Origin of the sequence: Oceanisphaera submarina, from assembly GCF_046521305.1 — a bacterium.
Lineage (GTDB): Bacteria > Pseudomonadota > Gammaproteobacteria > Enterobacterales > Aeromonadaceae > Oceanimonas > Oceanimonas submarina.
In genome coordinates, this window is the sequence record NZ_JBKGFN010000016.1 from 57672 (window position 1) to 106854 (window position 49183).

Sequence of the window (49183 nt, forward strand, 5' to 3'; positions counted from 1 at the left end):
GGCGATTCAGCACCAGCTCCATCGCCTGCACTCGCGCCTCAGTCCGGCTGTAAGGTGCCGGATCCAGGTTAACCTCAAACACCGACTCGGCAGACACGGTGGCAGAGCACAGCAGCAGCGTCGTCAGAAACAGATTTTTCAACATCAAGTTGCCACGTTTAAAAAGCAGAAGGCGCATGATAACCACAGACATCAATGCAGGCCAGACTCAATGGTGCTGCGCTCTGGGCAATACCAGGTTGAGCAGAATGCCGACGATGCCACACAGACTGATGCCCTGCAGGCTGAAGCCGCCGATACCAAAGGCCATGCCGCCGATACCAAAGATCAGGATCACCGCCACTATGCACAGGTTGCGCGCATGAGACAGGTCCACCTGATGTTTGATCAGGCTGTTCAGGCCCACTGTGGCGATAGAGCCGAACAGCAGTATCATGATGCCACCCATCACCGGCGTCGGAATACTCAGCATCAGGGCGCCGAATTTACCGACAAAAGCCAACACGATGGCAAAGCCCGCCGCCCAGGTCATGATCACCGGGTTGAAGTTCTTGGTTAGCATCACGGCACCGGTCACTTCGGAATAGGTGGTATTGGGTGGTCCGCCAAACAGCGAAGCACCGACGGTAGCCAGGCCGTCGCCCAGCAGGGTACGGTGCAGACCCGGTTTCTTGATGTAGTCCTTGCCGGTGACCGAGCTGATGGCCAATACGTCACCGATATGCTCGATGGCCGGCGCTATCGCCACCGGCAGCATGAACAGCACAGCGTGCCAGTTCCACTCGGGGGCGACAAAATGCGGCAGAGAGAACCAGGCCGCCTCGCGTACCGGGGTAAAGTCTACGACCCCGAACCACAGCGCCAGGCCGTAGCCCACGGCGATGCCGGCGGTAATGGGCACCAGACGAAATACCCCTTTCGCCACCGTGGACACCAGCAAGGTAGTGACCAGGGCCGACAACGACAGCCATAGCGCTATATTGTGCGGCATCATCTCCGCCGCACCGTCACCGGTCTTGCCGATCGCCATGTTCACCGCCATCGGTGCCAGGCCCAGGCCAATGACCATGATCACGGGCCCTACCACCACCGGCGGCAGCAGCCGGGTCAGCAACCCGGTACCGCGCCAGCGCACGAGCTGACTGAGCAACACGTACATGACCCCGGCCGCCATCAGGCCGCTCATGGCGGCGGGAATGCCCCAGGTTTGTACGCCGTACAGAATAGGCGCAATAAAGGCGAAGGAAGATGCCAGAAAAATAGGTACCTGACGCTTGGTACACAGTTGAAAAATCAGGGTGCCGAAGCCGGCCGTAAACAAGGCCACATTAGGATCCAACCCGGTGATCAGCGGCATCAGTACCAGGGCGCCAAAGGCCACAAACAACATCTGGGATCCGGCCAGAGCCTGACGCAAGGGGGTATTGGTCGCACTCTGGCTGTGGGCCAGAGCATCGGGTTGATTTGCTGAACTCATCTTTTATTTACCTTGTACGAACGGAAAAAAACCGGCTTGCGCCGGTTTTGACTTACTTGGTACCAAAAATCTTGTCGCCGGCATCACCGAGGCCGGGAATGATATAACCGTGTTCGTCGAGCCGCTCGTCGACGGAGGCACAATACAGCTCTACATCCGGATGAGCCTGTTCCAGCGCCTTGAGTCCTTCCGGCGCCGCGACCAGTACGATCACCTTGAAGTGCTGACAGCCTTTTTCTTTCAACAGATCGATAGTGGCGATCATGGAGCCACCGGTGGCCAGCATGGGATCGACAATCAGTGCCATCCGCTCGTCGATATTACTGACCAGCTTGTTGAAATAGTGCACCGGCTGCAGAGTTTCTTCGTCACGATACACCCCGACCACGCTGACCCGCGCACTCGGCATATGCTCCAGTACCCCGTCCATCATACCCAGACCGGCACGCAGAATCGGCACTACTGTGACTTTTTTGCCCTTGAGCTGATCCACCTCGGTCGGGCCGTTCCAGCCATTGATGGTGGTTTTTTCGGTTTCAAAATCGGCAGTGGCCTCATAGGTCAGCAGGCTGCCGACTTCTTTTGCCAGTTCACGAAAGCGTTTGGTACTGATGTCGGCTTCCCGCATCAGACCCAGCTTGTGTTTCACCAAAGGGTGCTTAACCTCAACGACTTTCATCAACTTACTCTCCCGACGCACTAAACTGTATGCACATGCACAAAAAAACCGCGGGACTTTAGCATAAAATAGCGCCCGACGGCAGACGTTCAGGGTAAATTTTAGCAAAGGATGCCACCTTCTTCCTGTGTAGCCTTGCTCGGGTCTCTACTGTAAAAACCGGCGCCTGTCGGCTCCGCCGTATTATCCCTGATATCAGGCAGGCCGAATCATCTGCTGGCCGCTCCGCCGCAGGTTTCAGCTTCGATTGAAAAGCATTCGCTTCAAGAACATGGCCTGACGGGCCGACGCCGGTGGCACTGCCTCGCGCATTAAATTAGAATAGCGGCCGAAACAGTGACTAACAGCCGGCAAGAGTGCCAACAGGTACTAACCCCGCTCCTAAATAAAATGACAAGGTAACCACTCGTGACGCAGAAAAAACCCCTGAGCTATAAAGATGCCGGTGTAGATATCGATGCCGGTAACGCCCTGGTTGAACGCATCAAAGGCGTCAGCCGTCGCACTCAACGCCCGGAAGTCATGGGTGGACTCGGGGGCTTCGGTGCCCTGTGCCAGCTGCCTACCGGCTACAAGGAGCCGGTACTGGTTGCCGGCACCGATGGCGTTGGCACCAAATTGCGCCTGGCCATCGATCTCAAGCGTCATCAGGGCGTGGGCATCGATCTGGTCGCCATGTGCGTGAATGATCTGATTGTTCAGGGCGCCGAGCCGCTGTTCTTCCTCGACTACTACGCCACCGGCAAGCTGGACGTAGACACCGCCGCCGATGTAGTGACCGGTATCGGCGCCGGCTGCGAGCTGAGCGGCTGTGCCCTGATTGGCGGTGAAACCGCCGAAATGCCCGGCATGTACGAAGCAGGCGACTACGACCTTGCAGGTTTTTGTGTTGGTGTAGTAGAAAAAAGCGGAATTATCGACGGCACCAAAGTCGCCGCCGGTGATGCGCTGATCGCTCTGGGCTCCAGCGGCCCCCACTCCAACGGCTACTCTCTGGTTCGCAAAATCCTGGAAGTCAGCAAGGCCGATCTGCAACAGCCACTGGGTGACGCCACCCTGGCCGATGCCCTGATGGCCCCGACCCGCATCTACGTGAAGCCGGTGCTGGAACTGATCAAGCAGTTCGACATCCATGCCCTGAGCCACATTACCGGCGGCGGCTTCTGGGAAAACATTCCCCGTGTGCTGCCTCAGGGTGCCAAGGCCGTTATCGACGGCGCCAGCTGGCAGTGGCCGCAGGTATTCAGCTGGTTGCAGCAGGCCGGTGGCGTGGAAACCTTCGAAATGTATCGCACCTTTAACTGCGGCGTCGGCATGGTCATCGCCCTGCCGACCGAGCAGGCCGAGGCGGCAGTCAAGTTCATGCAGGACGCCGGCGAGCAGGCCTGGGTTATCGGTCACATCGATAACGCCGCCGACGGCGAAGAGCAGGTCGAAATAAAATGACCCGTATCGTCGTCCTGATCTCCGGCAATGGCAGTAACCTGCAGGCGCTGCTGGATCAGGCCGCCGCCGGCCAGCTCGGCGGCGACGTGGTCGCGGTCGTCAGCAACAAGGCAGAGGCCTATGGGCTGGAGCGTGCCCGCATGGCGGGCGTCGCTACCGCTGTGCTGTCCAACAAAGACTACGCCGACCGGGACAGCTTCGATACGGCGCTGATGCAACTTATCGACGGCTATCAACCCCATCTGGTGGTGCTGGCTGGCTTTATGCGCATCCTCACCCCCGGCTTTGTGCGTCACTACGCAGGTCGCATGCTCAACATACACCCGTCACTGCTGCCCCGCTACCAGGGGTTGCATACGCACCAAAGAGCCATGGAGGCCGGTGATTCGGAGCATGGCTGCAGCGTGCACTTCGTCACCGAAGAGCTGGACGGCGGCCCCCTGGTGCTGCAGGCAAGAGTACCCATCTTTGCCGGTGACGACGAAGCCACCGTTGCCGAGCGGGTGCAGGTGCAGGAGCACGCGATTTATCCGCTGGTGGTACGCTGGTTCTGCGAAGGCCGCCTGATCATGCAGCAAGATAACGCCTTTCTGGACGGCGCCCTGCTGCCGGCTCAGGGACACGCCGGAGACTGATACTCTTCAGCTACTGAAAAAGCGCGCTTGTGGTGACACAAGCGCGCTTTTTGTTGTGTGAATACGACGGAGTGTTCGGTTCGGACAAAGAGCCTGCTCCACCGACACGCCATGAGCCCATCCGTGGGGGCTCTCTGTTTCATCCCTGAAACAGAAGATCGGTGAAGTAGATCCCTTTGTCCTCCTTGATGCTCCGGCGTCGCCTGTTGGCGCAATCTGCAGAGAACTCGGTGTTCCAGAAGAGGCAACAGGGATTACCTCAGCCGACCGTCACATGACAGGGATGTCATGTGCCGAGCGTTACATGGACGTACTTGATGCGTGTCGGGGGAGGTAGCCCTGTAGCCTCTTTGACTCGCACATGCTCACAGCTCGGTAGCCGCGATCCGTTCGCCCAGCAGGAAGAGGTTGAATTCACCCGGTTGCATCTTGTGCCACTGCTCGTTGTTGGTCAGCGGCTGAGTGGCAATCACGGTCACGATGTCGTTGGGAGTGGTTTCCTTCTGAAAATCGATTTCCACTTCTTCGTCGATCAATCGGGCCGGGCCGAAGGGCGCACGGCGGGTGATCCAGTGCAGATTGTTGCTGCAATAGGTCATCAGATACTCGCCGTCGGTGAGCAGCATGTTGAACACTCCCAGAGCGCGCAGCTGATCGCACAAGCCGGCCACATAACGGAACATGGCGGCCATGTCATCCGGCCCGGTCGGGTAGCTCCGCTCCATGGCATCCAGGATCCAGCAGAACGCCAGCTCGCTGTCGGTTTCACCCACCGGATTATGCCGCCCGGTTTTCAGGTGATTGTAGCCACTCAGCTGACCGTTGTGGGCAAAGGTCCAGTAACGGCCCCACAGCTCCCGGGTAAAGGGATGGGTATTTTCCAGCGCGATACCGCCCCGGTTAGCCTGCCGGATATGACTGACCACAGAGCAGCTCTTGATCGGATATTCCTGCACCAGCTTGGCGATGCGAGACTGGCTGGACGGCTGCGGATCCTTGAAGGTACGCAGCCCCTTGCCCTCGTAAAACACTATGCCCCAGCCATCCTTGTGGGGGCCGGTGCGGCCACCTCGTTGCATCAGGCCGGTAAAGCTAAAGCAGATATCGGTGGGTACGTTGGCACTCATCCCTAGCAATTCACACATATCGCTTACTCGTGCTCCATTTCTTTTTCGACCAGCTGGATCAGGATATGAATGATCTTGATATGCACTTCCTGAATCCTGTCCGCATAGCCGAAGTGAGGCACTCGGATTTCCACGTCCGCCAGCCCGGCCATCTTGCCGCCGTCCTTGCCGGTCAGGGCTATCACCTTGATGCCTTTGGCCTTGGCCGCTTCGATGGCCCTGAGAATATTGCCGGAATTACCGCTGGTTGAAAGACCGAACAGCACATCACCTTCCCGCCCTACCGCTTCCAGGTAGCGGGAGAACACGTATTCGAAGCCGAAGTCGTTGGCCACACAGGACAGATGGCTGGGATCGGAAATGGCGATAGCCGGGTAGCCGGGGCGATTTTCCCGATAGCGGCCGGTCAGCTCTTCGGCAAAGTGCATGGCATCGCAGTGAGAGCCGCCGTTACCGCAGGACAACACCTTGCCACCGGCCTTGAAACGGTCGGCCAGCAATTTCGCAGCGCTTTCGATGGCCTGAATGTTGGCATCATCGGCCAGGAAACGATGCAGCACCTCGGCGGCGTCGGTCAGTTCGCTACGGATCAAATCCTGATACATGAAATTGCCTCTCACTCACGGTAAAAGGGCATTTTGGCACAAGTCACCAGCGGCGGGAAGCCAGGCGCCGTCCGTCAGCGCCTGTCGGCCCTGCATGGTTGACGGGACCGGGCCGAATACTACTGTTTTTTAACCTCGGCGCAGCTTGATTTAAACATTTGTATGAATTACAACTAGGAGCACCCAAGAGGTCAGACCTCACTACATACACCCATGCCGGCAAAGGAGTTGTTCATGATTACCCTACTGCTACTGCTGATTTCCTGGGCCAGTCTGGCTTACCACCGCTCCCGCCTGCTCACGACGACGCTGGTCACCGTCCTGGTACTGGCGGTGGGATCCCTGCTGGGCGAAGTGAGCCCTGCCTGCTGGCTGGTGTTTGCCGTGCTGGCAACACTGCTGAATTTCCCCTCCTTGCGCGCCGGTTTGCTCAGTCGCCCCTTGTTCGGGCTGTACCGAGGGCTGATGCCGGAGATGTCATCCACCGAGCGCGAAGCCATCGAAGCCGGCACCACCTGGTGGGAAGCCGAGCTGTTTCGTGGCAAACCGGACTGGCACACCCTGCACAAATACCCCAAACCACAACTCAGCGAGGCAGAACAGACTTTCATGGACGGTCCGGTAGAAGAAGTATGCCGCATGACCAACGACTGGGAGGTGACCCACGAGCGCGCCGATCTGTCGCCCGAGGTATGGGATTACCTCAAAAAGCACGGCTTCTTCGCCATGATCATCGAGGAACAGTATGGCGGCCTGGCGTTTTCCGCCTATGCCCAGTCCCGGATACTGCAAAAGCTGTGTAGCACCAGTGCCGTGCTGGCCTCAACCGTCGGCGTTCCCAACTCCCTCGGCCCGGGTGAGCTGCTGCAGGAATACGGCACCCGAGAGCAAAAGGATCACTACCTGCCCCGTCTGGCCCGCGGCGAAGAAATTCCCTGTTTTGCCCTGACCGGCCCGGAGGCAGGCTCGGACGCCGGAGCCATTCCCGATGTGGGTGTGGTCTGCATGGGCGGCTGGCAGGGCGAGCAGGTGCTGGGCATGCGCCTGACCTGGAACAAGCGCTATATCACCCTGGCCCCCGTCGCTACCGTACTCGGCCTGGCGTTCAAGTTAAAAGATCCGGAAGGCTGGTTGGGCGACGAGGCGGATCTCGGCATCACCTGCGCCCTGATCCCCACCTCCACACCCGGAGTAAAGATAGGTCGCCGTCACTTTCCGCTTAACGTGCCCTTCCAGAACGGTCCTACTCAGGGCAAGGATGTGTTCGTCCCCATCGATTTCATCATAGGCGGACAGGAAATGGCCGGCCAGGGCTGGCGCATGCTGGTGGAATGCCTGTCGGTAGGCCGCGGTATCACGCTGCCCTCCACCGGCACCGCCGGCAGCCGCGTCTCTGCGCTCGCTTCCGGCGCCTACAGCCGCATCCGTCGTCAGTTCCGGCTGCCGATCGGCAAGATGGAAGGTATCGAAGAGCCGCTGGCCCGTCTGGGCGGCAACGCCTATCTGTCCGATGCTGCCAGTATGCTGACCGTGACCGGTATCGATCTGGGCGAGAAGCCCTCTGTGGTGTCGGCCATCGTCAAATACCACCTCACCGACCGCAGCCAGCGCAGCCTTATCGACGCCATGGACATCCACGGTGGTAAGGGCATCTGCATGGGCCCCAACAACTACCTGGCCCGCGGCTATCAGGGAGCACCCATCGCCATCACGGTCGAGGGCGCCAATATCCTGACCCGCAGCATGATTATCTATGGTCAGGGGGCCATTCGCTGCCATCCGTACGTACTGGCGGAGATGCTGTCGGTGCAGGAGCAGGATGCCCGCAAGGCTCTGGAGCAGTTTGATCAGGCGGTATTCGGCCATATCGGCTTCGCCATCAGCAACCTGGTGCGCAGCCTCTGGTTCGGCCTTACCGGTGCCCGCTTCAGCCAGACACCGGTCGGCGACAGCACAGCACCTTATTACCGCCAGATGAACCGGCTGAGTGCCAACCTGAGCCTGTTATCGGATATCGCCATGGCCACCCTGGGCGGAGAGCTCAAGCGCAAGGAGCGACTATCGGCCCGCCTCGGCGACGTACTGAGCCAACTGTACCTGGTATCCGCCACCCTCAAGCGATTCAACGACGAGGGCCGCCCGGCCGAGGTATTGCCGCTGGTGCACTGGGCCTGCCAGGATGGCTTGTACCGGGCGCAGGTGGCACTGGTGGAACTGCTCGACAACTTTCCGGCTCCCCCCCTTGGCGCCATGCTCAAGTTTATGTTGCTGCCTTATGGTGCGCCGTTCAAGCGACCGTCGGACAAACTCGATCATCAGGTGGCCCGCGCCCTGCAAACCCCGGGCCCGGTCCGGGACGGCATCGGCCACGGGCTTTATCTGACCGCCGAAGCCGGCAACCCGCTCGGCATGCTGGAGCAGGCCTTCACCGACATCATCGCCGCCGAACCGGTGTTCGACAAAGTCACGCAGACCCTGGGCCGTCGCTCCTTCACCAATCTGGATCGGCTGGCAACAGAGGCGTTGACCACCGGCATTATCGATCCAAAAGAAGCCGCCCTGCTGACGCAGGCAGAAGCCAGCCGGTTGCGCACCATCAACGTGGACGACTTCGATCCGCAAGAGCTGGTGGCCAATAAGACGCTGTTCAACGAGGCCATGCTGAACAAGAACACCTGATTGCCGCTGGTCACTCGGGACTTTTTGAGTACAATATTAAAATACTTTTAATACAATTAACTCACAGGTCTGGCACATGGTCGTAAAATCCCGTATCGCAGTATTAATCAACCATTTGCAGCAAGGGCTGCTGGAGCGGGACACCCCAGCCAGGCTGGCATTGCTGGCGGCCTTGTCCGGTGAACACCTGCTGTTGCTGGGCCCGCCCGGTACCGCCAAGAGTGAACTGGCCCGCCGGCTGCACACCCTGGTGGACGACGGTCGTTACTTCGAACGGTTGTTGACCCGCTTTTCGGTGCCGGAAGAGCTGTTCGGCCCCCTTTCCATCAAGGCGCTGGAGCAGGATCGCTACCAGCGTCAGACCAGAGGCTACCTGCCGGAAGCCGCCATCGCCTTTATCGACGAAATCTTCAAGGCCAACAGCGCCATCCTCAACAGCCTGCTGACCCTGCTCAACGAACGTCAGTTCGACAATGGCAGCGAACGGCTCGGGGTACCGCTGATTTCGGTGATTGCTGCCAGCAACGAGCTGCCCGAGGGGGCCGAACTGAACGCCCTCTACGATCGCTTTCTGTTGCGTTTTCAGGTGGCGCCGGTGCAGGACGACAGCTTTACCGCCCTGCTGACCCTGAACCATGGCTATCAGGCGCCCGCGCCCGAGCTGCGCCTGAGTAACGACGATCTGACCGCCATTCGTGACGGCGCCGAGCAACTGCCGCTGACCGATGCGCTGATCAGGCTGCTGCACAGCCTGCGCGCCTTTCTGGCCGAACAGGATATCTCGGTGTCGGACCGACGCTGGCGCAAGGTGGTCAAGCTGCTCAAGGTCTCCGCCTTCTGTAACCATGAGGCCGAAGCCGGCCTGTTCGATACCTGGCTGCTGCCCCATTGCCTGTGGCAGCAACCGGAACAGTTCGAGCGGCTGAACGACTGGCTGTACCGGCATATTGCCGCCGATCCGGGCTTCAGCCCGGAATTGATCACCGAGCTGGTCGACAGCTGGCAGCAACGTCTGGAGCAGGATGCGGATCCGGTATTACCGGCGCTGAACGAGCAGGGCTATCAGTTGTATCTGGACGAACAGGGCCAGCCGGTGACCGAGGCCAGAGGCCGGCGGCCACGCCGCAATGCCAATGGAGATCTGCTCTATCGCCAGCCCCGGCTGCCGGACGCCAGTTTTACCGCCGATGAAATTCGCAACCTGGGCGGTAACCTGGATCAATACGAACCCCTGCTGGAAAGCTATCAACGCCCCACCGCCCTGCAACCCAAGGCCTGGCCGGCGGCGCACATCGCCTCCCGCCTGCGCCAGCTCGAGGAACGTATCGAGGAGCTGACCCATTACCTGGCCTGGCTCGGCCAGCAGTTGAACGGGCTGAACGAGCGACTGCGCCAACACCTGTGGCTGGAGCAGGATCTCGCCACTCAGGCCCAACGACAACTGGAACGCCAGCAGCAGCAACTGAGCCAGCAACGGGAGCGATTGCAACAACTGCACCGTGACTTTGCCGCCCTGCCGGTCGAGGGCTAACGCATGCCTGCCTCTCTGCCGCCCGGGCTAAGCCCGCTGGCATTGATTCCGGAAAACCTGTTTCCACTGGTGGTCACTCATCCGCTGGGCAGCCTCTTGCCCAGGGCAACTCAGGTACTGCACATGCTGGAACGGCTAGACAAGGGCAAGCCGCCCATGCCGGGTACCTGGCTGAACAGCAGCACAGAACGCCGTATACGCCAGTTATTGATACGCTCCGGTGCCCTCGAATACTGTACACAAACGCCGGAAGTGGCCCAGGCGGTGGTGCAGGATATCCTGCTGGCATTGGAACAGGTCGAACTGAGCTGGCCCGCGACCGCCGGAGGGCTGTCGCTGCACGGCACGCCGGCCGAACATGCCGAGTCCCGGGCCCGGTCACGCCACACCCGGGCCGAGCTGAACAAGCTGGCCGAGCAGTGGCAGCACAGGGTCAGCCTGTGGCAATCGCTGGATCAGATGGCGGAAGAGCTGGGCATAGCCCCGGCCATAGGAACCGATCAGAACAGCGGCCAGCTGCGGGATAGGGCCTGGTTTGATCTGTTACGACTCAGCCAGTGGGTGGCGCAAATACAACCGTTGCAACGCCTGCTGCAACTGCTGGGCCAGCAAAGGCCCAACCCGGAGCAAAGCGCCAGCCTAAGTCAGCTGAAACAACAGATGAGCCCGAAGGAGCAAGGCCCACAAGAGCGAAAAATCCCCGGCATTCCGATGGAAACCCAGGGTATTACCCGCTCCGACAACCTGGCCCGCATGCTGCCGCTGGAAGCAGCCTTCATGGGCCACGAGGTGCTGCACATGCTGTGGCATGCCCGTCGGGCCGAACAAGGGTTGCTCAGCTATGCGGTAGCCGGTGTCATGCCCATCGACGCCGGCAACGACTGGTCTTCTCCCCGCTCCGGCAAGGGCGAAGGGGCCGGTCAAGGCCTGCAGCAGGGGCCCATCATCCTGTGCCTGGATACTTCGGCCTCCATGCATGGCATGGCGGAGCAGGTGTCCAAGGCGTTGGTGCTCGAAGCCCTGCGTCTGGCCAGAAAACAGAATCGAGGTTGTCTTGTCTACCTGTTTGGCGGCGCCGATGAACTGCTGACCCTGGATAATCAGATACTGACCCTGCCCGAGTTGCTGGACATGCTGCGCGGCTCCTTCAGTGGCGGCACCGACGTCACTACTCCGCTGTTGGCCGCCTTGCAACGCCTGCAGATGCAGGACTGGCAGCAGGCGGATATTCTGCTGGTCAGCGATGGCGAGTTTCAGGTCGACGCCGCCCTGCACCAACAGGTAGAGCAGGCCAAGGAGCAGCAGGGCGTTCGTCTGTTCGGGTTACAGCTCGGTTACGCCACCGCGCTGCATGCCATGAGCCAACTGTGCGATCCTGTACATCTGTTCAGCGACTGGAAAAGCCTGGAGCAGGCCGCACGGCTGCAATAACGGCCCAATTACCCCCGGCGCAACAATACCTGCCGGGGTTCGCCGAAACCAAAATAATCCGGCTCCGATGTCTCGGTCTCGAAGCCCAGCGCCCGATAAAGCCCGGCGGCGCCGTTGTCCGGATGCACCGTCAGCCTCAGCTCGGTGCAGCCCGAATCCGCCAGATCACGACACAGCCGCTGCAATAGCACCTTGCCGATGCCCTGCCCACGCAGCTGTTCATCCACCGCCAGCGACAGAATCCAGCCATGCTCTTTCGCCTCGCCCATGCCGCCCAGGGCGTACCCCACAAGCTTCCCTTCGCTTTCCGCCACCAGCAGAAAATTCGGCCACAACTCCAGCAACTGACGAAACAGAAAATCCGGATAGCCATGACTGCCAAATCCGGCCTGCTCCAGCCGAAAAACCTCTCCCAAATCGGCCTTGGTCGCCGCCCTTGTCTTCATCTTCACTCCCGGGCCGGTATTCCGGCCAATATTCGTTGCGTGGTGACAAATGGTAAAACAAAGTCCGCTGTCGGTATAATATGAATAAACCTCAAGACTACTAACTACCAATCCCAGTGATTATCTGGTCATACCAGAGGCAACACAGAGCTGCCCGCAGACGGCGCCTACAGGCAACGCCGTATTTCAAGGGGGACTAAGGGAGGGTCCACGTCGAGCCTCCATGGGGTGAGTTTGCTCACCATGACGAGCCGTTTCAGCCTGACCGAATATCCAGTGAATACTCGCAGCAGATTGGAACGGTGAGTGTCCATCATGCGAGGTGTCGGAGGAACGGGCCCTTTATCCGGGATCAAGCCCCTTAGCCGGTCAAATAACAACCAAAACTATGTCATGCACTAAGCTCTAATGAGGATGGCGTTGGAGCAGATCAGATGAACTGGCGTGGGCTGTTATTGTTGTTACTGATGCTGGGATTACCGGCGCTGGCGCAAGAGCGCTTCTGGCAGCTTGAAGTCAAGGGCGGCATCGGCCCCGGCACCTCGGACTTCATCGTCACCGAACTGAATCAGGCCCAGACAGAGAAGCCCGCCTTCGTGCTGCTGACCATGGATACCCCCGGCGGCCTCTACAGCGCCACCCGCGACATCATCACCGCCATGCTCGAATCCCGCATCCCCGTGGTCGTCTATGTGTCGCCCGGTGGCGCCCGTGCAGCCTCGGCCGGCACCTATATTCTCTATGCCAGCCATGTGGCCGCCATGGCGCCCGGCACCCACCTGGGTGCAGCCACGCCGGTGCAGATAGGCGGCCCCTCTCTGCCTGGTACTCCGACCGAAAAAGACAAGGGCGAAGACGAGGGCAAGCAAGACACAGCTCCCGAAGGCACGGCCATGGAACGCAAAACTCTGAACGATGCCATCGCCTACATCCGCTCCCTGGCCCAGCTGAGGGGGCGCAATGCCGACTGGGCCGAGCTGGCGGTACGCGAGGCCGCCACCCTCACCGCCACCGAAGCGCTGGAGCAAAACGTCATCGAGCTGATAGCCGACGATATTCCGGCATTGTTGCAGTCCCTTGATGGCCGTGAACTGCTGGTGCATGGCAGCCCCTATACCTTCGCCAGCACCGGGATGCAGGGCGAACTGCGTGAGCCCGACTGGCGTCAGCGTTTCATCATCATCATCAGCAACCCCAATATCGCCTATCTGCTGATGCTGGTAGGTATGTACGGCCTCTTGCTCGAATTTTACAGTCCCGGCTTCGGGGTAGCCGGGGTTACCGGCGCCATCTGCCTGATGCTGGCCCTGCTGGCGCTGCAGATGCTGCCGTTCAGCACCGCCGGTCTGGCGCTACTGGGGCTGGGCCTGGCGTTAATGGTGGCCGAAGGGCTCTCTCCCAGTTTCGGCATTCTCGGTGGTGGTGGCCTGGTGGCCTTCGTCATCGGATCTGTGCTGCTGTTCGATACCCCGGATCAGGCGTTTCGGGTGGCCTGGCCTTTTATCGCCGCCTTCACCGTCTTTTCACTGGCCTTGATCCTGGTGGTGGTCCGGATGCTGGTCAAACAGCGCCACGCCGTTCCCGTTTCCGGGGCCATTGCCATGATAGGTGAGCAAGGCATTGCCCTGACCGCCATCGCCCCCACCGGCACCGTCATGGTTCAGGGAGAGCGATGGCAGGCCCACAGTGAAGACCCCATCGCCGCCAATCAACCCGTCGTGATACTGGCAGTGGAAGATCTTACCCTCAACGTCGCTCCGGCGAAGGAGACTCCGTCATGATAATCGATTTTCTCTACTTCCAACTGCTGATAGTGGTGCTGGTGATCATGCTGATCGCCAGCATGTTCCGGATATTGCGGGAATACGAACGGGGGGTAATCTTTCTGTTGGGGCGTTTTCACAAGATAAAGGGGCCGGGCTTCATTATCCTGATCCCCTTCGTACAGCAGATGGTGCGGGTCGATCTGCGTATCATCACCATGGACGTACCGTCACAGGATCTGATCTCGAAAGACAACGTCACGGTGCGGGTGAATGCGGTGCTCTACTTCCGGGTGCTGGATCCGCAGAAGGCCATCATCAATATCGAAAATTATCTGGAAGCCACCAGTCAGCTGGCTCAGACCACCATGAGATCCGTACTGGGTCAGCACGAGCTGGACGAGATCCTCTCGGCTCGGGACACACTGAATGCAGATTTGCAGCGTATTCTGGATCAAAGCACCGATAACTGGGGCATCAAGGTCACGGCGGTGGAGATCAAGCACGTAGATCTGGATGAATCCATGATCCGCGCCATCGCCCGTCAGGCCGAGGCCGAACGGTCTCGTCGGGCCAAGGTGATCCACGCCACCGGTGAGCTCGAAGCCTCCAAACAACTGCTGGAAGCCGCCCGTATGCTGGGCCAGCAACCGGAGGCGATACAATTGCGTTATCTGCAGACCCTGACCGAAATTACCAGCGACAACAGCAAGATCATCGTGTTTCCGCTACCGATGGAGCTGGGCAAGATACTGCAGCACATCACAGAGCCCACCGGCTCGCCGAAGGATCCCCAGTCACCTGGCGAGATAACCTGATCGGGAAATAGGCAGGCCTCTATCCGGGGCTTGCAGATGAACTGCCGCTGAATCCAGAACACCGGGCCTTCAGGCCTGGATCACCTTGCTGTAAACTCACCCGTATGTCGAATATGGAATCAGGAGTCGCTGATGCAAACCCCCGCAGCTTATGGTCAGGGTAATGTTTCATTCAACGCCGCCGGAGGCGAGTCGGGTATACGTCAACTGACGGAAGATTTTTATCGGGCCATGGATACACGTCCGGATGCCGCCTGCATCCGCGCCATGCACCCTCAGGATCTCACCGAAAGCAAGGACAAGCTCGCCCGCTTTCTGTGTGGCTGGCTGGGCGGCCCCTCCCGGTATAAGGAAAAATTCGGCCCCATCAGCATACCCCGGGCGCATGCCCTGCTGGCAATAGGCCCCGCCGAGCGGGATGCCTGGCTGGCCTGCATGGCCGAGGCCCTGAGCCAGCAGAATTATGACCCCGAATTCAAGGAGTACCTGCTACGCGCCCTGAGCGTTCCCGCCGAACGCTGTCGCACCCGAAACTGAACCCCCATAAAAAACGGACGACCCAATGGCCGCCCGTTTCTATCGACACGCTGACGGCGGATGTTATTAGCGTCCGGTATCCAGTGGTTCGAAATTTTTCACCAGCTCGTCCAGGGCCTTGAGCTGGGCCAGGAAGGGTTCGAGCTTGGCCAGCGGCAGGGCGCTGGGGCCGTCGCATTTGGCATTGGCCGGATCGGGATGCGCTTCCAGGAAGAGTCCGGCCAGGCCCGTCGCCAGACCTGCGCGTGCCAGATCCACTATCTGCTCCCGGCGACCGCCCGAGGCTGCGCCCAGCGGATCTCGGCACTGCAGTGCATGGGTCACGTCGAAGATAATGGGGGCACCACCGGTGGCCTGCTTCATCACCCCGAAGCCCAGCATGTCGACGACCAGGTTGTCGTAACCGAAGTTGGCGCCCCGTTCGCACAGCATCAGTTGATCGTTGCCGCACTCGATAAACTTGTCGACTATGTTCTTCATCTGCCCCGGGCTCAGGAACTGGGGCTTCTTGATGTTGATCACCCGGCCGGTTCTGGCCATGGCTTCCACCAGATCGGTCTGTCGTGCCAGAAAGGCCGGCAACTGAATCACGTCCGCCACCTCGGCCACCGGTGCCGCCTGACAGGGCTCGTGCAAGTCGGTGATCACCGGCACCTTGAAGGTATCCTTCACTTCCTGCAGCAATTTCATGCCCTCCTCCAGACCGGGGCCACGAAAGGAATGAATGGAGGAGCGGTTGGCCTTGTCCCAGCTGGCCTTGAACACATAGGGAATGCCGAGCTTGTCGGTCACCTTGACGTAGTGTTCACAAGCTCGCATGGCCAGATCGCGCGACTCCAATACGTTGATGCCGCCGAACAACACGAAGGGCTGGTCGTTGGCAACCGGGATATGATTGATATGAACGGTTTTCATCGCTACTCCTAGTGGAGGGTTTTGGGGCCCAGATCCAGGGCCACTATCTGGGCTTTAAGCACGTCGGCCACCGGATCTTCGGGACAGTGCTCAATGAAGAATTCAAAGTCGTCGGCGGCGAGCCGGTCGCAGTCGAGCTGCTCAAACAGAAAACCCCGATCCCGCCGCTCAAAGGGGCAGTCGGGCTTGAGCCTGAGCAACAACTGGCTACAGGCCAGGGCCTGAGAAAATTTCTTGTGATGAATAAACGACGCCTTGGTCACGTTCAGCAGTCGGATAAGAATGTCGAGCCTGTCGGCCGCCTTGAGATGATTAGGCTTCAACCGGGCCAGATTTCCCCGAGCCCCCCGCAGCAGCTGCTCTATTTCATTGCGAGACAGGGGCCGACCGGTAAAGGGATCGATAATCACATCTCCCGCCGGGGCTTTAACCCGCAACAGAAAGTGGCCGGGAAAACAAATGCCTTCGGCTCGCATACCGAAGCGTTCGCACAGGTGCAGTACCAGAATACCCAGGGTGACCGGAATGCCCCGGCGACGGCTCAGCACCCGGTTCATCAGGCAATTATCGGTGGAAAAAAAACGCTCCCAGTCCCCCATCACGCCCAGAGGGCCGTAGAGTACCGACAGCAGTTGCTGCGCCGTCGGTGGTTCTTTCTGCAGCTCTTTTTGCTGCTCTTGCTGTTGACCCGGCAAGTGTTCGGCCAGCTCTCGCTCCAGGGCAAAGAGGCTGACTTGTGCCTGATCCCGTGCCTTGAGCCCATAGAGGCTTTCCACCACGTCCAGCGCCAGCAGCATCAGACTGCGAGGCTCGTCGCTTGACCAGCCATCACTGATGTTCGTTTTCAGCATTCAGCCTCCCGGGCCACTGTGCCAGTGTTATCCGTTCCTGACCGCCATAGTCGTGCAGGGTTTCTACCGCCTGATAGCCCAGAGCCGTAAAGTCGTTGCGCACCAGGGCGCCCTGCTGCCAGCCATGCTCCAGCAGCAACCAGCCACCCGGCTCAAGATAGTCGCGAGACTGGCAAATTAAATAATGTAAGTCCGCCATGCCCTGGTGCTCCGCCACCAGCGCCGAGGCCGGCTCGAAGCGAACATCCCCCGATTGTAAATGAGGATCGGCGGCGTCGATATAGGGCGGGTTGGACAGGATCATGTCAAAACGGTGCCCGGCCAGCGGTTCGAACCAGTTGCCCAGACGCACCTCGATGGCAAGCTCCAGCCGGACGGCATTACGCCGGGCCAGCGCCACCGCCTCGGGGTTATATTCCACCGCCAGCACCGAATCGGCGGGTCGTTCGCTTTTCAGCGCCAGGGCGATGGCGCCGGTGCCAGTACCCAGATCCACCAGGGTGGCCGGCCGCACGGGTAAACGGGCCAGCGCCGCCTCTATGATGATTTCGGTATCGGGTCTGGGGATCAGGGTGGCGGAAGACACTTCCAGCGCCAGCGACCAGAATTCACGTTCGCCGGTGAGATAGGCCACCGGCTCACCGGCCTGCCGCCGGACCAGCAACGCGTGCAGCCGTTCACTCTCGGCCGCCGTCGGCTCGTATTCCGGCCAGGCCAGCAGAAAGCTGCGCGATCTGGCCAGCACATGACACAGCAGTACGTCCGCATCCAGCGCCGGAGACTCTCCCCCCGCCAGTTGCTCTCGCAGCCATTGCCGCCATTGCGCCAGAGTCATCAATGCTCCGCCAGGGAAGCCAGCAGGTCGGCCTGGTGTTCCTGCAATATAGGCTGAGTCAGCATATCGAGCTGACCTTCCAGCACTTCGTTCAGCCGATACAGGGTCAGGTTGATGCGATGATCCGACACCCGCCCCTGGGGATAGTTGTAGGTACGAATACGATCCGAACGATCACCGCTGCCCAGCAGGTTGCGGCGGGTGTTCTGCTCTTCGGCATGGCGCTTGTCCTGCTCCATCTGCGCCAGCCGCGAGTTCAGTACCGCCATCGCCTTGGCCCGGTTTTTGTGTTGCGAGCGCTCGTCCTGGCACTCCACCACCATGCCGGACGGCAGGTGGGTAATACGAATGGCCGAGTCGGTCTTGTTGACGTGCTGACCACCGGCGCCGGACGCCCGAAAGGTATCGACCTTGAGATCGGCAGGATTGATCTCGATCGCTTCGGCTTCCGGCACCTCGGGCATCACCGCCACGGTACAGGCAGAAGTATGAATGCGCCCCTGAGACTCGGTCTCGGGCACCCGTTGCACCCGGTGTCCGCCCGACTCGAACTTGAGCTGGCCGTAGACACCGGTGCCTTCAATGCGGGCAATCAGCTCCTTGAAACCGCCGTGCTCGCCCTCGTTGGCGCTGACGATCTCTACCCGCCAGCGTTGTTGCTCGGCATAACGGCTGTACATGCGAAACAGATCACCGGCGAAGATGGCGGCTTCGTCTCCGCCGGCGCCGGCACGGATTTCCAGAAAACAGTTGTTGTCGTCGTTGGGGTCCTTCGGCAGCAGCAGTATCTGCAGCTCAACACTCAGGGCCTCGATGGTATCTTTGGCGGCGTCGATTTCTTCCTGCGCCATCAGCTTCATCTCGGCGTCGTCTTCCGCCAGCATCTCCTTGGCCGAGCCCAGATCGGCCTCGGCCTGACGATAACGGCGAAAACAGCCGACCACATCTTCGAGTTGGGAATATTCACGGGTCAGGGCCCGGTATCGGTCCTGATCATTGATGACAGAGGCTTCGCCCAGCAGCGCCTGCACTTCTTCGTAACGCTCCTGCAGGCCTTCCAGTTTCTTCAGTATGGATATGTTCATGATGTCTCGCCGCTGTGGCTCAATCAGCGCTGGCCAAGCCCCAAGCTCTGGGCCAGAACGGCCAGGATTTCCTGATCGCCGTCTTTGCCCGCCTGGTTCAGCGCCTGAGTAGGAGTATGGATCAATTTGTTGGTAAGCCGGCGAGCCAGCCGCTGCATGGTTTGAGTCGCATCTTCACCCTGAGCCAGCGCCCGCAAGGCATGGGCCAGTTCCTGCCGTTGCATTTGCTCGGCCTGGCTGCGGTAATCGCGGATCAGGTTCACCGACTCCAGCGAGCGGAACCAGGCCATGAATTGATCCCGCTCATCCAGAATAATGAGTTCGGCCTGGCCGGCGGCCCGTTTGCGGCTCTCCAGATTCTGCTCGATGATGCCCTGTAAATCGTCCACCGTATACAGATAGGCGTCGTTGAGTTCATCTACCTCGGGCTCGATATCCCGCGGCACGGCAATGTCCACCAGCAGAATGGGCTGCTGGCGGCGCGCCTTGAGTGCCCGCTCCACCATGCCCTTGCCGATGATGGGCAGGGGGCTGGCGGTAGAACTTATCACTATGTCGGCCTTGGGCAGATAGTCGGGGATCTGCTCCAGGGTCATCACCTCGGCGCCGAATTCCTGCGCCAGGTTCTGGGCTCGCTCCAGGGTACGGTTGGCCACCATCATCCTGGTGACCGATTGTTCCTTGAGGTGACGCGCCACCAGCTCGACGGTTTCGCCGGCACCGACCAGCAATACCCGGGTACGGCCGAGATCCGAGAAAATGCGTTTGGCCAGGCTGACGGCAGCGAAGGCCACCGACACCGCACTGGCACCGATCTCGGTTTCGGTGCGCACCCGTTTGGCCACGGAAAACGATTTCTGAAACAGCCGTTCGAGCACGCCCTTGAGGGTGCCGACCTGATGCGACTGGCCATAGGCCTGCTTGATCTGGCCCAGGATCTGCGGCTCGCCCAGTACCAGAGAGTCCAGACCACAAGAGACCCGCATCAGATGACGCACCGCCTCTTCGCCGCTGTGCTGATACAGACAGGCGGTCAGCTCGTCTTCATCCAGTCGATGAAAGTGCTGCAGCCAGTGTCGCACCCATTCGCCGTCGCCATCCGGTTCCAGGCAGCAGTAAAGCTCGGTGCGGTTACAAGTAGACAGGATCACCGCCTCTGCAACGCCTTGGGTGTGCATCAGTTCCTGAAGTGCCCTTGGGGCAAGATCAGGTCCGAATGCCACCCGTTCGCGCAGGGCGACGGAAGCTGTCTTGTGATTAATTCCCAGTACCAACAGGTTCATGAGGGTTTTGCGCGGCTCACAGCATCTTTCGAATAGCCGGCTATTGTACGAGAAAGGCCAGGGCTTTAAAAGGCGCTGACCTTGGCCTTATACTGACGCCAAATTTCATTCCGGGATTATCCGTGCGTATTTTACTGTTCACCTTTGCTCTGTTGTGGCTGTCGGGCTGTGCCTACCAGGCTCAGGAAGCCCCCGCCGGGTCCTGGCAGGCCCAGAAAACCACCCTCACTCAATTGCAGCAATGGCAGCTGTCGGCCCGGCTCGGCATTATCACCGCCGAGGAAAGGGGCAGCCTCAGCCTGTTCTGGCGCCAGAACGGTGACGACTACCGGATGAACCTGACCAACGTGGTCGGAAAACGCGTGTTCGATCTGACTCGTCGCCAGGGGCTGGTCGTGCTTACCGACAGCGAGGGCCGGCCGCATCAGGCCAGTAATGCCCGGGAGCTGGTGTTTCGACTGACCGGGTGGGATCTGCCGGTAGAACAGCTTTCTTACTGGATAAAAGGCCTGCCGGGTGAGGCGGACCAGGTAGAATATGACACCGACGGTCGCCCCCGGACCATTGTTGCCCATGGCTGGCGGCTGCGTTATCTCGGCTATACCCGGATTGACGGACTCTGGCTACCCAGCCGCCTCGACCTGACCCACGACGACACCACACTTCGTCTGGCCATCAACCAATGGGAGCTGAAGTGATGATGGTGTTGCCGGCTCCGGCCAAGCTGAATCTTTTTCTGTATATCACCGGCCGCCGGGACGACGGTTATCATAACCTGCAGACCCTGTTTCAGTTTGTCGACCATGGTGACAGCCTGGGCTTTGCGGTGGCGCCCGATGGTGACTTGTCGCTCTCGCCCGCCCTCCCCGGCGTGTCACCGGAACAGAATCTAATAATCAAGGCCGCCCGCCTGCTGCAAACCAAGACCGGCTGTACCAGGGGGGCCCGTATCACCCTGACCAAACGCCTGCCCATGGGGGGCGGCCTGGGCGGCGGTTCCAGCGACGCCGCCACCACCCTGGTGGCCCTGAACCGGTTATGGCAACTCGGCCTGTCCACCGAACAACTGGCCCGGCTGGGGCTGACACTCGGTGCCGATGTACCTGTGTTTATCCGTGGACAGGCCGCCTTTGCCGAAGGCGTCGGCGATATTTTTACCCCCGCCACGCCTCCCGAGCCCTGGTATCTGGTGCTTCATCCCGACATCGAAGTGGCCACCGCCGCCATTTTCAACGACCCGGATCTACCCCGTAACAGCCCGGTATTAAGCCTGCAACAACGGCTGTCCTTACCCTGGGAAAACGATTGTGAAGCGCTGGTCAAAAAGCACCACCCCGAGGTTGCCAAGCTCCTTGGCTGGTTGCTAGAATACGCGCCGTCAAGAATGACGGGCACCGGGGCCTGTATTTTCGCCAGTTTTGGCAGCCGGGAGAAGGCTGAACAAACTCTGGCCAGGGCACCGGAAGGCACACACGGCTTTGTCGCAAAAGGCTGTAATATATCGCCTCTTTTCAGTGCATTACAGAAAATAGATGCCGCCAGCCCGCCATCGAACACGGCAACCTAGACAACGATTGCAGAAACCGGGGATGGGCCCTGTTTCGCTCTTGGTTTCAAGAGTCAATCGGTTGTTCAGTGTCGCCAGCAGGACGACAGAGCCCAAAGCCCACTCGCCGTCCGGGTCTTCAGGCCCGACTACCTGCCAGGCGCACTACCGACTAGAATAGAATTCTAAAACGGGCTGGATAGCGGATGTTTGTTCCGTGATAACGGGTTCACGGCCCCGTCCAGTCTCGCCACCCATGAAGCAACCCCGAGGTTTTCAACCGTGCCCGACATGAAGCTGTTTGCTGGTAATGCTACGCCGGAACTCGCCCAACGTATCGCCGACCGTCTTTTCATCAAACTGAGTGCTGCCGATGTCGGCCGTTTCAGTGATGGCGAAATCAGCGTACAAATCAACGAAAATGTACGGGGCGGAGATGTCTTCATCATCCAGTCTACCTGTGCGCCGACCAACGACAACCTGATGGAACTGATCGTGATGGTGGATGCATTGCGTCGTGCCTCCGCCGGTCGTATCACCGCGGTTATCCCCTACTTCGGCTATGCCCGTCAGGATCGTCGTGTACGCTCCTCTCGTGTGCCGATTACCGCCAAGGTAGTGGCCGACTTCCTGTCCAGCGTGGGTGTTGATCGGGTGTTGACCGTTGACCTGCATGCCGAGCAGATTCAGGGTTTCTTCGATGTACCGGTAGACAATGTCTTCGGTACCCCGGTACTGCTGGAAGACATGAAAGCCAAAAATCTGCACGATGCCGTGGTGGTTTCACCCGATATCGGTGGTGTGGTTCGCGCTCGCGCCGTGGCCAAGCTGCTGGATGAAACCGACATCGCCATCATCGACAAGCGCCGCCCACGTGCCAACGTGTCTCAGGTCATGCATCTGATCGGTGACGTTGAAGGCCGTGACTGCGTAATCGTCGACGACATGATCGACACCGGTGGCACCCTGTGCAAAGCCGCCGAAGCCCTGAAAGAGCGCGGCGCCAAACGGGTATTTGCCTATGCCACTCACGCCGTGTTCTCCGGCAATGCCGCCCAGAACATCAAGGACTCCGTCATCGATGAAGTCATCATCACCGACTCCGTGCCCCTGAGCGACGAGATGAAGGCCATCAGCAAGGTCAAGCAACTGTCTCTGTCGCCCATGCTGGCCGAAGCCATTCGTCGCATCAGCAACGAAGAATCCATCTCCGCCATGTTCGAGCAATAAGCCCGACGGCATGGAAAAAAGCCCGCTGATGCGGGCTTTTTTGTAACTGCTCTAGCTCGAGAAGAGATACCAGAGGTGACCTCCCACAACCGTGACATGCCAAGGGTGTCATGTCCGAGCCCTCAGGGATGAGTTCATGGCGTGTCGTGGGAGCCGGCTATGTTGCCTCTGGCGCTCCGCTCCAATATCTGATCAGAGACTTAATGTGATCAGTATGAGTCTACACAGCCCCCTCGCAGTCAGCCGTAAAATCGCACAAAGTAATATCCGCTGAGGCCAATGCCAAAGGCCACTATGCCCCAGGCCAGCAGCTTCGGTTTTATCCATACCAGCACTCTGGCTCCCAGCTTGCCGCCCATCAGATAGCCCAGCGCCAGCAACAAGGCTTCATGCCAGTACACCAGCCCCGACAGCGAATACACCAGTATGGTGGCGCCGCTGGCCAGCATCGACAGATACAGCTTGATGGCATGCTGCTGCAGGTTTGAGCCCAGGCGCAACTGACCGGACAGCGCCATCAGCAAAACCCCCAGGCCACCACCGAAGAAACCACCATAGAAGCTCCCCCCCAGCAACAGCGGCCATGCCCGGCGGCGCAACTGCAGCGGCCCCTCGAAACCGGAACGGCTCAACAGCTGACGTGCGTAAAGCAGGCTCACCCCCAGCAGCAGCCAGGGCACCAGATAGTTGAAATTGTCCGCATGGAACTGCACCAGCGTCAGGGCACCCAGGCCGCCGCCCAGCAGGCCTATCAGGGTCAGTGCCAGCAGAGGACCCTGACTCAGCTGGCGGCGAATGCCCCAGAAGGCGCTGACATAACCGGGCCAGGACGCCACACTGGCCGTCGCCACAGCGCCGGTACTGGGAACCCCCAGCGCCAGCAATGCCGGCAGAGTGAAAAAAAGACCGCCGCCGGCCAGGGCATTGACCACCCCGGCCAGCAGCGACCAGCCTAATAATTCGAACATGATGTTATCCCGTAGCAGAGGTGTTCTGGGTATTAAACAAACGATAATACATTCGACATTTATAAAACAATAATGATAAATATTGTAAACAATAACAATCCAACCGCCTATTATGGTGGATTGGCTCGACCGAGGTGGCCATTATTGCCGCTCTTAATTAGAATATGGCGTCATTTTAACGGCCGACTCAGCATATGCATCCTATCGAACTGATTGTCGGGCTCGCCAATCCGGGCCCCGAATACGCCCAGACCCGCCATAACGCCGGCGCCTGGTATGTGGCCGAGCTGGTCCGGCTGCACGGCGGCCAACTGAAGGAAGAAGGCAAGTTCTTCGGCTGGACCAGCCGGGTACGCATCCAGGGCAAAGATGTCCGCCTGCTGATCCCGGCCACCTTCATGAACCGCTCGGGCAAGGCGGTGGCTGCCATGGCCAACTTTTACCAGATACCGCCCGAGTCGATTCTGGTGGCCCATGACGAACTGGATCTGCCCCCGGGTACCGCCCGATTCAAGCAGGGCGGCGGCCACGGCGGTCATAATGGTCTGCGAGACACCATCAGCAGCCTGGGTAACAACAAGGATTTTTACCGGTTGCGCATCGGCATCGGTCACCCGGGCCATAAGTCCCAGGTAGCCGGATTTGTACTGACCAAGGCGCCGGCCGCCGAACACAGCCTGCTGGAAGCCGCTGTCGACGAGGCCGCTCGCTGCACCGATATTTTATTCAACGACGGCATGAACAAGGCGATGAATCGTCTGCATGCCTTTAACGCCGACTCCACCAAGTAACTTTTAGTCATCACTCTCAGGACATTCATCATGGGTTTTAAATGCGGTATCGTGGGCCTGCCCAATGTAGGCAAATCCACCCTGTTCAACGCGCTGACCAAGGCCGGCATAGAAGCCGCCAACTTTCCGTTCTGTACCATAGAGCCGAACACCGGCGTGGTGCCGGTGCCGGACAAGCGTCTGGATGCCCTGGCCGAGATTGTCAAGCCTCAGCGCATACTGGCTACCTCCATGGAATTTGTGGACATCGCCGGCCTGGTCGCCGGTGCCTCCAAGGGCGAAGGCCTGGGCAACAAGTTCCTGGCCAACATCCGTGAAACCGACGCCATCGGCCACGTGGTGCGCTGTTTCGAAGACGACAATATTGTGCATGTTGCAGGCAAAGTATCGCCCAAGGACGATATCGATGTTATCAATATCGAGCTGTCTCTGGCCGATCTGGACACCTGTGAGCGCGCCATTCACCGTAATGCCAAGAAGGCCAAAGGCGGCGACCAGGATGCCAAATTTGAAGTGGCGGTGCTGGAAAAACTGCTGCCGGCACTAGAACAGGCGAAGGTACTGCGCAGCGTCGAGCTGACCAAAGAAGAAAAAGCGGCCATCGACTACCTGAACTTCCTCACCATCAAGCCCACCATGTACATTGCCAATGTCAATGACGACGGTTTCGAGGACAACCCTTACCTGGCCCAGGTAATGGAAATTGCCGCCGCCGAAAACGCCATCGTGGTACCGGTGTGTGCCGCCATGGAATCCGAGATTGCCGAGCTGGATGCGGAAGAAGCCGCCGAGTTCATGGCCGATCTGGGTCTGGAAGAGCCGGGCCTGAACCGGGTGATCCGCGCCGGTTACGAGCTGCTCAACCTGCAGACCTACTTCACTGCCGGTGTGAAGGAAGTGCGCGCCTGGACCATCCCCGTGGGTGCCACCGCTCCCCAGGCGGCCGGTAAAATCCACACCGACTTCGAAAAAGGCTTTATCCGCGCCCAGACTATCGCCTATAACGACTTCATCGCCTACAAGGGCGAGCAGGGCGCCAAGGAAGCGGGCAAGCAGCGTGCCGAAGGCAAAGACTATATCGTTAAAGACGGCGATATCATGAACTTCCTGTTCAACGTCTAGACGCCGCCAGCACAAGAGCACGTAACTGCCTGCCCGCACACCTGTAGGCGACAGGCGAACAAAGAGGCCGGATCTCATCATCCGGCCTTTTTTGTGTAACCCCCCCCCCCCCCGCTGTTTACCCTTACACCGCTATGGCTAGTTTCTGTCCAAACGATTAGGAAGGTCATTTTTTTCGGGAGAAAACGGTTGACGCTTTCGGCCCGGGTACGCATAATGCGCCCCGTTCGGTGACGAGACGTCATCAACAAGAAAGCAATGGCTATGTAGCTCAGTTGGTTAGAGCACATCACTCATAATGATGGGGTCGCAGGTTCGAATCCCGCCATAGCCACCATTGCTGGGGTATCGCCAAGCGGTAAGGCAGCGGGTTTTGATCTCGCCATTCCCAGGTTCGAATCCTGGTACCCCAGCCATTTTAAAATGTGCTGGTATATGTTAAAAATACGGGCACATGCTGTTGGGGTATCGCCAAGCGGTAAGGCAGCGGGTTTTGATCTCGCCATTCCCAGGTTCGAATCCTGGTACCCCAGCCATTTTCAGGCTGTTTTGAATAACTTCGAATCATGCTGAATATCGGGGAAAACCCGATGCTGATGTGGCTATGTAGCTCAGTTGGTTAGAGCACATCACTCATAATGATGGGGTCGCAGGTTCGAATCCCGCCATAGCCACCACTCTTTGCGGGAGTGGCGAAATTGGTAGACGCACTAGATTTAGGTTCTAGCGCCGCAAGGTGTGCGAGTTCAAGTCTCGCCTCCCGCACCATTTAAGAAAATTGGGGTATCGCCAAGCGGTAAGGCAGCGGGTTTTGATCTCGCCATTCCCAGGTTCGAATCCTGGTACCCCAGCCATATTAAAAAACCAGCCTTATGGCTGGTTTTTTGCTTTCCGGGAATTGGGACTGGAATCTCCCTTTGAACATTGGGATTCGCTTCGCTCATCCCAACCTACCGCACTAATAAAGGCAGCACCGTGTCCGGTAGCGCCATCAGCTCGTCTTAAAGCTTACGGCTGCTTCACAGCCCCATGGCGTACTTCATCACCCGGGTTTTCAGCGGACCGCTGTGCTCGGCGGCTTTCAGCCCCAGGTTGCGCAACAGCTTGAGCGGCAACAGATCGTTGCTGAAGGTGTGATAACACAGATCCATCGCCGACTGCATCAGCAGATTGTCGGGCCGGCGCCGGCGCTGATAGCGCTGCAATCGCTCGGCGGCGGCGATGTCCAGGCCCGCCTCTACGCCCTGATGAATCAGCTCGCTCAGTGCCGCCACGTCCTTGAAGCCCAGGTTGACCCCCTGCCCCGCCAGCGGATTGATGGTATGAGCCGCATCCCCCAGCAATACCACGGTGCCTTTCACATAGTCGTTGGCATGACGTCGGCGCAGCGGGAAATGTCCCTTGCTCAGCACCTTGAAATTGCCCAGCCGGGCCGGAAAATGAGTGACAATCTGTTCAGCCAGCGATTCGTCATCCAGCGCCACCAGCTCCTTGATCCGCGCCTTTTGGTCATACCACACCAGGGATCCCTGCCGCTGCCCCAACGGCAGAAAGGCCCGCGGACCGGCGGGGAAAAACTGCTGCCAGGTGGTGTCCGGCTCCAGCCCGTCAGCGTCTATGCCGATCAGCATGCAGTGCTGGGCATAGTCCCAGGACGAAATACCGATACCGGCCAGCTGACGGGTACGAGACTCGGCGCCGTCACAGGCCAGCACCAGCCGCGCCTGCAGCCGCTGCCCGCCCTCCAGGCTCAGCTCGGCGCCGAACGCGGTTTGAGTCAGGCCTGTCAGCCCATTGGGGCAATCCAGTACCACGTTATGCCACCGGGCCAGCGCCTGCCACAGTCCTAGCTGTATGATGCGGTTTTCGATCATGTAGCCCAGGTACTCGCACTCCAGCTCCCGGGCCTCGAAATGGGTGCTGAACCCCTGCCATTCGCAGGCTTCCAGCCGCCGGTAAGGCCAGGCGCGCATGGCGACGATGGCTTCCCAGGCACCCGCCTGTTGCAGCAGGTGCACCGAGGTCGCACTGATGGCCGACACCCGTAAATCCGGCATCTGTTCGGACGCAAAGGCCGCCGGTGCTTTTGCTTCGATGACGCGAATACTCAGGCCGGTCGGGGCCAGCAGGGCCGCAGCCAGAGCCCCGACCATGCCGCCGCCGATGATGGCAATATCACAATGTTCCATATGCTAACCTCGCGATTTTTCGACTATTCTACCGTAAAAAGTGCGGTAACCCGGAGGGAATCTGCCCTCGCTGTCACCGGGTTGCGGCTGGATATTATCTGGTCACTGCCGGCAGAAAAGAGTAGAATCCCCGGTCCTGAAACATGTCCCTTGCCGTAATCCAAAGAGAGCCATGAGCAAAAAACTTCATATCAAAACCTGGGGCTGTCAGATGAATGAATACGATTCATCCAAGATGGCCGATCTGTTGGACGCCACTCACGGCTACCAGCTCACCGACGATGCCGAGCAGGCCGATGTGCTGCTGCTCAACACCTGCTCCATCCGCGAAAAAGCGCAAGAGAAGGTGTTCCATCAGCTGGGCCGCTGGCGTCCGCTGAAGGTCGCCAACCCCAAGCTGGTGATCGGTGTTGGCGGCTGCGTCGCCTCCCAGGAAGGTGATGCCATTCGCGCCCGTGCTCCCTTTGTCGATATCGTGTTCGGTCCCCAGACCCTGCACCGGCTGCCGGCGATGATCAAATCGGTGCTCGAAGGCAACGGCGCCCAGGTGGATGTGGCCTTTCCGGAAATCGAAAAATTCGACAGCCTGCCCGAACCCCGTGCAGACGGTGCCACCGCTTTCGTGTCCATCATGGAAGGCTGCTCCAAATACTGCTCTTTCTGCGTGGTGCCCTACACCCGTGGCGAAGAAGTCAGCCGGCCGATGGACGACGTGCTCTACGAAATCGCCCAGTTGGCCGATCAGGGCGTGCGCGAGGTCAACCTGTTGGGCCAGAACGTCAACGGCTATCGCGGTGAGACCCATGACGGTGAAATTTGCAGCTTTGCCGAGCTGTTGCGTCTGGTCGCCTCCATCGATGGCATCGACCGCGTGCGCTACACCACCAGCCACCCCATCGAGTTCACCGACGATATCATAGAGGTATACAAGGATACGCCCGAGCTGGTCAGCTTCCTGCATTTGCCGGTACAGAGCGGCTCGGATCGTATTCTGACCCTGATGAAGCGACCGCATACCGCACTGGAATACAAGTCCAAGATCCGCAAGCTCTGGCTGGCGCGTCCCGACATCACCATCAGCTCCGACTTCATCATCGGTTTCCCCGGCGAAGACGCCGACGACTTCGAAAAAACCATGAAGCTGATTGAAGATATCGGTTTCGACATGAGCTTCAGCTTTATCTTCAGTGCCCGCCCAGGCACGCCGGCCGCCGATCTGCCGGACGATGTGCCACTGGACGAGAAAAAGGCACGGCTCTATCGCCTGCAGACGGTAATCAACAACCAGGCCCAGTTGATCAGCCGGCAGATGCTGGGCTCGACCCAGCGCATCCTGGTGGAAGGTCCCTCCAAGCTGGATCCCATGGAGCTGCGCGGTCGTACCGAAAACAACCGCGTCGTCAACTTCACCGGTCCCCATACCCTGATCGGCGGCTTCGCCGACGTGGAGATCACCGAAGTCATGCCCCACAGCCTGCGCGGCAAGTTCCTGCATGGCGAGAATGAAATGGGTCTGCGGGTACAGGTATCGCCCAAGAGCATTCTGGCACGCCGCCCGGACGGCGTGGCCGACGAAGTCGGTGTGGCCACCTTTACCCCTTGAATCAAGCGGTAAGCCTTAAGCTATAAGCTGCAAGCCGGAAATCACGAGGAAATCATCAACAAAGGGTGCCAGCACCCAGGAGTGATGATAACGTCAACCTGGTATTTCCGGCTCATCTACATACGGAGTTATCTTGACAGCACAAGTCACCACCCTGGAACTTGAACTTCAGCCGGCCGATGGCCCGCGCCTGGCCAGCCTCTGTGGCCCCTTCGACGACAATATCAAACAGCTGGAACGCCGTCTGGGGTTGGAAATCAACTATCACAACCAACACTTCAAGCTGGTGGGTCCGGCCAGCCTGGTCAAGGTCGGTGGTGAGCTGCTCACACAACTTTATGTCGACACCCAGCCAGTGCGCGGCCAGTCGGTGCCCGATATCACCCCCGAGCAGGTACATCTGGCCATCAAGGGCAGCCGGGCGCTGGAGCAGGGCGAAGCACCCGGCGAAGGCTACCAGTACGGCAAGGAAGTAGTGATCAAGACCAAACGCGGCCTGATCAAGCCCCGCACCCCCAATCAGGCCCATTACGTGGCACATATCCTCAGCCACGACATCACCTTCGGCATAGGCCCGGCCGGTACCGGCAAGACCTATCTGGCGGTGGCGGCGGCAGTCGATGCACTGGAGCGGCAGGAAGTACGCCGCATTCTGCTGACCCGTCCGGCAGTAGAGGCTGGTGAAAAACTGGGCTTTCTGCCCGGTGATCTGAGCCAGAAGGTCGACCCCTATCTGCGCCCCCTGTACGACGCCCTGTTCGAGATGCTGGGCTTCGAGCGTGTCGAGAAGCTGATCGAACGCAACGTGATTGAAGTGGCACCGCTGGCCTATATGCGCGGCCGTACCCTGAACGATGCCTTTATCATTCTCGATGAAAGCCAGAACACCACGGTCGAGCAGATGAAGATGTTCCTGACCCGTATCGGCTTCAACTCCCGGGCGGTGATCACCGGTGACATCACCCAGATAGATCTGCCGCGCAACGCCAAGTCCGGCCTGCGCCATGCGATTGAAGTGCTGACCGGCGTCGATGGCCTTTCGTTCAACTTCTTCCGCGCCGAAGACGTGGTGCGCCATCCGGTAGTGGCGCGTATCGTGCGGGCCTATGAAGCCTTCGAGGATCAGCTCAAGCGTGAACAACACCCGGACGAGAAAGCATCATGATCCTGTATCTGGATCTGCAAACGGCCTGTCATGACGCGCCGGGACTGCCGAATGAGCAGCAACTGGAAAGCTGGCTCAAGGCCGTACTGACCGGTGAGCGCGAAGAAACCGAAATCACGGTGCGGCTGGTCGACGAAGCCGAGAGCCAGGAGCTTAACCGGGACTACAGAGGCAAGGACAAGTCCACCAATGTGCTGTCCTTTCCGTTCGAAGCCCCTCCCGGCATCGAACTCCCGCTGCTGGGCGATTTGGTGATCTGTCGCCAGGTGGTTGAGCGGGAAGCGGCCGAGCAGCACAAGCCGTTGCTGGATCATTGGGCACACATGGTGATACACGGCTGCTTGCATTTACTTGGTTTCGACCATATTAAAGATGATGAAGCCGAAATCATGGAAGCCAGAGAAATAGCCATTCTGGCAGAATTCGGTATTGCCAACCCCTATCAAGACGATGAAGGTTAAACAAGGTCAATGAGCGACGATAATTCGAACTCAGAAAACGGTTCGTCCACCAAGAAAAACTGGTTTGAGAAGCTGGGCCAGCTTTTTCAGGGCGAACCGAAGAATCGTGAAGAACTGGTTGAAGTGATCATGGAAGCGACTCAGCGCGAGCTGATCGACCAGGACACCAAGGACATGATCGAAGGGGTGCTGGAAGTCAGCGAGCTACGCGTACGGGACATCATGATCCCCCGCTCCCAGATGGTGACGGTAGAAAAGTCCCAGCCCGTTTCTTCCTTCCTGCCGATGATCATCGAGTCTACCCATTCCCGCTTTCCCGTGGTCAACGAAGACAAGGATCATATAGAGGGCATATTGCTGGCCAAGGATCTGCTGCAGTACGGCTTTACTCTCACCGACGAAGCATTCTCCATCGACAAGGTGCTGCGCCCCGCCGTGGTGGTCCCGGAAAGCAAGCGACTCGACAAGCTGCTCAAGGAATTTCGCCAACAACGCTACCACATGGCCATTGTGGTAGACGAGTTCGGCGGTGTATCCGGCCTGGTAACCATAGAGGATATTCTGGAACTGATCGTCGGCGACATCGAAGACGAATATGACGCGGAAGCCAGCGCCGAAATCCGTCAGATTACGTCGCGCGTCTATGCGGTGGCGGCACTGACCGACATCGAAGATTTCAACGAGTTCTTTCATAGCGACTTCAGCGATGAAGAAGCCGACACCGTCGGTGGTCTGGTGATGCACGCCTTCGGTCATCTCCCCGCCAAGGGCGAACAGGTCGAGCTCAACGGCTTCGTGTTCAAGGTGGCCCACGCCGACCGTCGACGTTTGCTGCAGTTACAGGTTAAGATACCGAACAATCAGGAAACCTCCACTTCGGAAGCCATATAACAGTGCGCCATTATCTGCCTGCTCTCGGGGCCCTGCTTAGCGGGGCCCTCGGCGTTTTAGCCTTCAGCCCCTTCGACTACTGGCCACTGGCGCTGGTGTCGCTGTACGGTCTTTATGCCGTTACCCAGAACCTTGGCCCCGTGACCGCCGCCAAACGCGGCTTTGTCTGGGCCATGGGACTCTATCTGCCGGGTTTGTGGTGGATCCACAACAGCATGACCATTTTCGGCGGCATTCCCCTGGTCATCGCCTTTGTGCTGGTCGCCCTGCTGGCCGCCTACCTCAGCCTCTATACCGCCGCCGCCGTCTGGCTGGCACAACGACTGGTGCCTTCACCCCGATGGCGAGCCCTGCTGGTGCTGCCGGCCCTGCTGGTGCTGGCCGACTGGCTGCGCGGCTGGGTACTGACCGGTTTTCCCTGGTTGTGGTTCGGCTACAGCCAGCTGGAAGGCCCCCTTGCCGGGTTGGCACCGGTACTGGGAGTGCAGGGCATCAGCTGGCTACTGACCTTTTCGGCGGCGGCGTTATGGCTGTTGCTGCGCCGTCAGTCCACCTGGTGGCCGGGTCTGGCGGCGCTGCTGTTATGGGGCGCCGCCTTCGGCGCCGGTTTCATACAATGGGTGACCCCCACCCAGAGCAGCCGTTTCGCCCTGGTACAAGGCAATATAGAACAATCGCTGAAATGGATTCCGGGGCAGCTGGAGCTGAGTCTGGAGCGCTATATCGGCCTGACCCTGCCCGAGCGGGATGCTGATGTGGTGATCTGGCCCGAATCGGCACTGCCGGCTTCCGAGCAACGTCTGGCCCCCTGGCTGGAGCAGGTGGATCAGCTGATGCGCGAACGCGGGCAGAGCCTGATCACCGGTACCGTGTCCCGTCCCGATACCGATGAGGTTTATAATGCCGTTATCACCCTGGGTCGCAACGCCATTCCCTACCAATCCGAACACAGTAACCGCTATTACAAGCAGCAACTGGTTCCGGTAGGCGAATTTGTGCCCTTCGGCAGCCTGCTGCGGCCACTGGCGCCCTTCTTCGACCTGCCGATGTCGTCCTTCTCGCGCGGCGAGGCCGGCCAGCCGGATCTCAACGCCGCCGGCCGTCACCTCAGTGTGGCCATCTGTTATGAAGTGGCCTTTCCCGGGCTGGTACGGAATAACATGAAGCCCGACACCGATTACCTGCTGACCCTGTCCAACGACACCTGGTTTGGTCAATCCATCGGCCCCTGGCAGCACCAGCAGATTGCCCGCATGCGCGCCCTTGAGTTGGGTAGACCGCTGATCCGCGCCACCAACAACGGCGTCACCCTGGTCACCGATGAAAAGGGCCGCATTACCGACAGCCTGCCCCAGTTCGAAGCCGACGTATTGCGTACCGAGGTCACCGGCATGACAGGGCTCACACCCTATGCCCGCTTCGGCAGCACACCGTTACTGATATGGCTGTTGATCAGTGCCGCCCTGGCGATAACACTGGGCCGACGGCAACACAGATGGCGCCAGCAGAAGCAGGCCGCAAAAGAAAACCTGAGGGCAAAAGCGAGAAGCTGAACCCCTTTCTATTAGTCACACATCCAGAGTAGAAGAACAGCTTGGTTTTGTAGCTTGATATGTTTTTCCTTCGGCCAAAGGGCCAGCTCCGCCGACGCGCCGTGGGACCGACCGCTCGCTGTTTCAACCTGCTGCGAACATGCACCGGATGTTCACAGCAGACTGAAGCGGTGAGTGCCATTTATCTGCAGCCTGTCGCAGGAGGCAGCCCTGTTGCCTCTTTTATCCCCTCCCTTCACCTCTCACCGTGTCTCAAGGCTCCAGCGGCCGGCGGATAAAAGTCTCGTGGTTGCATTCCAGACAGGTAGTCAGTACCTCTGGATGGGTTACTTCGTGGGAGTGGGCGCACAGGGTACAGTCATACAGGCCCGGACCCACCACTTCTCCGGCCCGGTATTCACCGTGATGTTCCAGCTCGCTGGACAGCTCCTGCCATTCAAGCTGGCTCTTGTCGGTGATGTCGGCCAGCCAGCCCCACACGGTTTCCTTGATCCGGCGGTAGAAGAGGCTGTCGCGAAACGCATCGCCGCTGTCTTCCATCTCGGCCAGATCCCGCTTCACGTACTGGGCAATCAGTGCCAGCTCGTCTTTGGTCAGATCGCCGGCCGCTTCCATATAGGCCTGGGTGGTTTCCACCATTTCCCTGATGCTGGTGTCTTCGGTTTGCTGCCAGCGGCGATGCAATTCTTCGACGAAGGCGTCATAGCCTTTTTTGTGTTTTTGTTCGTTATTGTCCATCTTCCCCCCTTGGATACCGAGCCCTGGCGGTGCGGCTATTGTTGCCCTCCCCCCCCTGGGGTATTCTATGGCGATTTATCGCCGTGGTTTATCACCCATTTCACAGATCCGGATGTCACTAATGCAAGAGCAATACATTCCCCAGAATATTGAGCCCGAAGTGCAACGCTTGTGGGCAGATCAGCAGACCTTCAAGGCCACCGAACAGCCGGGCAAAGACAAGTTCTACTGCCTATCCATGTTCCCCTATCCTTCGGGCCGACTGCACATGGGGCATGTACGTAACTACACCATAGGTGACGTTATCTCTCGCTACCAACGGCTGCAAGGTAAAAACGTGCTCCAGCCCATCGGCTGGGATGCTTTCGGCCTGCCCGCCGAAAACGCCGCCATCAACAACAAGACGGCACCGGCGCCCTGGACCTATGAAAACATCGATTACATGAAGAACCAGCTCAAACGACTGGGCTTCGGTTACGATTGGGATCGGGAGCTGGCCACCTGTACGCCCGAGTATTATCGCTGGGAGCAGTGGTTCTTCACCAAGCTGTATGAAAAAGGCCTGGTCTACAAGAAGACCTCCTCCGTCAACTGGTGCCCCCACGATGAAACCGTGCTCGCCAACGAACAGGTCAATGACGGCTGCTGCTGGCGGTGCGACACCCCGGTGGAGCAGAAGGAAATCCCCCAGTGGTTCATCAAGATCACCGAATATGCGGACGAGCTGCTCAAGGACATCGATAACCTGGATGAGTGGCCCGAACAGGTCAAGACCATGCAGCGCAACTGGATCGGTCGCAGCGAGGGCGTCACCCTGAGCTTTGCGGTCGCCGACCAGCAACAGTCCTTTGAAGTCTATACCACTCGCCCCGACACTCTGTTTGGCGTGACCTATGTCGGCATCGCCGCCGGTCACCCGCTGGCGACCCAGGCCGCCGAGCACAACCCGGCACTGGCCGCCTTTATCGACGAGTGCAAGCACAACAAGGTGGCAGAAGCCGAAATGGCTACCATGGAGAAAAAGGGCATGGCCACCGGTTTCTATGCGGTACACCCGCTGACCGGCAAGCAGGTGCCCATCTGGATTGCCAACTTCGTACTGATGGATTACGGCTCCGGCGCCGTGATGGCGGTCCCCGCCCACGACCAGCGCGACCATGAATTCGCCACCCAGTACGGCCTGGATATAATGCCGGTTATCCGGCCCGCCGACGGTGGCGAGCCGGACGTCAGTGAAGCCGCCTATACCGACAAAGGCGTGCTGTTCAACTCCGGCGAGTTTGACGGCCTCGACTTCGAGCAAGCCTTCAATGCCATCGCCGATGCGCTGATCGACAAGGATCTGGGCCGCCGTACCGTCAACTTCCGCCTGCGGGACTGGGGGGTGAGCCGTCAGCGTTACTGGGGCGCCCCCATCCCCATGCTCAATCTGGAAGATGGCTCCGTGGTCGGCGTACCGGAAGCTGACTTGCCCGTAGTACTGCCGGAAGACGTGGTGATGGACGGCATCCAGAGCCCGATCAAGGCCGACCCCGAGTGGGCCAGGGCCAGCTACAACGGCCAGCCGGCACGACGCGAGACCGACACCTTTGACACCTTCATGGAGTCGTCCTGGTATTACGCCCGCTACTGCAGCCCGGATAACGATCAGGGCATGCTGGACGTGGAAAAGGCCAACTACTGGCTGCCGGTGGATCAGTATATCGGCGGCATAGAGCACGCCTGCATGCACCTGTTGTACGCCCGTTTCTTCCACAAGCTGCTGCGCGACACCGGCCTGGTCGAATCCGACGAGCCGTTCAAGCGCCTGCTGTGTCAGGGCATGGTGCTGGCCGACGCCTTCTACCATACCGATGAAAAAGGCGCCCGCACCTGGGTCAGCCCGCTGGATGTCACCATGGAGCGGGACGAAAAGGGCCGGGTCAAGCGCGCCCTAGACAAGGACGGTCGCGAGCTGGTGCATACCGGCATGACCAAGATGTCCAAGTCCAAGAACAACGGCATCGACCCTCAGGTGATGGTCGACAAGTACGGCGCCGACACCGTGCGCCTGTTCATGATGTTCGCCTCACCCGCCGACATGACCCTGGAATGGTCCGACTCCGGTGTCGAAGGTGCCCTGCGCTTCCTCAAGCGCCTGTGGAAGCTGGTGTTCGAGCATCAGTCTCACGGCCCGGTCGCGGCACTGGATGTGGCCGGCTTGAGCAACGAGCAGAAAGCCCTGCGCCGTGATGTGCACAAGACCATCGCCAAAGTCAGTGACGACGTGGGTCGCCGCCAGACCTTCAACACCGCCATCGCCGCCATCATGGAGTTGATGAACAAGCTGACCAGGGTCGACATGAGTGATGAACAAAACCGCGCCCTGCTGCAGGAGGCGCTGGAAGCGGTCACCATCATGTTGCACCCCATAGTGCCGCATACCTGTTTCGAACTGTGGCAGGCCCTGGGCCAGAGCGACATCGATCATGCCCGGTGGCCACAGGCCGATGCCGATGCGCTGGTAGAAGACGAGAAGCTGGTGGTCGTGCAGGTCAACGGCAAGGTCCGCGGCAAGATCACCGTGGCCGCCGATGCCAGCCGGGAAGCGGTAGAAGCCGCGGGCCAGGCCGACGACAACGTGGCTCGTCACCTGGATGGCAAGACCATTCGCAAGGTAATCTACGTACCCGGCAAGCTGCTGAACATAGTCGCGAACTAAAGCCATGATCTTCACTCCGGCGCAGGCGAGATTCCATGAATACCCGCCTGCGCAGCCATGACGACACAGATAACGCCAGGCCCATTTATATGGGCCTTTTGGTCGAATGAACTCGACCCTACGAACAAGCTTACAGCTTCACGCTGTTTTTAAAGGAGTTTTCATGCTCACTCGAATCAAGGCAGGAGTTCTGATTCTACTGACGCTGCTGCTGGCCGGCTGCGGTTTTCAGCTCAGGGGCGGTGACAATCTTGCGCCCGAATTGCAGCGACTGGCCCTGGTCGGCGACGACAAGACCCAGTTCTATCGTCTGGTCGCAGCCCGGCTGCAACGCGCCGGAGTACAACTGGTCGAGCCCGACGCACTCACCCCTGTGCTGACCATATCGGCACTGGGCCAGGGAAACAGCGTCGCCTCGGTCAACGCCCGGGCCGATGCGCTCGAATATGCCACCCGCTTCAGCACCCGCTTTACCCTGGACATGCCCGACGAACCGCGTCAGGTGTTTAACGTTACCTTCAACCGCAGCTTCCTCGATAAATCCGAGCAGGCTCTGGCATCGGGTCGCGAACAACAGCAACTGCGCGAGCAGATGGAATTCGAGGCCGCCGCGCAAATCGTGCGCCAGCTCAATCGCCTGTCGTTCTGATGCGCCTCTACCCGGAACAGCTGCCGCAACATCTGCAGGCCGGGCTGGCCCCCTGCTATTTCATTTATGGTGACGAGCCGCTGCTGAAACAGGAAGCGCTGGACACCCTGCGCCAGGCTGCCCGTACTCAGGGCTTCGACGAGCGTCACCGCTTCGATGCCGACGAAGGCCTCGACTGGGACGACATCTTCGCGGCCAGCCAGTCCATGAGCCTGTTCAGCCAGCGGCAGATCATCGAGCTGCACCTGCCGGACAAACTCGACAAGACCGGCTCGGATCGGTTACGCGAATTACTGGGCCAGTGCCACGGCGACTTGCTGTTGCTGGTCACGGGGCCACGCCTGAACCAGCAACAACAGAAGAGTGCCTGGTTCAAGGCACTGACGGCGGCGGGGCCTCAGGTGCCGGTCGTCACCCCGGATGCCCGGCACTTTCCCCGCTGGCTGACACAACGCTTGCACCGGCATGGGCTGAGTGCCGAACCCGACGCCCTGCACTGGCTGGCCTATGCCTTCGAAGGCAACCTGCTGGCGGTAGCCGGCGAAATTGAAAAGCTGGCCCTGCAGCAGCTGCCGCAACCACTGACGCTGGCGGTACTGCAGCAACAGATGCAGCCCCACCATCAATTCAACCCCTTCCAGCTGTTCGACCCCCTGTTGCAGGGCAAGGTCAAACGGGCCTGTCGTATTCTGTTGCAACTACGCCAGGAAGGAGTGGAAGCCGGTATGTTGTGCCACCTGCTGGCCAGGGAGTTGAGCACCCTGCAACAACTGCAACAGGGGTTGCAGGGGGGGCAATCGTTTCATCAACTGGCCGGTGCCCTGCATGTCTGGTCCAGCCGCCAGCCATTGATACAGGCGGCCCTTGGCCGGTTGCCGATGCCCAAACTGCACCAGCTGCAGTCCATGCTCGCCGCCGCCGACCGGGCCGTCGCCACCTTCGATGACGACGAGGCCTGGCGCTGGCTCTACAGCCTCTGCGTCGGCTTTTTCGATGCGCAACCACTGACGATAACCCCATGAAAAAAGCCATCGGCCTGCTGGGAGGCACCTTCGATCCCATTCATGTCGGCCATTTGCGCCCGGCCATTCACATGCTGGAACGACTGGAGCTGGCCGAGGTTCGGCTGCTGCCCAATTATATTCCTCCCCACAGAGCCTCCCCCGACAGCGCGCCGGAACACCGGCTGGCCATGGTGCAGCTGGCGGCGGCACAGACCCCGGGGCTGACCGTGGACGACCGGGAACTGAGGCGCAATCGCCCCTCCTGGACCGTCGAGACGCTGATCGAACTGCGTCAGGAACACCCCAGTATCCCCCTGTGCTTTCTGATGGGCATGGACTCCCTGTGCAGCCTGGACCGTTGGCATCGCTGGCAGGAACTGCTCGAACATGCCCACCTGGTGGTCAGTCACAGACCCGGCTGGATGCCCGACTTCAACCCGGCCATCAAGGCGCTGTACCAGACCCACGGCACCCGGGACAGCGAGCAATTGCATCGCCGCCCGGCCGGCTGTATTTACCTGTTCGACAACCCGCAGCTGGATATTTCATCCACCCAAATCCGTGAATGCATCCGGGCCGGGAACAATCCTCAATATTTGTTGCCTGACCCGGTCGCGGACTATATTCGAGATAAGGGACTCTATCAGGGGCCCGTGTTATAATCCGTCGTCATTTTGAATTGAGGAGAAAGCCCCCTTGCAAGGTCAAGAACTGCATACCTTCATCGTCGACAAGCTCGACGATCTCAAAGCCCGTGATATTCAGGTTCTGGATGTCAGCGGCAAGTCCACCATCACCGACTGCATGATCATCTGCTCCGGTAATTCCAGCCGCCATGTCAACTCCATCGCCGAACACCTGGCCACCGAAGCCAAACACGCCGGCCTGCACCTGATGTGTGTAGACGGCCTGGACGCCGGCGAATGGGTACTGGTCGACCTGGGCGACGCCATAGTGCATGTAATGCAGGAAGAAACCCGCGACTTTTACCAGCTCGAAAAACTCTGGGGTGGCAATAGCGTCGGAGCCGTGGCCTGATGAAATTGCAACTGGTGGCGGTCGGTACCAAGATGCCGGCCTGGATAACCGCCGGTTTTCAGGAATATCAGCGGCGTTTTCCCCGGGATCTGCCGCTCGAGCTTATCGAGATTCCTGCCGGTAAACGCGGCAAGAATGCCGATATCGAGCGCATCCTGCACAAGGAAGGGGAACAGATGCTGGCCGCCGTTTCCAAATCGGCACGCATCGTCACCCTCGATATTCCCGGCCGTCCCTGGACCACGGAACAGGTGGCCGGCGAGCTGACCCGCTGGCAACTCGACGGCAGGGATGTCGCCATCCTGATCGGGGGTCCCGAAGGGCTGTCCCCGGCCTGCAAGGCCGCCGCCGAACAATCCTGGTCTTTATCGCCGCTGACGCTGCCTCATCCGCTGGTGCGGGTGGTGGCGGCAGAGAGCCTGTATCGTGCCTGGAGCATCAATAACAACCATCCCTATCACCGAGAGTAATAATGGCAAAAGGCCGGGTAAAGATGCGCGATCATGGCGCCGAATCATCCCTGTACTGGCGCCGGGCGGTGATTGCGTTTATGGGAATAGTGCTGCTGATGGGGGTGTTGCTTGCCAACCTTTACCGTCTGCAGATCAATGAACACCAGAGTTATCAGACCCGCTCCAACGATAACCGCATCAAGGTTGTGCCCATAGCGCCGACCCGGGGCCTGATCTTCGATCGCAACGGCGTACTGCTGGCAGAAAACCGTCCCATCTACAGCCTGGAGATCACCCCCGAACAATCCCATGACTTGGACGCCACCGTCGATGAGCTGATAGCGCTGCTCGGTCTCGATCCCGAGGTCAAAGCCCGTTTTCTGACCGAGGTGCGTCGTCAGCGCCGTTTCAATCCCGTAGTACTGGTCAATCGACTGAGTGAAGAGCAGGTCGCCCTGTTCAGCGTCAATCAGCATAAATATCCGGGCGCCACCATAGAAGCCTATCTCAAGCGCTTTTATCCCTACCGGGATACCTTCACCCATGTGATAGGCTACGTGGCCCGCATCAACGACAAAGATGTGGCGCGCCTGCGGGAAGACAACAAGCTGGCCAACTACTCCGCCACCCGGGATATCGGCAAGCTGGGCGTAGAACGTTACTACGAGGATCTGCTGCACGGTCAGGCCGGTTATCAGGAAGTCGAGGTCAACAACCGTGGTCGGGTGATCCGCACCCTCAAGTATCAGCCGCCGATACCGGGCAGCGATATCTATCTCAATGTCGATGCGAACATGCAAAAACAGGCCCAGGCCCTGATGGCGAACCGTCGGGGGGCCGCCGTCATCATGACCCCGAAAGACGGCAAGATACTGGCGCTTATCTCCAGCCCCAGCTACGACCCCAATCTGTTCGTGCACGGCATCAGCGGCCCCGAGTACCGGGAACTGCTGAACAACCCGGACCGTCCACTGATCAACAGAGCCAGCCAGGGCATTTACGCCCCCGCCTCCACCGTCAAGCCGATGCTTGCGGTCATGGGACTGAACGAAGGCGCCATCGCCCCCAGCACTCGTTTCTTCGGTGGGCCCTACTTCCAGATCCCCAATACCAAGCGCAAATTCCGCGACTGGCGTCGCTGGGGCCACGGCTGGATGGATGTGTACCGGGCCATCGAAATCTCGGCCGATACCTTTTTCTATGATCTCGCCTACCGAGTCGGCATAGACAACATCAATGACTATATGTCCCGCTTCGGTTTCGGCCAGTATTCCGGAATAGATCTGCACGAAGAAACCAGCGGCACCATGCCTTCCCGCGACTGGAAGCAGGCACGACACAAGCAACCCTGGTATCAGGGCGACACCATCTCGGTGGGCATAGGCCAGGGCTACTGGACCGCCACCCCGCTGCAACTGGCTCGTGCCGTCTCCGTCATGGTGGACCACGGAGAAACCGTTCACCCCCGATTGCTGCATGGCATCAAGGGCCCCGAAGGCATGATCTCGATGCCGATCAGCAAGAGTGAACCCATTCGACTGAAGCAAGACAGCTTCTGGGACGTGGGCCTGGCCGGCATGTACCGAGTGATCAACGGCAGAGAGGGCACAGCCCGCCGTGCCTTTGCCGATACGCCCTACAAGGCGGGCGGAAAATCAGGCACCGCCCAGGTATTCAGCCTGGCCGAAAACCAGCAGTACGATCACGCCAATACCCGGGAGCATCTGCGCGACAACGCCCTGTTCGTGGCCCTGGCCCCCTTTGAAAAACCGGAAGTAGTGGTGTCGGTAGTCCTTGAAAACGCCGGCGGGGGCAGTTCACACGCCGCCCCCGTGGCCCGGGCCCTGCTCGATCTCTACATGATCCCCGAGTCACTCCAGGACACAGAAGGCGAGGAACAGCACAATGAATAAACATCGGCGCCGTCGCAGCCTGTGGGAAATACTGCACCTGGACTGGCCCCTGCTGCTGGCGCTGCTGATCCTGCTCGGCGCCAGTCTGGCCATTCTCTATTCCGCCTCCGGTGAAAGCATGGACTCCCTGACTCGACAGGGCCTGCGCATCGGTCTGTCCCTGTTGGTGATGATGATACTGGCGCAACTGCCGCCGGGTTTTTATGCCCGCTGGGCACCACCGGTATTCATGCTGGGGGTGATACTGCTGGTACTGGTGTTACTGGTCGGCGATATCGGCAAGGGGGCGCAACGCTGGCTGGAGCTGGGCTCTTTTCGCTTTCAGCCCTCGGAGATCATGAAGCTGGTGATGCCGATGACCATCGCCGCCTATATCAGCCGTTATCCGCTGCCTCCCAGCCTGCTGCATGTCTTTCTGGCACTGGGACTGGTGCTGTTCCCCACCCTGATGATCGCCAAACAACCGGATCTGGGCACCTCCCTGCTGGTGGCGGCCTCCGGCTTTTTCGTCATTTTTCTCGCCGGTATGTCCTGGCGACTGCTCCTGGCCGCCGGGGCCGCCATCGCCGCCTTTCTGCCGGCCCTGTGGTTTTTTCTGATGCACGACTATCAGAAACGACGGGTTCTGACTCTGCTGAATCCGGAAAGCGATCCCCTGGGCGCCGGCTATCATATCATCCAGTCCAAGATCGCCATCGGCTCGGGCGGACTCTGGGGAAAGGGCTGGCTGCAAGGCACCCAGTCTCAGCTGGAGTTTCTGCCCGAACGCCATACAGACTTTATTTTTGCGGTATTGAGCGAAGAGTTCGGTCTGATTGGCGTCTGCCTGCTGATGCTGCTCTATCTGTTCATCATCTGGCGCGGCCTTTATATCTCGATGCAGGCCCATGGTGCCTTTCCCCGTCTGCTCGGCGGCGCCCTGACCCTGACCTTTTTTGTCTATGTATTCGTCAACATCGGCATGGTCAGCGGCCTGCTGCCGGTGGTGGGAGTACCCTTGCCCCTGATCAGTTACGGTGGTACCTCCATGGTGACACTGATGGCCGGATTTGGCATCCTGATGTCCGTTCATACTCATAAGCGCCTGTTGGCCAAATAAAAGGATTATCGAATGCGTCTTGCCCTTCTTTCTGCCGCCTTGCTGTTGACCACCTCGGTAACGGCCGCGGAGATGAATCCGGAACAACAGCTCTGGCTTGACGAGCTGGCCGGCAAGTTCGAGTTACCCGTCGCCGAGCTGAGTGATGCCATGGCTCAGGCCAGTTATCAGCAGCCGATTATCGATGCCATGACCCGCCCGGCAGAAGCCAAACCCTGGCACCTGTACAGGCCTATCTTCCTGACCGAGAAGCGACTGCAGCAGGGTGTCGAGTTCTGGCAACAGCACGCCGAGCTGCTGGCCCGGGCCGAGCAGGAATTGCAGGTACCGGCACAAATCATCACCGCCATCATAGGGGTGGAAACCTTCTACGGCGCCCACATGGGCAGCCACAAGGTACTGGATGCACTCTATACCCTGGGCTTTAACTACCCGCCACGGGGCGAGTTCTTCCGCTCCGAATTTGCCAATTATCTGCAACTGGCCAAAGAGCAGGGCTGGTCTCTGGATGAGCAGAAAGGCTCCTACGCCGGTGCCATGGGCATGGGTCAGTTTATTTCCTCCAGCTATCGTCATTATGCGGTCGACTTCGACGGTGACGGCGAGCGTAATCTGTTTCAGCCGGTAGATGCCATCGGCAGCGTCGCCAACTACTTTCACGAACATAAATGGCAACCGGGTGACGATGTTGCCTATCCGGCTCGGGTGACCGACATCGAGGCCGCGGACGCCTTGTTGAACCCGGCCCTGGAGCTGAGCCACAACTGGGCCGAGCTGGTAGCCGCCGGCGTGGTGGTGGATCAGGAGATGGATGCAGGCACCCCGGTCAAGTTGATCCGCCTGGATGGCGTCGATGGCCCGGAATATTGGGTGGTACGGCATAACTTTTACGTGATTACCCGCTATAATCGCAGCCCCTTGTATGCCATGGCAGTCTATCAACTCAGTGAGCAACTTAAGCAGGCCTATGAACAGTCTCTCTAAATCCCTCTTGCCGTTGGCGGCACTGTGGCTTGCCGCCTGTAGTTTCCATCCTGATCCCGAGCAGGCACAGAGTAAGGATGAGGCCTACGATCGGGAAACCGCCGGCGGCCGTTATGCCCTGCGCCAGGACAAACCACCGGGCGTGGCCCCCAACCTGGATCATGTCAAGGACGCGGTGCCGCGTTATGAGCCCTATACCCGCCAGGGCAACAAAAACTACAACGTCTGGGGCCAGGATTACGAGGTATGGCAGGAAGTGGAGAATTATCAGGATGAAGGCATGGCCTCCTGGTATGGTGCCAAGTTCCACGGCTATCACACCTCCAACGGCGAGGTATATGACATGTATACCATGACCGCCGCCCACAAGAATCTGCCGCTGCCTTCCTTCGTGCGCGTCACCAACAAGGAAAACGGCAAACAGGTGGTGGTACGCGTCAATGATCGCGGCCCCTTCCACGACGATCGGGTGCTCGATGTTTCCTATGCCGCCGCCTACAAGCTGGGCATGCTCAATACCGGCACGGCGCCGGTGAAAATCGAGCTGATCAAGGTCGCACCCAACGGCAAGGAAACCCGTCTGGCGAAAACCACCGAGGGTAAACATATTCAGTTGCTGGCCACCCGCTCAGCCGATAAAGCCAAGGAACTTGCTGCCCGACTGAGCAAGGAGTATGGTTTCCCCGCCCGAGTGGAGCGCCAGTCTGAGTGGTACCGCCTGCAGATGGGTCCCATTCCGGCCAATAAAACGGAAAATACCCTGACCCGGCTGATTGCCGAAGGGTATGCGCAGGCCTATTTTCTGAATTAATCGGCCTGTTTTAATTCACCTTACACCGGCAGCCAATGCCTATTTACACAGGGACCCAGCAGACGTTATGCGTATGGTTAACACTCTCCCCTCCTTATTTCTCGCCGCTTTTGTGTCCTTTACCACTCAGGCACAGACTCAGGGCCCCATGATCCCGGAGGCTCCGGCCATCGCTGCCAAATCCTATGTGCTGATGGACTATGCCAGCGGCCAGGTACTGGTGTCGAACCAGGCCGACGAAAAGCTGCCGCCGGCCAGCCTGACCAAGATGATGACTTCCTACATTCTGGGTCAGGCACTGCAGGAAGGTAAGGTCAAGCGAGACGACCTGGTCACCATCAGCGAAGCGGCCTGGGCACAGAACTTTCCCGGCTCGTCGGTGATGTTTCTGGAAGTGGGCAAGCAGGTCAGCATCGATCAGCTGAACCGTGGCATCATCATCCAGTCCGGTAACGATGCCACCGTAGCCGTGGCCGAACATCTGGCCGGCAGCGTCAATTCCTTTGCCGATCTGATGAATGGCTGGGCCGCCCGCCTGGGCATGAACGACAGTCACTTCGTGACCCCCCATGGGCTGCACAGCGATGACATGTATACCACCGCTTACGACATGGCGCGGCTGGGCCAGGCATTGATCCGCGATGTGCCGGAAGAATATAAAATCTATTCCGAAAAATCCTTTACCTTCAATGGCATTACCCAGCACAACCGCAACTCGCTGCTGTGGGATCAGTCACTGAATGTCGACGGAATCAAGACCGGCCATGTCGAGGCCGTGGGCTATAACCTGGTGTCATCCGCCACCAAGGAAGACATGCGTCTGATCGCCGTGATCATGGGCGCTGCCAACGAACGGATGCGCGCCTCCGAGAGCAAGAAACTGCTGACTTATGGTTTTCGCTTCTATCAGACCCTGACCCCGTATCAGGCGGGCAGCAAGCTGATGGATCAGCGGATCTGGATGGGCGACAAGGATACCGTCGCCCTCGGCGTCGACAAGACGGTGGCGGTAACCATTCCCCGCGGCCAGGCCCAGAGTCTGGAAGCCGACTTTACCCTCGACAAGACATTGAAGGCCCCGCTGGCCAAAGGCGAGCAGGTAGGTACCCTGCACCTTAAGCTGGACGGCAAGGATGTGATGACCATGCCGCTGGTGGCACTGGAAGAAGTCGAACAGGGTGGCGTCTTCAGCCGCCTGATCGACTACATCAAGTTGCTGGTTCAGGATCTGTTCAACTGATCGTCAACAGGGTCGGGGAAGACACAAGCCGGAAGAGATGCTCTTCCGGCTTTTTCATCGCCGTTCTCCCCCGGCCCGGATAACTTGCCGGTTTCGAAACCGGCAATTTTATGGTAAAAATGTGACATTGGTTATGGATCAGTCTCCATCACCCCCCGAATACCGCACGTTGTAAAGGTTGCCATGAATACCAAATTTGATGAGTTGCTCGATTTTCCCTGCCGTTTCCCGTTCAAGATCCTGGGCCTGGCCGACGAGCGCCTGCCCGATATGGTGGTGGAAGTGCTGCAACGGCATGTCCCCGGTGATTACAGCCCCCAGGTTCGCCCCAGCAGCAAGGGCACTTACCATGCGGTGACCGTGCAGGTCACGGTCACCAGCAAGGAACAGGTCGAATTGCTGTATCAGAAGCTGGGTGAGCTGGATCTGGTCAAGTACGTACTCTAGGACATAGTGATGCCGCAGGATAAGCTTACCGTCAGGCACTGGGGACAGGCCTCCTACGAACACGTCTGGCATACCATGCAGACGTTTACCGATCAGCGGGGCGAAAACACCCAGGACGAATTCTGGCTGGTCGAGCATCTGCCGGTGTTCACCCAGGGTCAGGCCGGCAAGGCCGAGCATATTCTCAATGTTGGCGATATTCCGCTGGTACAGACCGACAGAGGCGGCCAGGTCACCTATCATGGCCCCGGCCAGCTGGTGCTGTATCTGTTGGTCGATGTACGCCGCAAGAAACTCGGCGTTCGTCCCCTGGTGACCGGCATGGAAAGCGCCATCGTCAACCTGCTTGCCGATTATCAGATTGTGGCCTATGCCAAGCCCGATGCCCCCGGCGTCTATGTGGGAGACAGCAAGATTGCCTCTCTGGGACTGCGGGTGCGCCGAGGCTGCTCTTTTCATGGACTGGCGCTGAACGTCAATATGGATCTGACCCCCTTCCTGCGGATCAACCCCTGTGGTTACGCCGGCATGGCCATGACACAGTGTTGTGCCCTGGGCGGACCCCAGACCCTAGAAGAAGCTCAGTCCCGACTGGTACCCTTGCTGGCAGAGCAGCTTGGTTACCAACATCTCTACTACACCACAGAGAAGCTGAAATTATGAATAAACCTGTACGCGTAGAGCCCGGCGTAAAATTGCGTGATGCCGACAAAATGGCCCTGATCCCGGTCAAGTACATGCCGGAGGCAGACGAAGAAGTGTTGCGCAAGCCGGAGTGGATGAAGATCAAGCTTCCTCCCAGTAATCAGCGCATACAGAACCTGAAGAACATCATGCGCGAGAACAAGCTGCATTCGGTCTGCGAAGAGGCGTCCTGCCCCAACCTGCCCGAGTGTTTCAACCACGGTACTGCCACCTTCATGATCCTCGGCGCCATCTGTACTCGCCGTTGCCCCTTCTGCGATGTGGCCCACGGCCGCCCGCTGGCGGTGGATCCGGAAGAGCCGGGAAAACTGGCCAAGACCATCAAGGAACTGGGCCTCAAGTACGTGGTGATCACCTCGGTAGACCGGGACGATCTGCGTGACGGCGGTGCCCAGCACTTCGTCGACTGTATCCGCGCCATCCGCGAGCAGAGCCCCAACACCAAGATTGAAATTCTGACCCCGGACTTCCGTGGCCGCATGGATACCGCACTGGAAATATTCAAGGATACTCCGCCAGACGTATTCAACCACAATCTGGAAACCGCCCCGCGCCTGTACCGGGTCGCCCGTCCCGGCGCCGATTATAAGTGGTCGCTGGAGCTGCTGCGCCGGTTCAAGGAAATGCACCCACAGGTGGCCACCAAATCCGGCGTCATGATGGGCCTTGGCGAAACCAACGAAGAAGTCGCAGAAGTCCTCAAGGATCTGCGTGCGCACAACGTTTCCATGCTGACCCTGGGCCAGTACCTGCAGCCGAGCCGCCACCACCTGCCGGTGAAGCGCTACGTGCCGCCGGCCGAGTTTGACGAGCTGAAAGTGCTCGCCGACAGCATCGGTTTCAGCCACGCCGCCTGCGGCCCCTTCGTTCGCTCGTCCTACCACGCCGACTTGCAGGCCCAGGGCGTGGAAGTCAAATAACCGAGTGGATTACAAGGTTAAATAGTACTGCATCAGTAAATAGGGCTAACACTGATGTTTTGTACTGCGAGGCTCAGGAATGGTGACAAGGATACCAAGGATCAAAGAATTTCCCACGGATGGGAAATTCTGGAGACGTGATTGAAAAGGGGCTGTACTAACGAATCCCAGCATCACTACTGAGCCTTTCTTCCAAATGGTGATCAGCCCTTTCTTTGACAATCTCTGTGGGTTGCCAGGAGATAAGCGTACATCAGTTAGTCAAACTGATGTAAAACGACAAGAAATTATTGGCATTGGGAAATTGCCATTAATTTCAACTGGTTCCATATGGAAGAATGGCATTCGTCAGCATATTATATCTGGAAAATATGAAGTCATCAGTTACCTGTTAATTTTATCGAAAACGACTCAAGTCATTACAGCCACACACAAATAAAATGGCAAAAACATGATTATTTACAATACTTATCGCATTGAAAAATCAGGCGAAGGAAGTAAAGTGATTGCGGTAGAGTGCAATGGTTATCTATTTGGCCATCTCACTCCAGTAATGGAATGAGTTAGATTTTACTATGCAGCTTCTACTAATTTCACCCATGCTCTACTCTCTACTCTCTACTCTCTACTCTCTACTCTCTACTCTCTACTCTCTACTCTCTGGATCATTTCAACATAATCCAGATTCGTTCATAAGCGTCAACCGAATTTATTACCGTGCCGGAGAATGATATTTTTTTCTTGGTTTGAGAGAGTCTAAACATCTGTAAACATCCCTGTTCTAGTTACACAGAAAATTAGAGTTTTCCGCCCGTTGGTG

General features: G+C 58.9%; 46 protein-coding genes and 6 tRNA genes (1 of these 52 running past the window's edge). 38 read left to right on the top strand and 14 right to left on the bottom strand.

What is annotated here, in order from left to right:
• The 3 genes from ACLEIV_RS14830 to upp all read right to left on the bottom strand — a co-directional run.
• Positions 1-145 carry the 5' portion of a DUF2066 domain-containing protein gene (locus ACLEIV_RS14830; protein ID WP_410457409.1) on the bottom strand. It extends 842 nt beyond the left edge of the window, so the window shows 145 of its 987 coding nt (coding positions 1-145); it begins with the start codon at positions 143-145; its stop codon lies off the left edge, out of view.
• Positions 146-208: 63 nt separating this feature from the next.
• Positions 209-1477: a uracil-xanthine permease family protein gene (locus ACLEIV_RS14835; RefSeq protein ID WP_410457410.1), complete on the bottom strand. Its 1269-nt coding sequence runs from the start codon at positions 1475-1477 to the stop codon at positions 209-211.
• Between the two features lie 52 nt (positions 1478-1529).
• On the bottom strand, positions 1530-2156 hold the full coding sequence (gene upp, locus ACLEIV_RS14840) for a uracil phosphoribosyltransferase (protein ID WP_410457411.1): 627 nt from the start codon (positions 2154-2156) through the stop codon (positions 1530-1532).
• Between the two features lie 408 nt (positions 2157-2564).
• Here upp and purM point away from each other — a divergent pair, with 408 nt between their 5' ends.
• Together purM and purN are read left to right on the top strand one after the other, a co-directional pair.
• Positions 2565-3602, top strand: coding sequence for a phosphoribosylformylglycinamidine cyclo-ligase (purM, locus tag ACLEIV_RS14845; RefSeq protein ID WP_410457412.1), 1038 nt, complete (start codon positions 2565-2567; stop codon positions 3600-3602).
• Entirely contained in the window at positions 3599-4237 is a 639-nt protein-coding gene (gene purN, locus ACLEIV_RS14850; RefSeq protein ID WP_410457413.1) for a phosphoribosylglycinamide formyltransferase, read from the top strand. Before purM ends, purN begins: the two co-directional genes overlap by 4 nt.
• A 365-nt stretch (positions 4238-4602) precedes the next feature.
• Here purN and ACLEIV_RS14855 read toward each other — a convergent pair whose 3' ends face one another.
• Both ACLEIV_RS14855 and lpcA read right to left on the bottom strand, forming a co-directional pair.
• Positions 4603-5382 (bottom strand): class II glutamine amidotransferase, encoded by a 780-nt coding sequence (locus tag ACLEIV_RS14855; RefSeq protein WP_410457414.1) that lies wholly within the window; start codon positions 5380-5382, stop codon positions 4603-4605.
• A 5-nt stretch (positions 5383-5387) separates the two neighbouring features.
• On the bottom strand, positions 5388-5969 hold the full coding sequence (gene lpcA, locus ACLEIV_RS14860; RefSeq protein WP_410457415.1) for a D-sedoheptulose 7-phosphate isomerase: 582 nt from the start codon (positions 5967-5969) through the stop codon (positions 5388-5390).
• 234 nt (positions 5970-6203) lie between these two features.
• Between lpcA and fadE the strand changes: the two genes are divergently transcribed.
• The 3 genes from fadE (at position 6204) to ACLEIV_RS14875 (ending at position 11610) form a co-directional block, all read left to right on the top strand.
• Entirely contained in the window at positions 6204-8648 is a 2445-nt protein-coding gene (gene fadE / locus ACLEIV_RS14865; RefSeq protein WP_410457416.1) for an acyl-CoA dehydrogenase FadE, read from the top strand.
• A gap of 76 nt (positions 8649-8724) precedes the next feature.
• Positions 8725-10179, top strand: coding sequence for an AAA family ATPase (locus tag ACLEIV_RS14870; protein WP_410457417.1), 1455 nt, complete (start codon positions 8725-8727; stop codon positions 10177-10179).
• 3 nt (positions 10180-10182) lie between these two features.
• A complete protein-coding gene (locus ACLEIV_RS14875) occupies positions 10183-11610 on the top strand; it encodes a vWA domain-containing protein (RefSeq protein WP_410457418.1) in 1428 nt (475 codons plus the stop codon).
• A gap of 8 nt (positions 11611-11618) precedes the next feature.
• Here the strand turns inward: ACLEIV_RS14875 and ACLEIV_RS14880 are convergent, their stop codons facing one another.
• Positions 11619-12056 (bottom strand): GNAT family N-acetyltransferase, encoded by a 438-nt coding sequence (locus tag ACLEIV_RS14880; RefSeq protein ID WP_410457419.1) that lies wholly within the window; start codon positions 12054-12056, stop codon positions 11619-11621.
• 434 nt (positions 12057-12490) lie between these two features.
• Between ACLEIV_RS14880 and ACLEIV_RS14885 the strand changes: the two genes are divergently transcribed.
• The 3 genes from ACLEIV_RS14885 (at position 12491) to ACLEIV_RS14895 (ending at position 15174) form a co-directional block, all read left to right on the top strand.
• Entirely contained in the window at positions 12491-13837 is a 1347-nt protein-coding gene (locus ACLEIV_RS14885; protein ID WP_410457420.1) for an NfeD family protein, read from the top strand.
• A complete protein-coding gene (locus tag ACLEIV_RS14890; RefSeq protein WP_410457421.1) occupies positions 13834-14637 on the top strand; it encodes a slipin family protein in 804 nt (267 codons plus the stop codon). Before ACLEIV_RS14885 ends, ACLEIV_RS14890 begins: the two co-directional genes overlap by 4 nt.
• A gap of 132 nt (positions 14638-14769) precedes the next feature.
• Positions 14770-15174, top strand: coding sequence for a group II truncated hemoglobin (locus ACLEIV_RS14895; protein ID WP_410457422.1), 405 nt, complete (start codon positions 14770-14772; stop codon positions 15172-15174).
• A 66-nt stretch (positions 15175-15240) separates the two neighbouring features.
• Here the strand turns inward: ACLEIV_RS14895 and kdsA are convergent, their stop codons facing one another.
• From kdsA to hemA, 5 genes are read right to left on the bottom strand one after another with little or no spacing between them, the layout of a single operon-like run.
• Positions 15241-16089: a 3-deoxy-8-phosphooctulonate synthase gene (gene kdsA / locus ACLEIV_RS14900; RefSeq protein ID WP_410457423.1), complete on the bottom strand. Its 849-nt coding sequence runs from the start codon at positions 16087-16089 to the stop codon at positions 15241-15243.
• Positions 16090-16097: 8 nt separating this feature from the next.
• Positions 16098-16940: a SirB1 family protein gene (locus ACLEIV_RS14905; RefSeq protein WP_410457424.1), complete on the bottom strand. Its 843-nt coding sequence runs from the start codon at positions 16938-16940 to the stop codon at positions 16098-16100.
• A complete protein-coding gene (gene prmC / locus ACLEIV_RS14910; protein ID WP_410457425.1) occupies positions 16918-17775 on the bottom strand; it encodes a peptide chain release factor N(5)-glutamine methyltransferase in 858 nt (285 codons plus the stop codon). Before prmC ends, ACLEIV_RS14905 begins: the two co-directional genes overlap by 23 nt.
• Positions 17775-18860, bottom strand: coding sequence for a peptide chain release factor 1 (gene prfA, locus ACLEIV_RS14915; protein ID WP_410457426.1), 1086 nt, complete (start codon positions 18858-18860; stop codon positions 17775-17777). Before prfA ends, prmC begins: the two co-directional genes overlap by 1 nt.
• A 23-nt stretch (positions 18861-18883) precedes the next feature.
• Positions 18884-20143: a glutamyl-tRNA reductase gene (gene hemA, locus ACLEIV_RS14920; RefSeq protein WP_410457427.1), complete on the bottom strand. Its 1260-nt coding sequence runs from the start codon at positions 20141-20143 to the stop codon at positions 18884-18886.
• A gap of 122 nt (positions 20144-20265) precedes the next feature.
• Between hemA and lolB the strand changes: the two genes are divergently transcribed.
• The 3 genes from lolB (at position 20266) to ACLEIV_RS14935 (ending at position 22919) form a co-directional block, all read left to right on the top strand.
• A complete protein-coding gene (gene lolB, locus ACLEIV_RS14925) occupies positions 20266-20841 on the top strand; it encodes a lipoprotein insertase outer membrane protein LolB (RefSeq protein ID WP_410457428.1) in 576 nt (191 codons plus the stop codon).
• Positions 20841-21710 (top strand): 4-(cytidine 5'-diphospho)-2-C-methyl-D-erythritol kinase, encoded by an 870-nt coding sequence (gene ispE / locus ACLEIV_RS14930; protein WP_410457429.1) that lies wholly within the window; start codon positions 20841-20843, stop codon positions 21708-21710. The genes lolB and ispE overlap by 1 nt, the downstream gene beginning before the upstream one ends.
• Positions 21711-21971: 261 nt before the next feature.
• Positions 21972-22919, top strand: coding sequence for a ribose-phosphate diphosphokinase (locus ACLEIV_RS14935; protein WP_204796848.1), 948 nt, complete (start codon positions 21972-21974; stop codon positions 22917-22919).
• 239 nt (positions 22920-23158) lie between these two features.
• On the opposite strand, the gene ACLEIV_RS14940 is transcribed toward ACLEIV_RS14935, so the two are convergent.
• Positions 23159-23887, bottom strand: coding sequence for a TSUP family transporter (locus ACLEIV_RS14940; protein WP_410457430.1), 729 nt, complete (start codon positions 23885-23887; stop codon positions 23159-23161).
• Between the two features lie 194 nt (positions 23888-24081).
• On the opposite strand from ACLEIV_RS14940, the gene pth reads away from it, so the two are divergent.
• The 8 genes from pth to ACLEIV_RS14980 all read left to right on the top strand — a co-directional run bounded on the left by pth (position 24082) and on the right by ACLEIV_RS14980 (position 26654).
• Positions 24082-24678: an aminoacyl-tRNA hydrolase gene (gene pth, locus ACLEIV_RS14945; RefSeq protein ID WP_410457431.1), complete on the top strand. Its 597-nt coding sequence runs from the start codon at positions 24082-24084 to the stop codon at positions 24676-24678.
• Positions 24679-24708: 30 nt separating this feature from the next.
• Positions 24709-25800, top strand: a complete 1092-nt coding sequence (gene ychF / locus ACLEIV_RS14950; protein WP_410457432.1) for a redox-regulated ATPase YchF — start codon at positions 24709-24711, stop codon at positions 25798-25800.
• A 260-nt stretch (positions 25801-26060) separates the two neighbouring features.
• Positions 26061-26137: transfer RNA gene (locus ACLEIV_RS14955), tRNA-Met, on the top strand.
• Between the two features lie 4 nt (positions 26138-26141).
• Positions 26142-26216: transfer RNA gene (locus tag ACLEIV_RS14960), tRNA-Gln, on the top strand.
• A gap of 45 nt (positions 26217-26261) precedes the next feature.
• Positions 26262-26336 (top strand) — tRNA-Gln (locus tag ACLEIV_RS14965).
• Positions 26337-26400: 64 nt separating this feature from the next.
• Positions 26401-26477 (top strand) — tRNA-Met (locus tag ACLEIV_RS14970).
• A gap of 6 nt (positions 26478-26483) precedes the next feature.
• Positions 26484-26568 (top strand) — tRNA-Leu (locus ACLEIV_RS14975).
• Positions 26569-26579: 11 nt separating this feature from the next.
• Positions 26580-26654, top strand: a tRNA-Gln gene (locus tag ACLEIV_RS14980).
• Between the two features lie 165 nt (positions 26655-26819).
• Here the strand turns inward: ACLEIV_RS14980 and ACLEIV_RS14985 are convergent.
• The gene (locus ACLEIV_RS14985) at positions 26820-27989 is read right to left on the bottom strand and encodes an FAD-dependent monooxygenase (protein WP_410457433.1); all 1170 of its coding nucleotides are present in this window, start codon (positions 27987-27989) and stop codon (positions 26820-26822) included.
• A 172-nt stretch (positions 27990-28161) separates the two neighbouring features.
• Here ACLEIV_RS14985 and miaB point away from each other — a divergent pair, with 172 nt between their 5' ends.
• From miaB to lnt, 5 genes are all read left to right on the top strand, one after another.
• A complete protein-coding gene (miaB, locus tag ACLEIV_RS14990; RefSeq protein WP_410457434.1) occupies positions 28162-29592 on the top strand; it encodes a tRNA (N6-isopentenyl adenosine(37)-C2)-methylthiotransferase MiaB in 1431 nt (476 codons plus the stop codon).
• Between the two features lie 133 nt (positions 29593-29725).
• Entirely contained in the window at positions 29726-30757 is a 1032-nt protein-coding gene (locus ACLEIV_RS14995; protein ID WP_410457435.1) for a PhoH family protein, read from the top strand.
• On the top strand, positions 30754-31218 hold the full coding sequence (gene ybeY / locus ACLEIV_RS15000) for an rRNA maturation RNase YbeY (RefSeq protein ID WP_410457436.1): 465 nt from the start codon (positions 30754-30756) through the stop codon (positions 31216-31218). Before ACLEIV_RS14995 ends, ybeY begins: the two co-directional genes overlap by 4 nt.
• A 9-nt stretch (positions 31219-31227) precedes the next feature.
• A complete protein-coding gene (corC, locus tag ACLEIV_RS15005) occupies positions 31228-32109 on the top strand; it encodes a CNNM family magnesium/cobalt transport protein CorC (RefSeq protein WP_410457437.1) in 882 nt (293 codons plus the stop codon).
• Positions 32110-32111: 2 nt separating this feature from the next.
• Complete coding sequence (lnt, locus tag ACLEIV_RS15010; RefSeq protein ID WP_410457438.1) at positions 32112-33662, top strand: apolipoprotein N-acyltransferase; 1551 nt, start codon at positions 32112-32114, stop codon at positions 33660-33662.
• Between the two features lie 252 nt (positions 33663-33914).
• Here lnt and ACLEIV_RS15015 read toward each other — a convergent pair whose 3' ends face one another.
• On the bottom strand, positions 33915-34400 hold the full coding sequence (locus tag ACLEIV_RS15015; protein WP_410457439.1) for a zinc ribbon-containing protein: 486 nt from the start codon (positions 34398-34400) through the stop codon (positions 33915-33917).
• A 121-nt stretch (positions 34401-34521) separates the two neighbouring features.
• Here ACLEIV_RS15015 and leuS point away from each other — a divergent pair, with 121 nt between their 5' ends.
• The 14 genes from leuS (at position 34522) to lipA (ending at position 48363) form a co-directional block, all read left to right on the top strand.
• Complete coding sequence (gene leuS, locus ACLEIV_RS15020) at positions 34522-37101, top strand: leucine--tRNA ligase (RefSeq protein WP_410457440.1); 2580 nt, start codon at positions 34522-34524, stop codon at positions 37099-37101.
• A gap of 163 nt (positions 37102-37264) precedes the next feature.
• Positions 37265-37750: an LPS-assembly lipoprotein LptE gene (locus tag ACLEIV_RS15025; RefSeq protein WP_410457441.1), complete on the top strand. Its 486-nt coding sequence runs from the start codon at positions 37265-37267 to the stop codon at positions 37748-37750.
• On the top strand, positions 37750-38772 hold the full coding sequence (gene holA, locus ACLEIV_RS15030; protein ID WP_410457442.1) for a DNA polymerase III subunit delta: 1023 nt from the start codon (positions 37750-37752) through the stop codon (positions 38770-38772). Before ACLEIV_RS15025 ends, holA begins: the two co-directional genes overlap by 1 nt.
• Entirely contained in the window at positions 38769-39416 is a 648-nt protein-coding gene (gene nadD, locus ACLEIV_RS15035; protein WP_410457443.1) for a nicotinate-nucleotide adenylyltransferase, read from the top strand. The genes holA and nadD overlap by 4 nt, the downstream gene beginning before the upstream one ends.
• Before the next feature lie 34 nt (positions 39417-39450).
• On the top strand, positions 39451-39792 hold the full coding sequence (rsfS, locus tag ACLEIV_RS15040; RefSeq protein WP_410457444.1) for a ribosome silencing factor: 342 nt from the start codon (positions 39451-39453) through the stop codon (positions 39790-39792).
• Complete coding sequence (gene rlmH, locus ACLEIV_RS15045) at positions 39792-40262, top strand: 23S rRNA (pseudouridine(1915)-N(3))-methyltransferase RlmH (protein ID WP_410457445.1); 471 nt, start codon at positions 39792-39794, stop codon at positions 40260-40262. The genes rsfS and rlmH overlap by 1 nt, the downstream gene beginning before the upstream one ends.
• A gap of 2 nt (positions 40263-40264) precedes the next feature.
• Entirely contained in the window at positions 40265-42157 is a 1893-nt protein-coding gene (mrdA, locus tag ACLEIV_RS15050) for a penicillin-binding protein 2 (RefSeq protein ID WP_410457446.1), read from the top strand.
• Positions 42150-43256 carry a rod shape-determining protein RodA gene (rodA, locus tag ACLEIV_RS15055; protein ID WP_410457447.1) on the top strand — a complete coding sequence of 369 codons (1107 nt, stop codon included), beginning with the start codon at positions 42150-42152 and terminating at the stop codon, positions 43254-43256. Before mrdA ends, rodA begins: the two co-directional genes overlap by 8 nt.
• 12 nt (positions 43257-43268) lie before the next feature.
• Positions 43269-44240 carry a lytic murein transglycosylase B gene (gene mltB, locus ACLEIV_RS15060; protein WP_410457448.1) on the top strand — a complete coding sequence of 324 codons (972 nt, stop codon included), beginning with the start codon at positions 43269-43271 and terminating at the stop codon, positions 44238-44240.
• On the top strand, positions 44224-45051 hold the full coding sequence (locus tag ACLEIV_RS15065; protein ID WP_410457449.1) for a septal ring lytic transglycosylase RlpA family protein: 828 nt from the start codon (positions 44224-44226) through the stop codon (positions 45049-45051). Before mltB ends, ACLEIV_RS15065 begins: the two co-directional genes overlap by 17 nt.
• Positions 45052-45124: 73 nt before the next feature.
• Positions 45125-46291, top strand: coding sequence for a serine hydrolase (locus ACLEIV_RS15070; RefSeq protein ID WP_410457457.1), 1167 nt, complete (start codon positions 45125-45127; stop codon positions 46289-46291).
• A gap of 183 nt (positions 46292-46474) precedes the next feature.
• Positions 46475-46738, top strand: a complete 264-nt coding sequence (gene ybeD, locus ACLEIV_RS15075) for a DUF493 family protein YbeD (RefSeq protein WP_410457450.1) — start codon at positions 46475-46477, stop codon at positions 46736-46738.
• A gap of 9 nt (positions 46739-46747) precedes the next feature.
• A complete protein-coding gene (lipB, locus tag ACLEIV_RS15080) occupies positions 46748-47401 on the top strand; it encodes a lipoyl(octanoyl) transferase LipB (RefSeq protein WP_410457451.1) in 654 nt (217 codons plus the stop codon).
• Entirely contained in the window at positions 47398-48363 is a 966-nt protein-coding gene (lipA, locus tag ACLEIV_RS15085) for a lipoyl synthase (RefSeq protein ID WP_410457452.1), read from the top strand. The genes lipB and lipA overlap by 4 nt, the downstream gene beginning before the upstream one ends.
• Positions 48364-49183 lie beyond the last annotated feature (820 nt).

Excerpts from the sequence above, each read along its gene's own strand:
- ACLEIV_RS14835 (WP_410457410.1), bottom strand. The coding sequence starts at position 1,477 with ATGAGTTCAGCAAATCAACCCGATGCTCTGGCCCACAGCCAGAGTGCG.
- upp (WP_410457411.1), bottom strand. The coding sequence starts at position 2,156 with ATGAAAGTCGTTGAGGTTAAGCACCCTTTGGTGAAACACAAGCTGGGT.
- purN (WP_410457413.1), top strand. The coding sequence starts at position 3,599 with ATGACCCGTATCGTCGTCCTGATCTCCGGCAATGGCAGTAACCTGCAG.
- ACLEIV_RS14855 (WP_410457414.1), bottom strand. The coding sequence starts at position 5,382 with ATGTGTGAATTGCTAGGGATGAGTGCCAACGTACCCACCGATATCTGC.
- lpcA (WP_410457415.1), bottom strand. The coding sequence starts at position 5,969 with ATGTATCAGGATTTGATCCGTAGCGAACTGACCGACGCCGCCGAGGTG.
- fadE (WP_410457416.1), top strand. The coding sequence starts at position 6,204 with ATGATTACCCTACTGCTACTGCTGATTTCCTGGGCCAGTCTGGCTTAC.
- ACLEIV_RS14870 (WP_410457417.1), top strand. The coding sequence starts at position 8,725 with ATGGTCGTAAAATCCCGTATCGCAGTATTAATCAACCATTTGCAGCAA.
- ACLEIV_RS14875 (WP_410457418.1), top strand. The coding sequence starts at position 10,183 with ATGCCTGCCTCTCTGCCGCCCGGGCTAAGCCCGCTGGCATTGATTCCG.
- ACLEIV_RS14880 (WP_410457419.1), bottom strand. The coding sequence starts at position 12,056 with ATGAAGACAAGGGCGGCGACCAAGGCCGATTTGGGAGAGGTTTTTCGG.
- ACLEIV_RS14885 (WP_410457420.1), top strand. The coding sequence starts at position 12,491 with ATGAACTGGCGTGGGCTGTTATTGTTGTTACTGATGCTGGGATTACCG.
- ACLEIV_RS14890 (WP_410457421.1), top strand. The coding sequence starts at position 13,834 with ATGATAATCGATTTTCTCTACTTCCAACTGCTGATAGTGGTGCTGGTG.
- ACLEIV_RS14895 (WP_410457422.1), top strand. The coding sequence starts at position 14,770 with ATGCAAACCCCCGCAGCTTATGGTCAGGGTAATGTTTCATTCAACGCC.
- kdsA (WP_410457423.1), bottom strand. The coding sequence starts at position 16,089 with ATGAAAACCGTTCATATCAATCATATCCCGGTTGCCAACGACCAGCCC.
- ACLEIV_RS14905 (WP_410457424.1), bottom strand. The coding sequence starts at position 16,940 with ATGCTGAAAACGAACATCAGTGATGGCTGGTCAAGCGACGAGCCTCGC.
- prmC (WP_410457425.1), bottom strand. The coding sequence starts at position 17,775 with ATGACTCTGGCGCAATGGCGGCAATGGCTGCGAGAGCAACTGGCGGGG.
- prfA (WP_410457426.1), bottom strand. The coding sequence starts at position 18,860 with ATGAACATATCCATACTGAAGAAACTGGAAGGCCTGCAGGAGCGTTAC.
- hemA (WP_410457427.1), bottom strand. The coding sequence starts at position 20,143 with ATGAACCTGTTGGTACTGGGAATTAATCACAAGACAGCTTCCGTCGCC.
- ispE (WP_410457429.1), top strand. The coding sequence starts at position 20,841 with ATGATGGTGTTGCCGGCTCCGGCCAAGCTGAATCTTTTTCTGTATATC.
- ACLEIV_RS14940 (WP_410457430.1), bottom strand. The coding sequence starts at position 23,887 with ATGTTCGAATTATTAGGCTGGTCGCTGCTGGCCGGGGTGGTCAATGCC.
- pth (WP_410457431.1), top strand. The coding sequence starts at position 24,082 with ATGCATCCTATCGAACTGATTGTCGGGCTCGCCAATCCGGGCCCCGAA.
- ychF (WP_410457432.1), top strand. The coding sequence starts at position 24,709 with ATGGGTTTTAAATGCGGTATCGTGGGCCTGCCCAATGTAGGCAAATCC.
- ACLEIV_RS14985 (WP_410457433.1), bottom strand. The coding sequence starts at position 27,989 with ATGGAACATTGTGATATTGCCATCATCGGCGGCGGCATGGTCGGGGCT.
- miaB (WP_410457434.1), top strand. The coding sequence starts at position 28,162 with ATGAGCAAAAAACTTCATATCAAAACCTGGGGCTGTCAGATGAATGAA.
- ybeY (WP_410457436.1), top strand. The coding sequence starts at position 30,754 with ATGATCCTGTATCTGGATCTGCAAACGGCCTGTCATGACGCGCCGGGA.
- corC (WP_410457437.1), top strand. The coding sequence starts at position 31,228 with ATGAGCGACGATAATTCGAACTCAGAAAACGGTTCGTCCACCAAGAAA.
- ACLEIV_RS15015 (WP_410457439.1), bottom strand. The coding sequence starts at position 34,400 with ATGGACAATAACGAACAAAAACACAAAAAAGGCTATGACGCCTTCGTC.
- leuS (WP_410457440.1), top strand. The coding sequence starts at position 34,522 with ATGCAAGAGCAATACATTCCCCAGAATATTGAGCCCGAAGTGCAACGC.
- ACLEIV_RS15025 (WP_410457441.1), top strand. The coding sequence starts at position 37,265 with ATGCTCACTCGAATCAAGGCAGGAGTTCTGATTCTACTGACGCTGCTG.
- holA (WP_410457442.1), top strand. The coding sequence starts at position 37,750 with ATGCGCCTCTACCCGGAACAGCTGCCGCAACATCTGCAGGCCGGGCTG.
- nadD (WP_410457443.1), top strand. The coding sequence starts at position 38,769 with ATGAAAAAAGCCATCGGCCTGCTGGGAGGCACCTTCGATCCCATTCAT.
- rlmH (WP_410457445.1), top strand. The coding sequence starts at position 39,792 with ATGAAATTGCAACTGGTGGCGGTCGGTACCAAGATGCCGGCCTGGATA.
- mrdA (WP_410457446.1), top strand. The coding sequence starts at position 40,265 with ATGGCAAAAGGCCGGGTAAAGATGCGCGATCATGGCGCCGAATCATCC.
- rodA (WP_410457447.1), top strand. The coding sequence starts at position 42,150 with ATGAATAAACATCGGCGCCGTCGCAGCCTGTGGGAAATACTGCACCTG.
- mltB (WP_410457448.1), top strand. The coding sequence starts at position 43,269 with ATGCGTCTTGCCCTTCTTTCTGCCGCCTTGCTGTTGACCACCTCGGTA.
- ACLEIV_RS15065 (WP_410457449.1), top strand. The coding sequence starts at position 44,224 with ATGAACAGTCTCTCTAAATCCCTCTTGCCGTTGGCGGCACTGTGGCTT.
- ACLEIV_RS15070 (WP_410457457.1), top strand. The coding sequence starts at position 45,125 with ATGGTTAACACTCTCCCCTCCTTATTTCTCGCCGCTTTTGTGTCCTTT.
- ybeD (WP_410457450.1), top strand. The coding sequence starts at position 46,475 with ATGAATACCAAATTTGATGAGTTGCTCGATTTTCCCTGCCGTTTCCCG.
- lipB (WP_410457451.1), top strand. The coding sequence starts at position 46,748 with ATGCCGCAGGATAAGCTTACCGTCAGGCACTGGGGACAGGCCTCCTAC.
- lipA (WP_410457452.1), top strand. The coding sequence starts at position 47,398 with ATGAATAAACCTGTACGCGTAGAGCCCGGCGTAAAATTGCGTGATGCC.